The organism is Coriobacteriia bacterium, from assembly GCA_018368455.1.
Classification (GTDB): Bacteria; Actinomycetota; Coriobacteriia; order Coriobacteriales; family UMGS124; genus JAGZEG01.
Window position 1 is genome coordinate 1 of the sequence record JAGZEG010000018.1, and the last position, 47,315, is coordinate 47,315.

General features: G+C 64.2%; 42 protein-coding genes. 32 read left to right on the forward strand and 10 right to left on the reverse strand.

Translation table 11 applies throughout. The features are described from left to right. Positions 1-270 precede the first annotated feature (270 nt). The 19 genes from KHZ24_10265 to KHZ24_10355 all read left to right on the forward strand — a co-directional run bounded on the left by KHZ24_10265 (position 271) and on the right by KHZ24_10355 (position 19,250). The gene (locus tag KHZ24_10265) at positions 271-1,779 is read left to right on the forward strand and encodes an FAD-binding protein (protein ID MBS5451570.1); all 1,509 of its coding nucleotides are present in this window, start codon (positions 271-273) and stop codon (positions 1,777-1,779) included. Between the two features lie 255 nt (positions 1,780-2,034). After that, entirely contained in the window at positions 2,035-3,102 is a 1,068-nt protein-coding gene (gene prfA / locus KHZ24_10270; GenBank protein ID MBS5451571.1) for a peptide chain release factor 1, read from the forward strand. 81 nt (positions 3,103-3,183) lie between these two features. After that, positions 3,184-4,659, forward strand: coding sequence for an InlB B-repeat-containing protein (locus tag KHZ24_10275; GenBank protein ID MBS5451572.1), 1,476 nt, complete (start codon positions 3,184-3,186; stop codon positions 4,657-4,659). A 7-nt stretch (positions 4,660-4,666) separates the two neighbouring features. Continuing rightward, positions 4,667-5,644, forward strand: a complete 978-nt coding sequence (prmC, locus tag KHZ24_10280) for a peptide chain release factor N(5)-glutamine methyltransferase (protein ID MBS5451573.1) — start codon at positions 4,667-4,669, stop codon at positions 5,642-5,644. Continuing rightward, positions 5,644-6,291 carry a threonylcarbamoyl-AMP synthase gene (locus KHZ24_10285; GenBank protein ID MBS5451574.1) on the forward strand — a complete coding sequence of 216 codons (648 nt, stop codon included), beginning with the start codon at positions 5,644-5,646 and terminating at the stop codon, positions 6,289-6,291. The genes prmC and KHZ24_10285 overlap by 1 nt, the downstream gene beginning before the upstream one ends. A gap of 78 nt (positions 6,292-6,369) precedes the next feature. Then, positions 6,370-6,927, forward strand: a complete 558-nt coding sequence (gene rpiB / locus KHZ24_10290; protein MBS5451575.1) for a ribose 5-phosphate isomerase B — start codon at positions 6,370-6,372, stop codon at positions 6,925-6,927. A gap of 104 nt (positions 6,928-7,031) precedes the next feature. Continuing rightward, positions 7,032-7,511, forward strand: a complete 480-nt coding sequence (locus KHZ24_10295; protein MBS5451576.1) for a cytidine/deoxycytidylate deaminase family protein — start codon at positions 7,032-7,034, stop codon at positions 7,509-7,511. Between the two features lie 242 nt (positions 7,512-7,753). Continuing rightward, positions 7,754-8,053 (forward strand): hypothetical protein, encoded by a 300-nt coding sequence (locus KHZ24_10300; protein MBS5451577.1) that lies wholly within the window; start codon positions 7,754-7,756, stop codon positions 8,051-8,053. 2 nt (positions 8,054-8,055) lie between these two features. After that, positions 8,056-8,850 carry a F0F1 ATP synthase subunit A gene (gene atpB / locus KHZ24_10305; GenBank protein ID MBS5451578.1) on the forward strand — a complete coding sequence of 265 codons (795 nt, stop codon included), beginning with the start codon at positions 8,056-8,058 and terminating at the stop codon, positions 8,848-8,850. Positions 8,851-9,016: 166 nt separating this feature from the next. After that, positions 9,017-9,208, forward strand: coding sequence for an ATPase (locus KHZ24_10310; GenBank protein MBS5451579.1), 192 nt, complete (start codon positions 9,017-9,019; stop codon positions 9,206-9,208). 49 nt (positions 9,209-9,257) lie between these two features. Beyond that, the gene (gene atpF, locus KHZ24_10315; protein MBS5451580.1) at positions 9,258-9,869 is read left to right on the forward strand and encodes a F0F1 ATP synthase subunit B; all 612 of its coding nucleotides are present in this window, start codon (positions 9,258-9,260) and stop codon (positions 9,867-9,869) included. After that, a complete protein-coding gene (gene atpH, locus KHZ24_10320; protein ID MBS5451581.1) occupies positions 9,859-10,428 on the forward strand; it encodes an ATP synthase F1 subunit delta in 570 nt (189 codons plus the stop codon). The genes atpF and atpH overlap by 11 nt, the downstream gene beginning before the upstream one ends. Then, entirely contained in the window at positions 10,428-11,996 is a 1,569-nt protein-coding gene (atpA, locus tag KHZ24_10325) for a F0F1 ATP synthase subunit alpha (protein ID MBS5451582.1), read from the forward strand. The genes atpH and atpA overlap by 1 nt, the downstream gene beginning before the upstream one ends. A gap of 2 nt (positions 11,997-11,998) precedes the next feature. Beyond that, positions 11,999-12,886, forward strand: a complete 888-nt coding sequence (atpG, locus tag KHZ24_10330; GenBank protein MBS5451583.1) for an ATP synthase F1 subunit gamma — start codon at positions 11,999-12,001, stop codon at positions 12,884-12,886. Positions 12,887-12,889: 3 nt separating this feature from the next. Continuing rightward, entirely contained in the window at positions 12,890-14,305 is a 1,416-nt protein-coding gene (atpD, locus tag KHZ24_10335) for a F0F1 ATP synthase subunit beta (GenBank protein MBS5451584.1), read from the forward strand. A gap of 48 nt (positions 14,306-14,353) precedes the next feature. After that, positions 14,354-14,779, forward strand: a complete 426-nt coding sequence (gene atpC / locus KHZ24_10340) for an ATP synthase F1 subunit epsilon (protein ID MBS5451585.1) — start codon at positions 14,354-14,356, stop codon at positions 14,777-14,779. 227 nt (positions 14,780-15,006) lie between these two features. Then, positions 15,007-16,278: a UDP-N-acetylglucosamine 1-carboxyvinyltransferase gene (gene murA / locus KHZ24_10345; protein MBS5451586.1), complete on the forward strand. Its 1,272-nt coding sequence runs from the start codon at positions 15,007-15,009 to the stop codon at positions 16,276-16,278. A 25-nt stretch (positions 16,279-16,303) separates the two neighbouring features. Further along, entirely contained in the window at positions 16,304-17,863 is a 1,560-nt protein-coding gene (locus tag KHZ24_10350; protein MBS5451587.1) for a PLDc N-terminal domain-containing protein, read from the forward strand. Between the two features lie 217 nt (positions 17,864-18,080). Beyond that, positions 18,081-19,250 carry an ATP-binding protein gene (locus tag KHZ24_10355; GenBank protein MBS5451588.1) on the forward strand — a complete coding sequence of 390 codons (1,170 nt, stop codon included), beginning with the start codon at positions 18,081-18,083 and terminating at the stop codon, positions 19,248-19,250. Positions 19,251-19,703: 453 nt separating this feature from the next. On the opposite strand, the gene KHZ24_10360 is transcribed toward KHZ24_10355, so the two are convergent. Beyond that, positions 19,704-20,081: a response regulator transcription factor gene (locus KHZ24_10360; GenBank protein ID MBS5451589.1), complete on the reverse strand. Its 378-nt coding sequence runs from the start codon at positions 20,079-20,081 to the stop codon at positions 19,704-19,706. On the opposite strand from KHZ24_10360, the gene KHZ24_10365 reads away from it, so the two are divergent. Continuing rightward, the gene (locus KHZ24_10365; GenBank protein MBS5451590.1) at positions 20,068-20,373 is read left to right on the forward strand and encodes a hypothetical protein; all 306 of its coding nucleotides are present in this window, start codon (positions 20,068-20,070) and stop codon (positions 20,371-20,373) included. The genes KHZ24_10360 and KHZ24_10365 overlap by 14 nt on opposite strands. Before the next feature lie 221 nt (positions 20,374-20,594). On the opposite strand, the gene pepT is transcribed toward KHZ24_10365, so the two are convergent. Next, on the reverse strand, positions 20,595-21,836 hold the full coding sequence (pepT, locus tag KHZ24_10370; GenBank protein MBS5451591.1) for a peptidase T: 1,242 nt from the start codon (positions 21,834-21,836) through the stop codon (positions 20,595-20,597). Between the two features lie 420 nt (positions 21,837-22,256). Then, complete coding sequence (locus tag KHZ24_10375; protein MBS5451592.1) at positions 22,257-23,798, reverse strand: threonine synthase; 1,542 nt, start codon at positions 23,796-23,798, stop codon at positions 22,257-22,259. A 513-nt stretch (positions 23,799-24,311) separates the two neighbouring features. Between KHZ24_10375 and KHZ24_10380 the strand changes: the two genes are divergently transcribed. Next, positions 24,312-25,778, forward strand: coding sequence for a helix-turn-helix transcriptional regulator (locus KHZ24_10380; protein MBS5451593.1), 1,467 nt, complete (start codon positions 24,312-24,314; stop codon positions 25,776-25,778). Between the two features lie 30 nt (positions 25,779-25,808). Here KHZ24_10380 and KHZ24_10385 read toward each other — a convergent pair whose 3' ends face one another. Beyond that, entirely contained in the window at positions 25,809-27,092 is a 1,284-nt protein-coding gene (locus tag KHZ24_10385; protein ID MBS5451594.1) for a hypothetical protein, read from the reverse strand. Between the two features lie 211 nt (positions 27,093-27,303). Between KHZ24_10385 and KHZ24_10390 the strand changes: the two genes are divergently transcribed. Further along, entirely contained in the window at positions 27,304-27,750 is a 447-nt protein-coding gene (locus KHZ24_10390; GenBank protein ID MBS5451595.1) for a metal-dependent transcriptional regulator, read from the forward strand. Positions 27,751-28,131: 381 nt separating this feature from the next. Here KHZ24_10390 and KHZ24_10395 read toward each other — a convergent pair whose 3' ends face one another. The 4 genes from KHZ24_10395 to KHZ24_10410 form a co-directional block, all read right to left on the reverse strand. After that, on the reverse strand, positions 28,132-28,836 hold the full coding sequence (locus tag KHZ24_10395; GenBank protein ID MBS5451596.1) for a hypothetical protein: 705 nt from the start codon (positions 28,834-28,836) through the stop codon (positions 28,132-28,134). A 129-nt stretch (positions 28,837-28,965) separates the two neighbouring features. Continuing rightward, a complete protein-coding gene (locus KHZ24_10400) occupies positions 28,966-29,580 on the reverse strand; it encodes a 4Fe-4S dicluster domain-containing protein (GenBank protein MBS5451597.1) in 615 nt (204 codons plus the stop codon). A 23-nt stretch (positions 29,581-29,603) separates the two neighbouring features. Next, on the reverse strand, positions 29,604-31,823 hold the full coding sequence (locus KHZ24_10405) for a molybdopterin-dependent oxidoreductase (GenBank protein MBS5451598.1): 2,220 nt from the start codon (positions 31,821-31,823) through the stop codon (positions 29,604-29,606). A gap of 90 nt (positions 31,824-31,913) precedes the next feature. Next, positions 31,914-32,687, reverse strand: a complete 774-nt coding sequence (locus KHZ24_10410) for a hypothetical protein (GenBank protein ID MBS5451599.1) — start codon at positions 32,685-32,687, stop codon at positions 31,914-31,916. 399 nt (positions 32,688-33,086) lie between these two features. On the opposite strand from KHZ24_10410, the gene KHZ24_10415 reads away from it, so the two are divergent. The 3 genes from KHZ24_10415 to KHZ24_10425 all read left to right on the forward strand — a co-directional run bounded on the left by KHZ24_10415 (position 33,087) and on the right by KHZ24_10425 (position 35,994). Continuing rightward, the gene (locus KHZ24_10415; GenBank protein ID MBS5451600.1) at positions 33,087-34,625 is read left to right on the forward strand and encodes a helix-turn-helix transcriptional regulator; all 1,539 of its coding nucleotides are present in this window, start codon (positions 33,087-33,089) and stop codon (positions 34,623-34,625) included. A 465-nt stretch (positions 34,626-35,090) separates the two neighbouring features. Continuing rightward, positions 35,091-35,504: a type II toxin-antitoxin system RelB/DinJ family antitoxin gene (locus KHZ24_10420; protein MBS5451601.1), complete on the forward strand. Its 414-nt coding sequence runs from the start codon at positions 35,091-35,093 to the stop codon at positions 35,502-35,504. Beyond that, complete coding sequence (locus KHZ24_10425; protein MBS5451602.1) at positions 35,479-35,994, forward strand: PIN domain-containing protein; 516 nt, start codon at positions 35,479-35,481, stop codon at positions 35,992-35,994. Before KHZ24_10420 ends, KHZ24_10425 begins: the two co-directional genes overlap by 26 nt. Positions 35,995-36,027: 33 nt before the next feature. Here the strand turns inward: KHZ24_10425 and KHZ24_10430 are convergent, their stop codons facing one another. Together KHZ24_10430 and KHZ24_10435 are read right to left on the reverse strand one after the other, a co-directional pair. Further along, on the reverse strand, positions 36,028-36,966 hold the full coding sequence (locus tag KHZ24_10430) for a homocysteine S-methyltransferase family protein (protein MBS5451603.1): 939 nt from the start codon (positions 36,964-36,966) through the stop codon (positions 36,028-36,030). Between the two features lie 102 nt (positions 36,967-37,068). Continuing rightward, the gene (locus KHZ24_10435; protein ID MBS5451604.1) at positions 37,069-37,836 is read right to left on the reverse strand and encodes a MerR family transcriptional regulator; all 768 of its coding nucleotides are present in this window, start codon (positions 37,834-37,836) and stop codon (positions 37,069-37,071) included. 446 nt (positions 37,837-38,282) lie between these two features. On the opposite strand from KHZ24_10435, the gene KHZ24_10440 reads away from it, so the two are divergent. The 7 genes from KHZ24_10440 (at position 38,283) to cydB (ending at position 47,059) form a co-directional block, all read left to right on the forward strand. Next, complete coding sequence (locus KHZ24_10440; GenBank protein MBS5451605.1) at positions 38,283-39,680, forward strand: MATE family efflux transporter; 1,398 nt, start codon at positions 38,283-38,285, stop codon at positions 39,678-39,680. Positions 39,681-40,021: 341 nt separating this feature from the next. Then, positions 40,022-41,524 carry an MATE family efflux transporter gene (locus KHZ24_10445; protein MBS5451606.1) on the forward strand — a complete coding sequence of 501 codons (1,503 nt, stop codon included), beginning with the start codon at positions 40,022-40,024 and terminating at the stop codon, positions 41,522-41,524. Positions 41,525-41,573: 49 nt separating this feature from the next. Beyond that, positions 41,574-41,759 (forward strand): hypothetical protein, encoded by a 186-nt coding sequence (locus tag KHZ24_10450; protein ID MBS5451607.1) that lies wholly within the window; start codon positions 41,574-41,576, stop codon positions 41,757-41,759. 191 nt (positions 41,760-41,950) lie between these two features. After that, complete coding sequence (locus tag KHZ24_10455) at positions 41,951-42,835, forward strand: NTP transferase domain-containing protein (protein MBS5451608.1); 885 nt, start codon at positions 41,951-41,953, stop codon at positions 42,833-42,835. A gap of 8 nt (positions 42,836-42,843) precedes the next feature. Next, positions 42,844-44,238, forward strand: coding sequence for a phosphoglucomutase/phosphomannomutase family protein (locus tag KHZ24_10460; protein MBS5451609.1), 1,395 nt, complete (start codon positions 42,844-42,846; stop codon positions 44,236-44,238). A gap of 266 nt (positions 44,239-44,504) precedes the next feature. After that, positions 44,505-45,944 carry a cytochrome ubiquinol oxidase subunit I gene (locus KHZ24_10465; GenBank protein ID MBS5451610.1) on the forward strand — a complete coding sequence of 480 codons (1,440 nt, stop codon included), beginning with the start codon at positions 44,505-44,507 and terminating at the stop codon, positions 45,942-45,944. Between the two features lie 5 nt (positions 45,945-45,949). Then, positions 45,950-47,059 carry a cytochrome d ubiquinol oxidase subunit II gene (gene cydB / locus KHZ24_10470; GenBank protein MBS5451611.1) on the forward strand — a complete coding sequence of 370 codons (1,110 nt, stop codon included), beginning with the start codon at positions 45,950-45,952 and terminating at the stop codon, positions 47,057-47,059. Positions 47,060-47,315: the final 256 nt, after the last annotated feature.

Genomic DNA, 47,315 nt, shown 5'->3' on the forward strand with positions numbered 1-47,315 from the left:
GTGGCGCCTCCCCCAGATTGTGCTACCTGCGGCGTTGGGCCGGGGCTTACGTAGCGTTTAGTACGCTACGCCCCGGCCCGCCTTGCATCTGGGGCACCGCGACCCCTCCTTCGGGGGTGCTCCGTCTGCGGCGTTGCATCGCGCCGACCCCCCTCGCCTCGTTGCTCCAGGCATGCGATACATCTCGCGCGGAATTGGGGATAAGAGCGGCTGTATGCACGTGCATGCCGCGCACCGAACCCGGGCGCGAGCTCGCGATGGGAGGCCGCCATGGGGTGCGACGACACGCAGACAACAGCCGCTTCGACCGACGCGCGCCGGAGGGGGGCAGCCATTCCCTCCTCGACGGACGTGCTCATCGTCGGCGCCGGCCCTGCGGGCATCTTCTGCGCGCTCGGCCTGCTCGCTGCGGGTGACGCGCGCCACATCACGCTCGTCGAGCGCGGCCTGCCTGTCGAGAGCCGCACCTGCCCCAAGTCGCGCCTCGGCAGCTGCGTTGGCTGCGACCCCTGCCGCATCACGGCGGGCTTCTCCGGAGCGGGCGCCTTCTCCGACGGAAAGCTCTCGCTGTCGAGTGAGGTTGGCGGCGACCTGCCCGAACTGATCGGCGCCGATGCCGCCCAGGCGACGATCGATCGCGTCGATGACATCTACCTGCGTTTCGGCGCCGACCCCCACGTTGCTGGCGTCGGCCATGCGCGCGAGATCGCCGACATTCGCCTGCGCGCCATCCAGGCGGGCCTCAAGCTCGTCGACTGCCCCATCCGTCACCTCGGCACGGAGTGTGCGCGCCAGATCTACGAGCGCATCGAGCACCATCTCGAAGACGCCGGCGTCGAGCTCCTGTTCTCGACGGACTGCCTCGACCTTGCGTTCGAGGACGGCAGCTGCGTCGGTGCCTACCTCGCACCCCACGTTGCCGTGGGCAAGAGCTCCACGCCCACGCTCGTACGCGCGGCGGAGGTCGTCGTCGCCACGGGACGCTCCGGTGCCGACTGGCTCGAGCGCCTGTGTGAGGACCACGGCATAGCCCACGAGCCGGGCCCCGTCGACGTTGGCGTGCGCGTTGAGGTGCGCAACGAGGTCATGGACGAGGTCAACAACGTCCTCTACGAGTCAAAGCTCATCGGCTACCCGAAGCCGTTTAAGGACAAGGTCCGCACGTTCTGCCAGAACCCGGGCGGCATCGTCGCCCAGGAGACGTACGACGACGGACTGGCGGTCGTGAACGGTCACTCATATAAGGACGAGGCACTTCGCTCGGCGAACACAAACCTCGCCATCCTGTGCTCGCTGCACTTCCGCGCCCCGTTCGACCAGCCCATCGCCTACGCGCGCAAGGTGGGCGAGCTTGCGAACATGCTCGGCGCCGGCAGCCTGCTCGTGCAGCGCCTTGGCGACATCCTCGACGGCAAGCGCACGTGGCCGGCGGAGCTCGCGCGCTCGAACGTGCGCCCCACGCTGCCCGACGCCCAGGCCGGCGATATCACGGCTGCCCTGCCTTACCGCGCCATGAGCGACATCCTCGGCTTCATCCTCGCCGTCGACACGGTCGTGCCGGGCTTTGCTGCGCCTGAGACGCTGCTGTATGCCCCCGAGCTCAAGTTCTATTCCAACCGCGTCGCCATGGACGCCGAGCTGCGCACGCCCGTGCCTCACCTCACGTGTCTGGGAGACTCGTCGGGGTGGACGCGCGGCCTCATGATGGCCAGCGTCATGGGTCTGCGTGCGGGCGAGCGGCTCGCGGCGGAGGCGAGCGATGACGCTGGTCATGCGTAGCTAACTCAATACACCATCTATAGCCTGCAGTTTTTCTTTGCAATGCACACGCCGCTGCCCTGCGCGTCACCATTGTGAGGCGTCTCCACATGTCCGTGGTAACATATGCCTCCGCGAGCGACGGGAGAGCCCGTCCGGCGTGATCTGCCAACCTATGCACCTGCACGTGAAGCAAGCCTCGCGCAAGCCGTCGATCTGACGCGCTGCCGGGGTTGGGCGGGTCGGTGCCACATACCAGTGAAGGAGCGCACACCCATGCGCGACAAGCTCGAACGGCTCATCGCCGCATACTCGGAGCTCGAGAAGAAGCTCTCCGACCCCGCCGTGGTCAGCGACCCCAAGGAGTACGCGCGCCTTGCCAAGGAGCACTCCAGCCAGGCGGAGCTCGTCAAGAAGGCCCGCGCCTATGTCGGCGCTCTCGACGACATCGATACCGCGCGCGAGATGCTGCGCGAGGAGAGCGATCCCGAGTCCAAGGCCATGCTCCAGGAGGAGATCAACGCCAACGAGGCGCTGCTCCCGGGCCTGGAGGAAGAGATCAAGATCATGCTCATCCCCGGCGATCCCAACGATGAGAAGAACACCATCGTCGAGATCCGCGCGGGCGTCGGCGGCGACGAGGCCGCCATCTTTGCCGGCGACCTGTACGCCATGTACCGCCGCCTGGCCGACCGTCGTGGCTGGAAGATCGAGCCCATCGGTGCCAGCCCCTCGGATGCCGGCGGCTTCAAGACCATCGAGTTCAAGGTTACGGGCGACAAGGTCTACTCCATCATGAAGTTCGAGGCTGGCGTGCATCGCGTGCAGCGCGTGCCTAAGACCGAGAGCCAGGGCCGCATTCAGACATCGACGGCTACGGTGGCCGTCATGCCGGAGGCCGACGAGATCGACGTCCAGATCGACCCGTCCGACCTGCGCATCGACACGTATTGCGCTTCGGGCCCCGGTGGCCAGTGCGTCAACACGACGTACTCTGCTGTGCGCATCACGCACCTGCCGACGAACACGGTCGTGCAGTCGCAGGACCAGCGCTCACAGATCCAGAACCGCGAGGTGTGCATGCAGGTGCTGCGCGCTCGCCTCTACGAGATGGAGCTCGAGCGTCAGCAGGCAGAGCTTGGTGCTGAGCGCCTCGCACAGATTGGCCATGGCAACCGCGCCGAGAAGATTCGCACGTACAACCAGCCGCAGGACCGCGTTACCGACCACCGCATCGGCTTCAACTCCACGTATTCGGGCGTTCTCCTGGCGGAGAGCCTCGACGACGTGACCGATGCGCTCGCAGCCGCCGATCGCGCAGATCGACTGGCTGCTGCCGTATAAGCGATGAGGCGCGAGGCGCCGCCCGGACGAGCTCGGTAGTCCCGGCGGCGCCCGTTGTCTCGAAAGGAGGGGCATCCGCTGATGGAGAAGTCCCCCGTGAGGCCTCGACCGTGGGCCCGTGGCGCGTTTGCGCTGATCGCCTGCGCGCTGTTGTGCTGCGCTGTTGCGCTTGCGTCGCTGGCTCCTGCCTCCGCGTTGGCTGAGGAGGACCCGGCATCGGCTGGCTTCGTCACGGTGAGCGGCGCCCAGGGCGTCGACGAAGCTGCGACGTACGCCACGTTTGAAGACGCCGCCTCGGCCCTGACGGCTTCCCCCGCAGTTGCGGAGGGCGCCACGTCCGTCACGCTCGTCGTGCACGGCTCCGTGACGCTTGCGTCGCCCGTGTCGTTGGGCGCGCCTGCGGGTGCGTTGACCGTCGGCATCGTGTCGGGCGACGACGCGGCACAGATCGTGACGTCTTCAGGCGCCGATGCCTCTCTGACGACGCCTGCGTGCTCGCTCGTTGTGAGTGGCGTCTCGTTCGTCGGACCCGTGGGGCTGAGCTCGGCAGCGGATCTTTCCATCGACGGCTGCTCGTTCTCGTCGACGCTGACGAGCAGCGTGGCGGGCGTTGCTTCCGTGTGTGCCAACGAGTTTTCGACGGCGACTGGCGATGCTCGCGCTCTTGCCATAACGCTGGCATCCGAGGGATCCTCGCTGACGTTCAGCGCTAACGGGGTGTATGGCTACGGAGCCGGCCTGATGGTTTCGCTGGCTGAGAGCGCCGCCCACCCCTCTCTGTCCGTGACGGGAAACTCGTTCTCTCTGGGTGGCAGCGCCGCCGTGCAGCCGGTCCTGCGCATCGCCGGTTCTCCCTGGTCGCCTTCCACGGTGACGTTCGACGGCAACGACGTGACGTCTGCCACGTGCCTCATCTTGCTCGACGCGAGCTTCGGCATCGAGAATCCCCAGTACGCCTTCGACGAGACGCTTTCGCGTGGCATTTGCCTGACGGAGGCCACGCTTGACGCTCCCGGCATTGCCGGCGTGTTTGAGCTCGTGGGTCGCGGCTCGGGCGATGGCGCCGCGAACAGCGCTGTGCTCCAGGCCGACGCGTCTGCCCTGGGCGCAAACGCTGCCGCTGCCGATATCGCGGCACAGGCGTCTGCTCTGCTGGTGCCCAATGAGGATGCACCTGCCGCGTCGGAAAAGGCCGTCACCGGCGATGAGCCGGTCGCAGCCGCAGACGCTACCGTAGCAGGTGTCGAAACGGCTGTTCCTGCGGCCACGTCCGCTGCATTCATCGTGACCTACGACGCTAACGGCGCCTCAGCGGGTGTCGCACCTGAAGCGGTCAGTGTCAACGCCGGCATGCAGGCGTCCGTGGCGACGGCGGGCTCGCTTGTGAACGCGGGCTATGAGTTCCGCGGCTGGAACACAGCCGCCGACGGATCGGGTCTGTTCTATGCGGTCGGCCAGGTCTTTGTACCTTCGTCCGACGTGACGCTATACGCGCAGTGGGTGCCGACGGGCACGGTTGCCACGGTGAGCGTGACGAGCGCCGCCCTGGGGGCGTAGCGGACGCATGGTAGCGGCAGATGCTTCGAACGGGGAGCGCAAGCTCTGGACGGTGTGCTCCGCTCTCGAGTGGACGCGTGACTTTCTGACGCGCCGTGGTGACGAGCACCCGCGCCTATCGGCGGAATGGCTGCTCTGTGCCGCGACAGGCCTGTCGCGCGTCGACCTCTACGTTAACTACGATCGCCCGCTCGACGCCGCCGAGCTTTCGACGCTGCACGACGGCGTTGCCCGGCGTGGCCGGGGTGAGCCGCTGCAGTACGTCACGGGCGAGGTGGGCTTCCGTCATATCGTGCTCAAGTGCGCGCCGGGCGTGCTCATCCCGCGGCCCGAGACGGAGATCCTCGTCGACGAGGTGCTGTCCTACCTCAACGAACGTGTAGCTCAGGCCGACGTGCCTGCGGGACCGCCGGCGCCGCTGCGCGTGCTGGAGGTCGGCACGGGGACGGGGTGCATATCGCTGTCCATCGCGGGGGAGTGCCCGGCCGCGCGCGTCGTTGCCACGGACATCTCTCCGACGGCCGTCGAACTCGCGACGCGCAATCGCGACGCTCTTGGGCTGGCCGGCAGTGTCGACATCGTGCAGGCCGATCTCGCGACGGGCGTCGCTGGTGCCGATGACGGTGCGTTTGACGTGCTCGTCTCCAATCCCCCGTACATCCCGTCTGCCCAGATGGCCCTGCTGCCGCGCGAGGTTGGCGGCTTCGAGCCGGCGCTCGCGCTTGACGGCGGCCCCGACGGGCTCGACGTGTTCCGCCGCCTCGTCGACCTCGGTACGCGTGCCCTGCGTCCCGGCGGCCTGCTCGCCTGCGAGCTGCACGAGGACACGCTCGTGGCGGCAAGCGAGCTGCCCGGCGTGCGCGCCGGATATCGCGACGTGCGCATCGTGCGCGATCTGACGGGTCGCGACCGCATCCTGTGCGCCGTCCGCGCAGGCGATGCTCCTGACCCGAGGACGGCGATCGAGGGGGAGGTCGAGCTCTGATGGGGCGGGTCCTACGCGTGAGTTGGGACGAGCCCGAGCCCTCCGTCATAGCGGACGCTGCAGATGCCCTGCGCTCGGGCGGTGTCGCTGTCGTTCCCACCGACACGGTCTACGGCGTAGCGCAGTCCGTCGGTGCGAACCCCGACGGCGCCGCGGGCCTATTCGCTCTCAAGCGCCGCCCGCATGACAAGGCCATCCCCTGGCTCGTCGCCGACGCCTCCGCCCTCGGCGTCTATGGAACAGACGTCCCTGCCTATGCCCGTGCCCTCGCGCGTGAGCTGTGGCCAGGGGGACTCACACTTGTCGTGCGTGCTTCCGATGCGGTGCCCCCGGCCTATCTCGGCCCTGACGGCACAATTGCCCTGCGTATGCCTGCCGCTCCGCCCGTCGTCGCGCTGTCTTGCGAGCTTGGATGCCCGCTTGCCACGACGAGCGCCAACACGAGCGGCGTGCCTGCCGTCGACGCGTTCTCGGAGCTTGAGGCGCGCATCGTCGAGGGCGCTGCCGTTGCGCTCGACGATGCAAAGCCGCATCACGGTACGCAGGCGTCGACAGTCGTCGTCTGTACGGACGCGCACGCCCCCGGCATAGCGCGCGAGGGCGCCATACCTGCGGCGCAGATCATGGAGATCGTCGCCGCGTCCTAGCGACGAGGCTTGCGCGGCACCTGCGGGTTAGAATGGCTCGTAACTGCGGATTCGCACGCCATTGAGAGGGGTCCTACCATGCGCATCGCCATCGCCTCCGACCACGCCGGCTTCGAGCAGAAGCAGCAGCTCGTGCCGTTCCTTAAGGAGCTAGGCAACGAGGTGATCGATCTGGGCCCCGAAGACGCTGAGCGCGTCGACTACCCCGACTACGCAGTCAAGGTTGCGCATGCTGTCGCACAGGGCGAGGCCGATCGCGGCGTGCTCGTGTGTGGCACGGGCATCGGCATGGCACTCGCGGCCGACAAGGTGCGCGGCATCCGCGCCTCGAGCATCACGAGCCCCGAGTTCGCTGATCTCGCGCGCCGTCACAACGACCTGAACGTCATCACGCTGTCCGGCCGCTTCGTGAGCCTCGAGGAGAACAAGCGCATCCTCAAGGTCTTCCTCGTCAGTGAGTTCGAGGGCGGCCGTCACGCCCAGCGCGTCGCGAAGATCATGGCGCTTGACGTTGCCGAGAAGCTTACGTCCGCTCCGCAGGCGCCTCACGTGACGCCCGTGCGCTCGACGCTCGCTGAGAGCATCGACGCCAAGCTCGACGCGAAGTTCGGCCCGGCCGATCCCAGCGCCAACTAGCCGTCGTGGACGCCACCCAGGGCCACATCCCAGAAGCGACGCCAGCGTGCGCGCAGGTGCCGGGGCACGGTGCCTGCGCACGTCCTAGCTGGGATGACTACTTCATGCAGATCGCGCACGTCGTCGCCACACGATCGACGTGCGTTCGTCGCCACGTGGGTGCCGTGCTCGTCTACGACAAGCGCATCCTGGCGACGGGCTACAACGGTGTGCCGTCGGGTATCGAGCACTGTGACGTGCGTGGTTGCCTACGCGAGCAGCTCGGCATCCCCTCAGGCGTGCAGCACGAGCTGTGCCGGGGGCTGCACGCCGAGCAGAACGCTCTTGTCCAGGCTGCGCGACACGGTGGCATTGCCTCGGACGGTGCGACGCTCTACTGCACGGCGCATCCGTGCGTCCAGTGTACGAAGATGCTCATCAACGCTGGCGTGCGCCGCATCGTGTTTGGCGAGTCCTACCCCGACGAGCTCAGCTGCGCCCTGCTCGAGGAAGCCGGGGTGGACGTCGTGCACTACGACAAGGCGTCGCAGGGGGCACTCGCAGCCCAGCTCCCGGTGCTTGCTCCCGAGCTTCACCCCCTCTAACCTGGGCATTTTATCTGATTGTACGACGCGTGTAAGACGCCGCTGCCGGGTGAAATGGGCGCTTTTGCGGGGATTGTGAAGTTTGTCGACAGTCTGTCGGGACGATGAGTATATTCTTCAGTGTGTGCGTTGAAACGGTGGCCGGCGATAGGTACCATACATCAGGCTGCCGCTGCGCCACGGCGGGATTTGTTTGCTCGCACGAGGTGCGGAGCGCGTAGGAGAGGGTGTGAGCTGCGGTAATGGAAGGTGAAGTGCTTCCCATCGTCGCTGGGGCCCTCTGTGGGGCGGCAGGCGGTGCACCGTATCTGGTCGCATTCGCCTACGCAAAGCGCGCGCATGGGCTCAGTGTTCTGCCGGCTCTTGTTGCTGTGGGAGCGTCGGTTTTGATCGTGGCGGTGTCGCTGCTTGGCGCGTATGTACTTGCGCGCTCTGCGATGGCCCCATTCACGATCGCGTTCGTTGCGTTGTTCTTCGTTATGGTTATCATCGGTGCGGTGTGGTTCCTGAAGAAGCCGCGTCCTGACGTGAGGAGCAAGTAGACATGGAAGCCTTGGCAAACCTGCCGCAGGAGATCGACCACCTCGTCTCGGAGTTCTTCGCTCCAGCGATGTACGGCAACGAGATCTTCGGCCTCACCCAGTACATCTTCTGGATGCTGGTCGCTGTCGTCCTGCTCCTCATCATCATCTTCGCCGCCAAGAGGCGCGTCTCCCTCGTTCCCAAGGGCCGCTTCGTGAACGCCATTGAGTTTGCGGTCGAGTTCGTGCGCAACGACGTTGTCATGGCCACGATCGGCCCCAAGGGCGCCAAGCACGTGCCCTTCCTGCTCTCGCTGTTCTTCTTCATCGCCATCTGCAACATCGTGGGTATCATCCCCGGCTGCAAGCCTGGCACGGGCACGATCGGCGTCACAGCGGCCCTGGCCACCGTCTCGTTCGTGTACTTCATCCGCGTCTCCATCCAGAACCTCGGCGTGGGTGGCTACATCAAGTCGCTGGCCCCCAAGGGCGTTGTTGCGCCGCTGGCCGTCTTCGTCGGCATTCTCGAGGCATTCTCGACGATCATCCGTCTTGTTTCTCTCGCCATCCGACTGTTCGCCAACATGTTCGCCGGCCACGTCGTCATGGGCACGTTCGCTCTCATGACGTCGCTGTGCATCATGCCGATGCTCATGGACTTTACGATGGGCACGCTCGCCGGCGCCCTGCCCTCCATCGTGTGGATGGTCATCCTCATCCTCATCTATGCCATCGAGATGGCGGTTGCCGTCATCCAGGCCTACGTCTTCACGATCCTGAGCACGGTCTACATCCAGCTCGCTGAGTCCGAGCACTAAGGTTTGAGGCAAGCCTGAGGGTTGCGAAAGCAGCTCAACGGCAAGACGGCGTCCACGGGCGCCACAGTGTTGGTCATTGCGGCCGTCGCGGCCGATGACATAGGCAATGCGTGTTCTATTGGAAAAGCTCGGCAAAGAGGTCGGGCACCTGTTCTGAGGAGGAACAATGGGCGTTATTGGTTATGGTCTTGCCGTTATCGGTGCCAGCCTGGGCATTGGCCTGGCTGCGTACGGCTCCACGACCGGCATGGCTCGCCAGCCTGAGGTTCAGGGTCGTCTGTTCACGGTGTTCATCCTGGCCGCCGCCTTCTGCGAGGCTCTGGGCCTCATCGGCTTCGTGGCTACCCTCATCGCCTAGTTTTCAGACGATGAGCACTGTTAGCCAACGAGTCGATGGAGGTGAGTCAATGAAGACACGCAAGCCTGTCGCCGCGGCGTACACGCTGCCTTTCGCAGCTGCCCTCACCGCACTGGCCACTCCGTCGTTCGCGTTCGCTGAAGAGGAGTCCGGCGCTGGACTCTCGATGATCATCCCGAAGATGAACGAGTTCATCCCGGCGCTGATTGCGTTCCTGGTGATCTGGTTCGTCCTTGCCAAGTTCGCGTGGCCTACGATCGTAGGCATGCTCGACAAGCGCTCGGAGACCATCAAGAACAACCTCGAAGAGGCTGAGGCCGCTAAGATCGAGGCCCAGCGTTCTCTCGATGAGTACAAGAAGCAGCTCGCTGACGCTCGTCGTGAGGCCGCTGGCATCGTTGACGAGGCTCGCCGTGCCGGTGAGCAGGTCAAGGCCGACATCACGGCTCAGGCCCAGGTTCAGGCCGACGAGATGCTTGCCAAGGCCAAGAAGACCATCGAGAAGGAGAAGCTGGCCGCTATCGCCGACCTGCAGGGCTCCGTCGCGGATCTCTCGGTTGCGGTTGCCGGTCGCTTCATCGGTCAGGACCTGTCCGACGCCGATCAGCGCAAGCTGATCGAGAAGTACGTCGCTGAGGCGGGGACCCTCGATGCCAACTAATCGCACTCTGGACAAGCAGAGCGTCGCTACGTACGTCTCCTGCCTCCTTGAGGCCGCCCAGGCGTCTGAGCGGGTCTTCGAGAACATTGACGACCTGCGCTGCGTCTACGCGACGGTGAACAAGTCCGCCCAGATGCGTGAGTTCCTCGGGAACGCCAACGTTCCCGCAGAGAACCGGTCGGCGCTCATCAGGGACGCCTTTGCGGGGCTCGCACCCGAGGTCGTCTCGGTCATCGCGGTCATGGCAGAGCGTGGCGACATGCGTCTGCTCGGCCGCGTGGTCACGGCGTACGGAGAGGCCGCCGAGAAGGCGACCAACACGATCGTGGTGGACGTCACCACGGCCGTTGCACTTGATGACCACCTTCGCGAGGTCATCAAGAAGAAGCTTTCCGCCGATCTCGGCGGGGAGGTTCGCCTCAATGAGAAGGTGGACCGCTCCATCGTGGGAGGCATCATCATGAGCACGCATGGCAAGCGCATGGACGCGAGCGTCAAGACGCAGCTGACCCATGCTCGTGCGGTGCTTTCGACCGCGTCTACCGGAGGTGAGAAGTAATGGCGGAGATTACCGCTGCTAACATCGAGGCGGCGCTCAAGAAGCAGCTCGACTCGCTGAACACCACGGTTGACACGCGCGGGGTCGGTACGGTCATTCAGGTCGGAGACGGCATCGCCCGTATCGAGGGCCTGCGCGACGCCATGGCTGGCGAGCTCCTCGAGTTCGTGAGCTCGACGGGCAAGAAGGTCTATGGCCTTGCGCAGAACCTCGAGGAGGAAGAGGTCGGCGCCGTTCTGCTCGGTGACGTTGACGTCATCAAGGAGAACGACGAGGTTCATACGACCGGCCGCATTCTCGAGATTCCCGTTTCGCGGGAGATGCTCGGCCGCGTTGTCAACCCGCTGGGCCAGCCCATCGATGGTCTGGGCCCCATCCACGCTGAGGGTGCTCGTCCCATCGAGTTCAAGGCCCCTGGCGTTATGAGCCGTACGCCGGTGTGCGAGCCCGTCCAGACGGGCCTGCTCGCCATCGACGCGATGATCCCGATCGGCCGCGGCCAGCGCGAGCTGATCATCGGTGACCGCAAGACGGGCAAGACGGCCGTCGGCATCGACACGATCATCAACCAGAAGAACGAGAACATGATCTGCGTGTACGTCGCCATCGGCCAGAAGGCCTCGACGGTGGCGGCCATTCGCGAGTCGCTGGAGCAGCACGGCGCCCTGGACTACACGATCATCGTGTCGGCCTCGGCCTCTGACTCTGCACCGCTGCAGTTCATCGCTCCTATGGCCGGCGCCGCCATCGGCGAGTACTTCATGTACAACGGCAAGGACGGCAAGCCGGCGTCGAAGGACAACCCCGGTGGCCACGTTCTGTGCGTGTACGACGATCTGTCGAAGCAGGCCGTGGCGTACCGCCAGATGTCGCTGACGCTGCACCGCCCGCCGGGACGTGAGGCGTACCCTGGCGACATTTTCTACCTGCACTCGCGTCTGCTTGAGCGCGCCGTCAAGCTAAACGAGGAGAACGGTTCCGGCTCGCTGACGGCTCTGCCGATCATCGAGACCCAGGCCGGTGACGTGTCGGCATACATTCCGACGAACGTCATCTCCATTACCGACGGCCAGATCTACCTGCAGACGGACCTGTTCTTCCAGGGTCAGCGCCCCGCTGTCGACGTCGGCATCTCCGTGTCGCGTGTCGGTGGTTCTGCCCAGATCAAGTCCATGAAGCAGTTCGCTGGTAACCTGCGCCTCGATCTCGCCGCCTACGACGAACTCAAGGCCTTCACCCAGTTCGGCTCCGACCTGGACAAGACGACGCAGGATCAGCTCACCCGTGGTTCGCGCATGTACGAGCTGCTTAAGCAGCCTCGCTACAAGCCGATGGACGTTGCCGACCAGGTCATGTCCATCTTCGCGGGCGTCAACGGCTTCCTGGATGACCTGGCGGTCGAGCAGGTTGTGCCGTTCCGTAACGGCCTGCTCGATAACATGCATGCCACGCACCCTGAGTTCACCGCGAAGATCAAGGCCGGCAAGGTCTCTGACGAGCTCGCTGGCGAGCTCAAGGCGGCTGTGAAGGCGTATCACGAGCAGTTCGTCGCCGAAAGCCAGGTGTAAGCATGGCTAACCTCCGCGACATCAAGAAGCGCATCACTTCGGTCAAGAGCACGAAGCAGATCACGCGCACCATGGAAATGGTGGCTACCGCGAAGATCCGTCGTGCGACTGATCGTGTCGTGGCGGCGACCCCGTACTCCGAGGCAATGTTGGAGATGCTGAGCAACCTCGCCGGTACGTCCGGCGAGGCCTCGCATCCGCTTCTCGAGGCCCATGCCGAAAAGAAGTGCGTCCTGTTTGTCGTGGTCACCTCTGACCGTGGCCTCGCAGGCGCCTTCAATACCCAGATCCTCCGTACCGCAGAGAGGATGGCCCAGGACTACGCAGCCCAGGGCGTCAGCACGAAGTTCATCCTCTGCGGCAAGAAGGCAATCGGGTACTTCGGCTATCGCGGCGTCTCGGCTGAGATGAAGTTCGCGGGCCTGTCCGCGGACCCCACGTTTGACGAGGCCAACCGCATCGCCTCCTACGCCCGCTCTGCGTACGAGAAGGGCGACGTCGACGAGGTCGTGGTGTTCTACAACCACGCTCGCAACGCCGCCGACCAGGATCTGCGCGTTGAGCAGCTCCTTCCCGTGCAGGTGCAGGCCAAGGAGACGGCAGGGACTTCTGCGGGCCCCGAGGCGACGTTCGACTTCGAGCCTGACGAGGCTGCCGTGCTTAACCGGCTCCTCCCGGCGTACGTCGTGACGATGACCTACCACGCCCTGATCGACTCGGCTGCCGGCGAGCAGGGCGCCCGCCGCAAGGCGATGAAGTCGGCCACGGATAACGCGACCGAGATCATCAACACCCTGCAGCTGCAGTACAACCGTGCACGCCAGGGCGCCATCACCACCGAGATCACCGAGATCGTCGCAGGTGCCGCGGCCCAGGAGAAGGAAGAATAGACGATGAGCGATTCCAAGAACATCGGGCGCATCGTCCGCATCATCGGCCCTGTCGTCGACGTCGAATTCGACGAGGGCAACATGCCGGCGATCTACAACGCCCTTACGGTTGACGCGGAGACCCCGGTCGGCCGCATTCAGACCGTTCTCGAGGTCGAGGCTCACCGCCCGGGCGGTATCGTCCGTACGGTCGCCATGTCTTCGACGGACGGCCTGCAGCGCGGCGCCGAGGCGGTCGACACCGGCTCCCCCATGAAGATGCCCGTTGGTCCTCAGACCCTCGGTCGCGTCTGGAACGTCATGGGTCAGCCCGTCGACAACAAGCCGATGCCTGAGGTCGAGGACTACTATCCCATTCACCATCCGGCCCCTGCCTTCGAGGAGCTCTCCACGTCCACGGAGATCTTCGAGACGGGCATCAAGGCCATCGACCTGCTTGAGCCCTACGTCCGTGGTGGCAAGACGGGTCTGTTCGGCGGCGCAGGCGTCGGCAAGACCGTTCTGATCCAGGAGCTCATCTCCAACCTGGCTATCGGTCACGGCGGCACCTCGGTCTTCACGGGCGTCGGTGAGCGCACGCGTGAGGGCACCGACCTCTACCTCGAGATGAGCGAGTCGGGCGTCATCAGCAAGACCTGCATGATTTACGGTCAGATGAACGAGCCCCCGGGAGCCCGTCTGCGCGTCGGCCTGGCTGGCCTGACGACGGCCGAGTACTTCCGTGATCAGGGTCAAGACGTTCTGCTGTTCATCGACAACATCTTCCGCTTCTCGCAGGCTGGCTCCGAGGTTTCGGCTCTGCTGGGCCGTATGCCTTCGGCGGTCGGTTACCAGCCCACGCTCTCCACGGAGATGGGCGACCTGCAGGAGCGCATTACGTCGACGAAGAACGGCTCGATCACCTCGGTCCAGGCCGTTTACGTTCCCGCTGACGACCTGACGGACCCGGCGCCCGCCACGACGTTCATTCACCTGGACGCCACGACGACGCTGAGCCGTTCGATCGCCTCGCTGGGTCTGTACCCGGCTATTGACCCGCTGGCGTCCTCTTCGTCGGCCCTTGACCCGCTGATCGTCGGCGAAGAGCACTATCGCGTGGCGACGCAGGTTCAGGAGCTGCTGCAGCAGTACTCCGACCTCAAGGACATCATCGCCATTCTGGGTATGGACGAGCTCTCCGAGGACCAGAAGCTGGTCGTCAACCGTGCTCGTAAGATCCAGCAGTTCCTGTCCCAGAACTTCCACGTCGCGGAGCAGTTCACCGGCAACCCGGGCGTCTACATGAAGCTCGAGGACACAGTGCGCTCGTTCGCTGAGATCATCGACGGCAAGTGCGACGATCTTCCCGAGCAGGCGTTCCGCTACGCCAGCGACATCAACGACGTGCGCGAGCGCGCCGCAAAGATGTCGGCCAAGTAACAACCCGTCCTTACGCTTGCACGCTCAAACGAAAGGAAGGGCGCTGACATGGCTGACACGCTGAAGTGCAAGATCGTCACGCCCGTGAAGGCGGTGTTCTCCGAGGAGGCCTCCTATGTGGGTCTTCCCGGTGAGCTCGGCGGATTCGGCGTGATGAGGGGCCACGAGCCGTTCGTCTCCAGCCTGACGGCCGGCGTGGTGCGCGTCACCACCCAGGCTGGCGGTCGCGGCCACGAGACGAAGTTCGTTGTCTCGGGTGGCTACACCGAGGTCAAGGACAACGAGGTCATCGTGCTTGCCGACAACGCGCAGGCTCTCGAGGATCTCGATGTCACGGCCGTTCGTTCTGATCTTGCCGATGCCGAGGCGCACCTCAATGCCCTGGGTGTCGACAGCCCCGAGTATGCGTACTACAAGGGGCAGAAGGCCTGGTTTGAGCTGCTTATCGCTGCCGCTACCGGCGAGCAGGCGTAACGGTTCAAACGCACGGTTTATGGTTTGACAGGCGGCCCGTCGGTGCAGATGATGCACTGGCGGGCCGCTTTTTGTAGAGGGAGCGCCCCTGGCGTTCGATCGCGGTCAAGCTATCATGTGTGCATCAGGCAAACTGCGCTATGCTTGTACGACAGGCGAGATACTGGGTACGAACGAAGTGAGCATACCTCGCGGCGCGGCATTGTCCGGCAAGGGAAGGGCGTGTGATGGACGTCATCAAGGTTGACGGTGGGGCAACGCTGTCTGGGACGATTCACGTCGAAGGCGCGAAGAACTCCGCCCTCAAGCTCATGGCAGCCACGATTATGGCGCCTGGAACATATCATCTCACCCGCATGCCCGACATCTCGGACGTACACCTGATGGGCAGCGTGCTCGAGACGCTCGGTGCTGTCGTGACGCACGAGGGGCACGAGATCACGATCGACACGACCGGCGTCGACAAGTGGGTGACGCCGTACGAGCTCGTCTCGCGCATGCGAGCCTCTATCACGGTGCTCGGCCCGCTGCTCGTGCGCTTCGGTCGTGCTGTCGTTGCTATGCCGGGCGGGTGCAACATCGGCGCGCGCTCCATCGACCAGCACCTCGTTGGCCTTGAGGCCCTTGGCGTCGTGTTTGAGAGCAGGCATGGCTACATCCACGCCGAGACGCCCAACGGGACGCGCGGCACGATGGTCACGCTTGACTTCCCCAGCGTCGGCGCAACGGAGAACGTCATGATGGCCGCCGTGGGGGCAAAGGGGACGACGATCATTGAGAACGCGGCTCGCGAGCCTGAGATCGTCGACCTTGCTCACATGCTCATTTCCATGGGTGCAGACATCACAGGGGAGGGCACGCCGATCATCGAGATCCATGGTGGCGCCTCGCTGCACGCCTGTGACCACGAGTGCGTTGGAGATCGCATTGAGGCTGGCACATTCCTCGTGGCCGGCGCTCTCTGTGGCGAAAACCTCACGGTCGAGGGCTTTGACCCCAACCATCTCGACATTCCGCTGCGCAAGATGGAGATGATGGGCGTCCCCGTCACGCGCAAGGCCGACTCCGTCACGGTGTCGCGTGCGTCGCACCTCGTGCCGGTGGACGTGCAGACGCTGCCGTATCCCGGCTTTCCGACGGACATGCAGGCTCAGTTCATGACGCTGGACTGTCTGGCCGATGGCACGAGCTACATCACGGAGAACGTCTTCGAGAATCGCTTCATGCTCGTCGCTGAGCTTGTTCGCATGGGGGCGAATATCCGCGTCGAGGAGCGACACGCGCTCGTCAAGGGGCCGTCGCGCCTTTCGGGCGCCCAGGTGAAGTCTCCCGACCTGCGTGGCGGTGCTGCGCTCGTCCTGGCGGGGCTTGTGGCCGACGGCACGACGTACGTCTCGAGCACGCACCACATCGCGCGTGGCTACGAGCGCTTCACGGAGAAGCTGAGCGAGGTCGGTGCGACGTGCTGCCACATCGACGTGCCAGATCCCGCGAAATAGGGGCGGGGAGGGCGAACAGCGCCAGATGGATCAGAAGGCTGGCACCGAAGTAAAGAACAGCGTGTTCAGGGTGATAGTCGTTGCCCTGCTGCTTTTGGTGCAGATCGCCTGGCTGCTCGTGCTCATGATGCGGTTTTACCTGTGGTCAACCGTTGTGCAGGCCGCATTCGAGGCAATAGCCGTCGTTATGGTGCTGTTCGTGCTTGGGCGCGACCAGAACGCCGCCTACAAGATTCTGTGGACGTTCGTACTGCTCATCCTGCCCGTGTTCGGTATCTTCCTGTTCATCCTCATAGAGGGCTCCATCCCTCTGCACTTTGCGCGCAGCAAGTTCGAGCGCATCGACGCTTCGCTGAGCAAGACCGTCCCGCCTCGTCCTGGCGATCTTGCCGAGCTGACAGCGGAGAACGTCGTGCTCGGAAACGAGGCGCGCTATCTTGCCGAAAAGCCATCTGGCGTGCCGGCTCCCCTCTATCGCTGCGAAGACGTTCGCTTCTACGGGGATGCGGCGTGTGGCTATAGGGCTCAGCTGACGGATATCGCAGAGGCGCGGTCGTTCGTGTTTCTTGAGTACCACGCCATCGAGGACTCAGCGGCGCTCGCCCCGCTCAAGCGCTTGCTTGCGCGCAAGGTCACCGAAGGCGTTGAGGTGCGCGTCATCTATGACGACATGGGGAGCTTTGGCTTCATCAACAAGGAGTTCATTGCGGGCATGGAGGCCATCGGCGTCCAGTGTCGCGTGTTCAACCCGTTCGTGCCTGTCGTCAGCGTCCTTCTGAACAACCGAGACCACCGCAAGATCACGGTCGTGGATGGGCACGTGGGCTATACGGGCGGCTATAACCTCGCCGACGAGTACTTCAACGTCACGCACCCCTATGGCATGTGGAAAGACACGGGTGTACGCCTGACGGGGGCGGCAGTGCGCTCGCTGACGGCGACGTTCCTCGAGATGTGGAACGCCATCGAGGAGACGGATAAGGGGGAGTTTGACCGGTACTTTCCGGCAGATGAACCTGCGACTTCGGGCGCGGGAGAGGGCTGGGTCCAGCCGTACTGTGACTCGCCTCTCGATCGCACGGCGACGGCGGAGGACGTCTACCTCAACGTCATCAAGGGCGCGACGCGGCGCCTGTGGGTGACGACGCCGTATCTGATCATCACGGATGAGATGACGCGCGAGCTCACGCTGGCTGCGCGCAGAGGTGTTGACGTGCGCATCGTGACGCCGGGAATCCCTGACAAGAAGATGGTGTATCGCGTGACGCGCTCGTACTATGCACAGTTGGCTCGCTATGGCGTGCGCATCTACGAGTGGACGCCTGGCTTCATCCACGCCAAGCAGATGCTGGTGGATGGCGACGTGGCGACGGTCGGCACGATCAACCTGGACTATCGCAGCCTCTATCTGCACTTCGAGAACGGGTGCGTCCTGTATCGGTGTCCGGCCATCGCCGATATCGCGGCCGATTTCAAGCAGACGTTCGACGAGAGCGCCGAGGTGACCGCCCAATATGCCGACGAGAAGCTCGGTCCCCTCAAGATTGGTCGTCGTATCCTGCGTCTCGTTGCTCCGCTGATGTAGGTCGTTCTTGCGGGCGGGAATTCTGCGCCAATCGGTAAGTAGGATGTGCGCTAATTGCACAGTAGAACTTGCGCCAATCGACTAGTAGAATCTGCGCTGATCGGTAAGTAGAATTTGCGCCAATTAGTAAGTAGCAGATGTAACCGGCGCATGCCTCGCGAGATAATTCGTTAGAGCACAACCTTGCGCCATATTGAATCGACTGGAGGCGACGCCGATGATTCCTCGCGAGATGAAGACGAAGCTTCTTGAGAGCGCACAGCAGTACCCCATACTTTCGATAACGGGTCCAAGACAAAGCGGCAAGACGACTCTTACCCGTCTTGCGTTTCCTGACTACGCGTACCTTTCGATGGAAAACCCTGATACGAGGGCTGAATTCGAGGACGACCCGAAGGCGTTCTTGTCACGTAATCGCTCCCATGTCATCTTTGATGAAGCACAACGTACTCCTGAGCTTTTCTCTTATCTCCAGGGCATTGTTGATGAGGATAGGATGGCGGGGCAGTTTATTCTTACGGGCTCCCAGAACTTTCTCCTCATGCGGTCAGTCAGTCAGTCTTTGGCGGGCAGAGTTGCCCTGTTCACTTTGCTGCCTATTTCGTATGAGGAGCTGAGGGGAGCCGGCGTTCCACTACAGAGTATGCCGGAATGGCTGTATCGGGGCGGATATCCTGCAACGGCCGTGCACGGTATCGATCCTCAGGATTACTTTTCTGACTACTTGGGGACATATCTCGAGCGTGATATTCGACTTGAACTCGGCGTAAGAAATCTGTCGGGTTTCGAGACGTTCGTTAGGCTGTGCGCTCTGCGATGCGGGGAGCTCCTGAACCTCTCATCGCTTGCATCCGATTGCGGGATCTCTCCGTCAACCGCTCGGGAGTGGCTGTCTACACTTGAGGCGAGCAGTATCGTGTTTCGCCTGCGTCCCCACTTCTCAAATGCAACAAAGCGACTTGTTAAGACGCCAAAGCTCTACTTTTACGACACGGGTCTTGCGGCGTATCTTATGGGGTGCGATAGCGCGGAAGCACTTTACGACACGGGCCACTTGGGCCAGTTGTTCGAGTGCGGTGTTATTTGCGAGCTCATGAAACGCTCGTACGCTAGGAAGCGCGATCCTCATTTGTCATTTTGGCGCGATGATCATAAGAGAGAGATCGATATTCTTATCGAACGCGGCATGAAGGCCATCAAGGCGGTCGAATGCAAGTCATCCACGACCTATAACTCTCGATACTTTGACAGCCTGAATGCCATAGCGGGCGATGAACTTGGACTTGATGTTGGATCGCAGGCGGTCGTATATGGTGGAGACCATGCCATGCAAACGAAACGAGGGAAAGTCGTTCCGTTCACAGAGATCGGAAGCCTGTTGGAATGACGTCTGAGGTGAACTCCTCTCGGGTCATAGATGGGGCTCGGATGGCTTGACCGACCCCAGGCCTTGCAGCGAGACGACCGCTGTTAGTAAAGCCAACGCGATCATCAGACAGGACACTAGTCCAAGCCAGGGTCCTGTTCCGCGAAACACCACCAGCAAAGCGATGACGAAGCACGGCGTTGCTCCCAGACGGGCCCCTGCAGCTATTGAGCGGGCAATGTCTGTGGCCGCCAACCCTCTGTGCGCTTTGCTTCTTGTTCTGTCCATGCTCATATGAACCACCTCGGAGTCGATTTTGTCCCCAGCTTTTTGACGCGATACTCAAAAGGTAAGGCGGCTTCGGTCTTATGTCTGTAGGCGAGGCGGAAAAGCCGCTTACAACGAGCGGTGTCTGACGCGAATTGTCCTGATGAGGGGCATGCTTGTTCATGGGGAATTGCGGTCCGTCTGCTATCAGCCAGCGTCATGTTCGCGCCATTTGGGCGCAACTTCATCGAGGCCGTTGACGTCTAGTTTTACTCTACAGCGACGCCAGTATTCCCTCACTGTTTTGTCCGAGATCCCCAATAGCCTTCCTGCCTGTGTCGATGACATGCCTGTGACATAAGAGCAAAAGACATCGAGCTCCCTACTTGTGAGCCCACGAGAAGATAAGCGAGCGAGTTCTGCCTCGGCAAGAAGGCCATGCAGCTTCTCAATAGTGATGGGGGATGAGAGACGGGGGCGGACGGAGCAACGGTCCGGCCCTTTGCGCGTTATGGGGGAATTGCTCTGGTGCTTCAGTGCTGCGATTTTTCCAGAGGGTGCCTTCGCCCCTATGCCAGACTGCATCGGCGATGGCCGTCGTTTCGGTGCGATTGCCAACGAGAGGCACAGAAGACAAAAGATTGGAGCCATCTGCCGCATCCACGGCATGGATGCTAGGCCCAGGGGCAGGAGCAAAGTTATCGGACACCACGCAAGGACACCCATGCACAGAGACGCCGCCAAGGCGAGAAGGCGCCTACCATCACATCTTCTCGCGGTGTATGCGGCCTTGTGCATGCCGAACGTGAGGATAAAGAACAATGCAAGGGGGATTGGGGAGAGGATGGCGGCCAATCCTGGGGTGGAGAACGCCTGAAATGATGGGGCATGCGCGTTGACGGGGAGAGCGGCGCTGCCTGAGCGGGAAAAGGCGAGCCCTGCTCCGATTGGGGTTCGCCGTTTCGCCGACCGGCACATGCTGCATACACAAAAGCCCCCTCCCCTATCATCCCCGCACGGTGAGGCCGTTTTGTGCGCGGATGATAGGGGAGGGGGCCGATGTGACGCGGTAGGGCTGAATCTGGGGCGGGCTCCCGACTAGTTCTGCGCCACAGCGTAGCGTCCGGCCAGCGCCTGAAGCACGTCAACCATGCCCTCGAGCGCGAACACCGGGATAAACTCGCGCACGCTGTGGAAGTTGTAGCCACCCGTCGACAGGTTGGGGCACGGCAGGCCGCGGAACGACAGCTGCGAGCCGTCGGTGCCACCGCGGATCGGCAGCGTGTACGGCTCGTAGCCACACGAGCGGAACGCCTCGTTTGCGTTGTCGATGAGATGCATGTGCGGCGCGACGACCTCGGCCATGTTGCGGTACTGGTCGCGCACGGTGACGGTGACGCGCGGCTCATCCCAGCGCTTGTTGAGCAGGTTGCCGGCGTCGACGACGAGCTGCTTCTTTGCCTCGAAGCGCTTAGCATCGTGATCGCGGATGATGTAGGTCGCGCTCGTGTGCACGCACGTGCCCTGCACGCTGGCCAGGTGGAAGAAGCCCTCGTAGCCGTCCGTGTGCTCCGGACGCTCCCAAGCGGGCAGCATGGCGTCGAACTCCTCGAAGATGTGCAGCGAGTTGATCATGATGTCCTTGGCGCTGCCGGGATGGATCTCGTGGCCGCGGATCTCGACGTCGACGCTCGCTGCGTTGAAGCACTCGTACTCGACGCCGCCGATGTCCGCGCCGTCGATGGTGTAGGCGTAGTCCGCGCCGAACTTGTCCAGGTCGAGCAGGCTGCAGCCGTGGCCGATCTCCTCATCGGGGGCGAAGCACACGGCCAGACGGGGATGGGGGATGCTCGGGTCGGCAACGATGCGAGCCACGAGCGCCATGATCTCGGCGACGCCGGCCTTGTCGTCAGCGGCCAGCAGCGTGGAGCCGTCCGTGCAGATGAGGTCCTTGCCGACGAGCTTGGGCAGGTCGGGCGTGTTCTCGGCGTTGAGCGTGATGGGCTCACCGTCCACGACGCCCAGCGTCAGCTCGCCGCCCTCATAGTGCACGATGCGAGGCTCGACGCCGTGGGCGGGCGCGTCGGGGCTGGCGTCGATGTGAGCGAGCAGGCCGAGGCAGGGCAGGTCCTCGGCGCCGGCGGAGGCGGGCACGTGGCCGATGACGTAGGCGTGCTCGTCGCAGGAGGCGTCCTCGATGCCCAGGGCGCGCAGCTCGTCGGCGAGTAGACGGGCGAGGTCGAGCTCCTCGGGGTTCGAGGGCACCTGCGCCTCGTTGGCGGGATTGGAGGGCGTTCCCACCTTAGCGTAGCGGATAAGACGATCAACGACGTCACTCATAGCGCTCCAATCAGAGGTCGGGTACGGTCGGGTGCCAGTATGGCATACATGCCATGGATGCAGGCGGTCGGGAAAGGCGGGCGCTCAGGCTGCACCAAGTAGCCGTCTTTTGGGGGTGCGGCGCGCCTTTCTGCCGTGCCGAGAGTTCCCGGTGGACAAGAAGGCGAGCCGTGTATGGCGAAGGAGGTACCCGAAACGGGAGGCGGCCCCTCCTCGCCAAGAGAGTCGCAGGTAGCGGAGCGTGCGCCCATCGGCGGGTGGCCCCACTTGCAAGAGGCTCCATACACAGCTTGCTTTCTTGTCCAGAAAACGGCACTTCCGTGACAGGGCAGCAAAAAAGCGGGCTTGCCGGGCCTTTCCCGCCCAGCAAGCCCGCCCTATCTCATGCGAGGATGTACCTGTCCGCGATCCCGGTCGCCTCTATGCGCGTGCCAGCCATTCCAGGACGCTGGCCTCGACACCGGCTTGCGTGGCGTCGACGACGGTGTCGAAACGCCGCGCCCTCCCCTCGAGGGCGGCGAGCGCCTCAGGCACGCTCGAACCCGTCTCGGCGGCGATGCGGCGGTTGAGCTCGAGGCCCGTGAGCCCCGCCACGTCGGCGGGCAGCTCGTCGGCAAGCTTCATGCCGTGCAGGCCGCGCCACACGGCGGGGCCGAACTTGGCCCAGTGCGCCGTCGACGCCACGAGCATGGGACGCTCGCTGCGGTTGCGACGCGCTACTTCGAGCGCGACGGCCGTGTGCGGGTCGGCGACGTAGCCGTGCTCCTCGAAGACGCGCCCGATGGCGGCGAGGCACTCGTCGTTCGTGGCGAAGCCGGCCGCGTACAGCGCGCCCAGACGCTCGCGCGTCTCAGCGTCAACCTCGAAGCGTCCCGTGCTTGCGAGCTGCTCCATCCAGCCGCGCACGCGCTCGGCGTTGCGATCGGTGAGCTCGAACAGCTGGCGCTCCAGGTTCGACGACACGAGTATGTCCATGGACGGGGAGGGCGTCAGGTGCAGCGAGCGGCCCGTTATGTCGTAGACGCCCGTCGTCAGGAAGTCGGTGAGCACATTGTTCTCGTTGCTGGCGCACACGAGGCGTCCGACAGGCAGGCCGATGCGCATCGCGTAGTACGCGGCCAGGATGTTGCCGAAGTTGCCTGTAGGCACGCAGATGTCGATCGCGTCGCCTGCGTGCACGGAGCCGGCGGAGACGAGGTCGGCATAGGCTGACAGGTAGTAGACGATCTGCGGCATGAGGCGGCCCCAGTTGATGGAGTTCGCGCTCGACAGTGCCACGTTGTGCTCGCTCATGAGGCGCTCACAGAACGCAGCGTCGCCAAACGCGCGCTTCACGGACGTCTGGCAGTCGTCGAAGTCACCGCGGGCCGCAAAGACGCCGACGTTGGCGCCCTCCTGCGTCGTCATCTGGCGCAGCTGGATGTCGCTCACGCCGCCGTCGGGATAGAACACGACGATGCCCACGTGCTCGCGCCCGGCAAAGCCCTCGAGCGCCGCCTTGCCCGTGTCGCCTGACGTCGCCACGAGGATGAGGTGGTCGTGGTCGAGCTCGCCGCTGGCGCGCAGCTTGGCTGTCGCATACTCAAAACAGCGGGGAAGGCACTGCAGCGCCATGTCCTTGAACGCGCTCGTGGGCCCATGGAACAGCTCGAGCACGTACGTGCCGTTGTCGCCAAGCGGCACGACGGGAGCGATGCGCTCGTCGTCGAAGTTGTCGGCGTACGTGCCGGCCATGAGGCTGGCGATGTCGTCGGCGGGGATATCGATGTCGAACGCCTCGTAGACGCGCGCCGCGCGCTGGGCGTAGGGCAACTGGCCGAGGGCACAGATCTGCTCCACACTGAGCGCCGGGATGGACTGGGGAACGAACAGGCCGCCTCCGGGGGCGATGCCGGTCACGATGGCCTGGCAGAACGAGAGCGGGGTGTCGGCGAGACCGCGCGTGTCGACAAACGAGTTCATGGGCCTGACCTTCCGAGTCGCGGGGGCGGGTCGGGCGCCGCGCGTGCGTGCGGGGCGCCGAGGTGGATCGCCCCCATCCTACCGCCCGGCGTCGCCTGGCGCCATGCCGGTGCGGCCATTGGGAGGCCACACCGCGAAAACCCCTCGTGAGCGGGGGCTCGGCTGGCCACTGCCGCGCGCCGCATGCGCGCGGCGGGCTCTCGCGGACGGAGGCGTGCCAGGCGCGGCAAAACGTGGCACAATGCAGGGAGGCGCGCCACGGTTTCTCCGAGTCCCACGGGGACGGCGAGAGCGGACGGCGGGCGGCAGATGGATACCGTACTTCTCGCTAGGGGGATGCGAGTGGCACAGACGACGCGGACTGCGGCGGTTGCCGCAATGAACGCGGGCCCTGGCATGGCCTGCGATGCCGAGGGGCGCCCTGATTGCGCGGCGTCCCTTAGCCGTGCTTCGAGCGCCGAGGGGACAGGTTCCCGGGCGCCGCTCCCACGGCCTCTCGAGCGCGTGCGCGGGATGATGAGCGCGCGCGGCGCCGCTGCGCTCGGTATGTTCTTTGCCTGGCAGTCGACGCTGATCACGTCGCTGTTCCCGGCGTCCGGCCTGTCGCCCCTTTCTCCGCAGGTCGCGTTCGCGTTTGTGGCGTGTCTGACGATGGCCGCCATACTGCGCGGGCAGCTTGCCCTGCACCGCCCGTCCAGCGCGCGCCTGCGTGCGTTCTGGGGCCTTGTCGGGGTGACGCTGGGCACGCTGTCCGCCTGCGTTGCCACGCTCGTCGCAAACGCGGTGCTACCCGTGGCCTATGCGTGCTCGCTTGTGTCGGGCGCGTCGCTGTCGCTCGGCCTGTTCGTGTGGATCCTGCCCCTCGCGCGCATGGACGCCCGCCGCCGCGCCGGCACGCTGTTGGCTGCCCTGGCGATAGCACAGGTCGCGAGCTTCATTCTGGGGGCGCTGCCGCTGGGCACGCCCGTCGTGTTCGCGTTCGTTCTGTGCGGCCTGCTCGCCGTTGCCGGGCTTGTCGTGTGGGACAACGCAAGCGAGGGGCCGTCGGCGGAAGTCACGTATCGGCCCACGAGCTCCCAGCACTATCGAGTCCTGCTCGTGGCGCTCGTGCTGTACGCGTTCGTGTTCGGCTCCATCACGGGGACGACGTCGCACGAGATGACGCCGGAGGGCCTGGGTCGGCTGACGAGGCAGATCGCCTGGCCCGGCCTCATCATGGCACTCGCCGGCATAGCCGCCCTGCTGCCGTCGCGTGGCTCTGTGCGTCTTGCCGTCATGGGCCGCGTGCTCACGCCCCTGCTCGCGATCCTGTTCCTCGCACACATCGTGCTGCCTGCGAGCGGGCGCAGCTGGCTGCCTCCCATCACGCTAGCCGTCTGGCAGTTCGTGCAGGCGTTCGTCATCTTGCTCGTCATCGAGATATCGCAGAGCGGCGTTGGCAGCCTCGGCCTCGTGTTCTCGGCTGGCTGGTCGCTGCTTTCCGGCGGCTTTGCGGTCGGCTGCCTGTTCGGCAGCACCATGGGCGCGCTGTTTGGGACGGACGAGTCGGCCGTCAACGCGCTCGTCGTGTTGCACACGGTCCTCGCCATCATCGGGTCGAGCCTCATGGCGGCGGCCCGGTATCCGAAAGCCGGGGGAGAGCCTGCGCGCGAGGGCGACGCCGCGACGCCCTCGCGCCAAGCTGTGGCTCCCGCGGCCGGTGGGGACGCGGCGTCAGGCGTTCCGGCCGATGCCAAGGGCGCGGACGACATCGCGCGCGCCTGCGCACAGCTCACGGCGCGTCACGGGCTGTCCGAGCGCGAGGGGGAGGTCCTGGAGCTGCTGGCTCGCGGCAATACGCGCCAGTCCATCGCCACGAGGCTCGTCGTGTCGGAGAACACGGTGCGCACGCACGTCAAGAACATCTACAGCAAGCTGCACATCCATTCAAAGCAGCAGCTGATCGACCTCGTTGACACGCTGCGCTCTCCAAAGGCGTAGCCGCCGCCCTCGGAGAGCGCAGCGGCAGAGCTATGCCTCGAGCGCCCGGGCGAGCACGACGTCCTCGGTGCATTCCCGGGGCGTGAACGGCACGACGATGTCGGGCGTGATGCCGATGCCACGCATGCCACGCCCCTCGGCCGCTGCCTTCGTCTTGCTCATCGGGTAGACGAAGATGAAGCGGTCCTCGAACGTCATGGCCAGGGGGTTCGCGTAGTCGAGCGTGCCCATCGTCGCGCGCCCGACCGTCGTGACGCGCGGTGAGCCCTGGGCGAGGCGTACGAGCCACTCGGCCGCGTCGCCGCAGGTCACGTCCGTGAGCAGTAGAACGTGCTGGCCTTTGGGGCCTGCGTGCACGGGCAGCGAGTCGGCCTCGACGACCTCCTCGACATATCCCTTGCCTCGATTGGCGCGCACCGTCTCAAGGTTGTCGTCGAGCCATGAGAGCGTCGTGCGCGTCTCGTCGTCATCGCGCACGCGTGCAAGGGCTCGGAGCTGGGCGATCTGCATTTCGCGTCTGTGGCAGTTTGCTACGGTGTAGTTCGTGAGCACCACCTCGGGGCCCTCTATGTCGTGCAGGTCGCCGTCCTCGTCGAACAGGTAGTCGAGCAGCGGGTAGGCGTTGGTCTCGGCGCCTCCGACGCACGAGCGCACGTCGATGACGAGGCGGGGCGCCTTCGCAAGCTCGCGCGCATGCGCATCGATGAGCTCGCCCAGCTCACCGTTGTCGAGCTGTGTCACGGTGAGCACGATGGTGCCGTCGTCTTGCATCGCCAGCGAGCAGGGGCCGGTCGCGCCGGGTAGGGAAGGGAATCGGCGCAGACGAAGATCAGCCATGCTGCCGTCAGTGCGACGCACGCGGCTGTGAGATGCCTGGGCGAGCACGGGGGCCCACGCCTGGCGCGCAGGGTCGTCGCTGCCGGTGGGATTGCCCAGCACGCGCTGCAGGTGCGCGTCGAGGCTGCTGTTGTTGATCGTCGTGAGTGCATCACCCGCATGGACACGTCCGTCTTGGCCCGCGCGTGTCACAAAGAGCGCGTCTTCGTGGCGCCGCACATCGAAGCCACAGGTCTCGGGCGTGTAGCTGCAGTTGGGCCCAGCGAGGAAGCATAGGTTGTGGTCGCCGAGGCTGGCGAGACGCTGCGTAACGTACTGGTAGAGCAGGCGGTCGTCGAGCAGGCGAGTCCTTGCTGAGCGAGCAACGAGGGCATCCCACTGGGCGCCGAGCCTGTCGTCGCATTCGGCCATGCCGGCATAGTCGTGCGCGAGCGCGTCAAACACCTGGTGAGCTATCTGATCGAGCTTGAGCGACATGGGGCGGTCCTTTCGCGTCGCGTGGATTAGGCTGCATACGCATGGCACCGTATCGTATACCCGCCCGATGTCTCGCCGCCAGATGGCGGGCGTGCGAACCTGCGCGATTCCCCAGGCTGACACGAGGGAACACCGAGGTGGTTGCCGTATACTTAGGGATACCAGAGGACACGCCAAATGTAATCGCCTAGTTATATCGAAGGGACGTGCCATGGAAGAAGAACGAACACATCTCACCTCGGCAAACGAGGATTACCTCGAGGCAATCGTGCGCATTGGGGAGTCGCAGGAGAAGGCGGAGGTGCGCTCTGTCGACATCGCGACGATGCTCAACGTCTCCAAGGCGAGCGTGAACAAGGCTCTCGCCACGCTGCGCGCCGACGGCTACATCGAGCAGGAACGCTACGGCCGCATCACGCTGACGCCCGAAGGCCGCGTCTATGGTCGGGAGGTGTGGAACCGCCATCAGTCACTGCGCAGCTTCCTCACCGACGACCTGGGTGTCGACTTTGACACCGCGAACGAGGAGGCGTGCATGATGGAGCACGCCCTGAGCCAGGACACGATGACGAAGTGGCTTGACTTCCTCGCCCAGGTGCACGAGGAGCGCGGCGCTCGTGCTGCGGTGGAGACCCCTTCTCCTGCCGAGGGCGAATAGACCGGGTTCAAAACAAGTGTGCATTGAGGCGTCGGAGCCCAACGGGTTTCGACGCCTTTTTGTATCAAGCGATGTTTGGTTTGTGCCCAAAAACAAAGCGAGGCCCGGTGGGGAGCCGGGCCTCTCACAAGGAGGGATGTGACGCAACAAGGCTGCGTCAGCTTGCAGGCAAGGGGTACCTGCACGGCATCTTGAGGAAGGGGGCCTCAAGAACCAGCCCGAATTATCTGCCGTTAACCTGCGAAGATGTGTACGCTCTGTGAAGTCACAGAGGGCGCAAAAAACTTAGCGAGACCCTTGCCTTAGTTGTGAATGTGCCGTAGCAGCAGTGTTTCTCTACGGTAACAAGCTCCCCAAACAAGCCTCTTGTGGGGAAATCCGCTATCCCTCGTCAACAAGCGTCTTGACGACGTTGGCGGCAAACGCGCAGACGCGTGCGTATGCGTCGTCGTCAGAGGAGGCGAGGCGCTCGGCGGCCGTGCCAATCCACGTGCCGGCATGATCACGTGCGAAGCGCGTGGCGAGCCCGTGCCAGTGCCCCGCTGTCTGCTCGTCGCCGCGCTCCCACGCCTGCGCCTCGCCGTTTTTCATGAAGGCGAGGAACGCGAGCTCGCAGGAGATGTAGTCGCAGCGCAGTACCTTCGTGAGGATGTGGTAGCCCGGCAGGCTTTCAAAGTCAAAGCCCAGCGTCTTGTAACAGCGCAGTGCATGGTCGCCACGCGTGCTGTTCACCGCGTTGTAGTGCGCGACGCCCTTGTCGTCCACGGTGCTGCCGTAGACGCAGCTCTCCTGCAGGGGCACGTAGACGGGGCTTGAAACGACGACGACACGATCGTAGAAGCGCTGACGCAGCGCGACGCCCTTTTCTGTCTCGCAACAGGCGTCGGCGCACGCGTCGTCGAGCGAGCTGTCGCCCAGGGCCTGCGCCACGCGTCGCACGTCGCCGAGCACCTGCGCGGTGGGCTCGTTGAGAAACACGGCTGCACAGGCATCGAAGGCGACGGCAAAGCCGCGAGCCTCCGCAGCGCGGTCCGCCGCCGTCGGCGTCGCGGTGTCGGTGTTCGTGTCACAGGTGGTGCAGGCCATAGACGCTCCCTCCAAAAGGGCCGGGCTCTCCGGTCCGACCCGCTCTAGACACACACGTGGCCCCGCAGGCCGAACAACCCTGCGGGGCCACACAGCCTATCTCAGGATGGTACTCCTAGAAGGCGCTCTTTACCCCTCGAACGGCGTCTTGACGTTGCCGCCCTTCCAGACGTTGGAGACGCGCTCCATCGCCATGGTCTTGTCGAGGCCGATGTAGTAGATCTGCGGGCCAAGCTCGGTCTCGGGCATGAACACCTCAGCGTCGGTCTCGGCCAGACGCTTGGAGATGTCGCTCTCGGGATCGTCGAGGTCACCGAAGATGCGGGCGCCGGCCACGCACATCGTCACACACGCAGGCATCATGCCCTGCGAGGAGCGGTGGTGGCAGAACGTGCACTTGTGGACCTTGTTGTCCTCGTCGTTATGCCAGCGGACCTCGTAGGGGCAGGCCGCGATGCACGCGTCGCAGCCGATGCACTTCTCGAGGTCGATCTGGACGGTGCCGTCCTCGGCCACAAAGCTGGCCTCGGTGGGGCACACATCGACGCAGACGGGCTTCTCGCAGTGGTTGCACTGCTTGGGCATGTTGGCGCGGCGGATGTAGCCGGCCTCATCCTTCACGTCCCAGCTCTCGATCCACGTGTTGAACTTCGTGAGCGGGGTCTCGTTCTCCATCCTGCACGCAACGGCACAGGCGTTGCAGCCGATGCAGCGCGACAGGTCAATGAGCATTCCCAGACGCATGATGAACCTCCTCCCTTACTCCCTTAGGCCTTCTCGATCTTGTACATGCCACCCGTACGCGCAGGCGTGCCGGCGTGGTTGTCGGACAGCGGGTAGATGGCGCCTTCGCCCACCGTCGGATCGGTCATGGTCCTCAGGATGACGCCGGCTGCGATGTCCGGGTTGCCCGGGATCGTCTCGCCGTCGAGCTCCATGTCCTTCGAGCCCCACGCCGTGCGGCCATAGCCGCCGGAGATGGCGATGTTGCCCTTGGCGACGCCGGCGCGCACCATGGCGGGCGCCTCGATCGAGGTGCCGGTCGGCTCGCTGACGCGCACCATGTCGCCGTCGGCGATGCCAAGTTCCTTGGCGTCCTCGATGTTGATCTCGACGTAGTTCTCCTTGCAGATGTCGCGCAGGTTCGGGTTGTTCGACTGCATGGAGATGGAGCGGAAGCGCGGCTTGTACGTCGTGGCGCCGAACGGGTACTCGGCGGCGTCGTACACGTCAGCGATCGGCGTGCCGTCGGCGAAGCTCTCCGGCGTAAAGTTGATGCCGCCGGGGGTCGTCTCGCCGGTGTACGGGTTCTTGAACGTGGCCTTGGCCTCGCTGTAGTACAGCGCCTCCTGGATGTTGACGCACAGCGGGCTGCGCTTGTCGTTGCCGCGGTAGTCCTCGATGGGCATGAAGCGCGTGCCGCGCGACATGACCTTGAGCACCTTGGGCCACTCCTCCTCCTTGACGGCGGCCTTCCACGCCTCAGGCAGCGTGTCGAGGGCCTGGAGGTGGATCTCCTCGTCGGTGATGTCCTCGACGGGGGCGTCGCCGTCGTACGCGACGTTGGCGAACGACTTCAGGAAGAAGTCGCAGGCGTCGTTGAAGTCGTAGGCGTTACCGTCGGCGTCGAGCAGGGCACCCTCGCCGAAGCCGGGGAGCTCGAGCTTTTTGGCGACGTCGATGATGAACGTCTCCCAGCTGGCATAACGGCCGTCGTCGAGCTGCATGCTCTCCGGCGTCTTGATCGGCCAGCGGAACGTGTCGCCGTAGCCGACCCAGCCCTCCATGTTGAGCACGCCGAAGCTCTCGTAGGGGTTCGTGTCCGGCACGATGTAGTCGGCGTACTGCGTGTCCTCGCCCATCATGACGTCGCAGGAGATCACGAGCGGCACGACAGCCGGGTCCTTGAGCTTCTCGATGACCTCGTCGCGCATGGCGCCGGGGCACTGGGAGAGGTTGCTCTTCATCCAGCCCATGATGATCTTGGCCTGGTAGGGGTACTGGTTGACGATCGACCAGAGCGTCTGGTTGTCCGAGGCGCTCGGGTTGGGGAAGTAGGGCAGCAGCGGCTTGGGATCGGTCTCGCCGGCGGCCACGCGGTTCTTGTACTCGTCGGTCTCGGTCCAGACGACGCCCATGCGGCCGATGCTCATGCCGCTCGTCTTGGGGGCGTTCTGGATGGAGAGGTCATAGCGACCGGAGCTCGTGTTGAAGCCCTGGTTCGAGGGGCCGGCGCCGCCGATCATGCCGTCGGAGCCGACGAGCCAGTTCAGCGTGCGGTACGCGTAGACGGACTCCATACCGTTCTGGTTGCCCGAGCCGCCCATGAGGCGCGCGGAGGCCTTCGTGCCGTGGGACGTGAACTCCTTGGCGATGCGGTTGATCTCGTCGACGGGCACGCCGCAGATCTCGGAGTACTCCTCCGGGGTCTTCTTGTAGACGTTCTCGAGCATGAGCGACCAGGCCGTGCGCACGTGCACGCCGTTGACCTCGCCGTCGAACTCGAGCTCTGCACTTCCCTCGACCGTGGTGTTGATCGCAGGCTCGCCCGTGGCGGAGTCGATGCAGATGCGGAAGTCGGGGGCCTTCTTGCCCTCCTCGACCGTCGGCGTCTCCATGCCCGCGTCCTCGGGGCGCATGAACTTGCGATAGTTGGGGTGATTCTCGTCCACGATGACGAGCAGCGTGGCGTCGGAGAACGAGCCGTACTCGCGGCTCCAGGACACGTCGGGGTTCGGCGTCGTCACGAACTCCTCGTTGTATGCCTTGTTCTCGACGATCCACTGAATCGCGGCGCACGTGAAGGCGGCGTTCGTCGCTGCCTTGATCGGCACCCAGTTGATGCCCTGCATCGTGGGGGTCACGCTGCCGTTGCCCAGTGCCGGGTCAAGAACGTCCATCTTGCACTCGCCGTTCTGCAGGCGCGTAGCCGCGCGCTTGGCGATGCCCTGGAAGCTGTTGCCCGTAGCACCCGGGAACTCACCCATCCACAGGATGTACTCACAGAAGTCAACGTCGGAGATAGAACCGTTGCCACCAATTTTGGAGAGGCTGCCACCAGCCCACTGTGCACAGCCTCAAGTGGAGCCGTGGCCGACGTTGTTCTTAGAGCCGAACGCGCTCGCGAAGCGGCTGCCCATCGTGGCGCGGCCGTCAGCGCGGCTGCCCAGACGCACCATCTGGTTGGCGATCGGGCCCAGGTCGGGGCGCTCAGGATCGATGGGGGTCTCGAGGTCGTGCAGGGCGCGCAGACCCTCGATCTCCTGGTCCTCGCCGATCTCAGCGAACAGCTTGCCGCCCTCGACAACCTCGTCGATGAGCTGGTCCCAGCTGATGGGCGTCCACTTGTTCTCGCCGCGCTTGCCGGCGCGCTTAAGCGGCGTCGTGATACGGTCGGGCTGGTTGTACATCGTCCACGTGCCCTGGCCGCGGGCGCAGACGGTGCCGTGAATCTCGTTGCCATAGCCGTTGGCGTAGCTCATGGAGCGATAGGCGTCCTCGAGCGGAGCCTCGAACGGCAGGCACGGATAGGCGCTGTTCACGTGGTAGGGGTTGCCGCCCACGGACAGGACGCGACCGGTCTCGCGGTCGATCTTCACGCGGTTGCCGCAGTCGCAGTAGCAGCCCAGGCACGTGCTGTAGCGCACGACAACGTCCTCGTTGATCGTGAGCTCGCCCGTCTTCGGGTCGACCTTCGCCTCGACCGGCTGGCCGATCGTAGGCGCGGGGAAGTCAGTCTCGGCAGCGAGCGCGCTGGGGCGCCCGACGAGACCCGTACCGGCGACCGAGAGCATGCTCGCGGCGGCCATGGCCCCCACGAACGTGCGTCGATCCATACGGATGGACTCCATACTCCTCCTCCTTTTGTTCTCCCACGGCCCGCGCACGCCGTTGAGGTGTTGGCGCAGACCCTCCCTTTTCGCGCGGCGCAGGCTTCCCAAGCCCACACCAAATGGCCGCGTCCGACCCCTTCGGCTCGAAGGCGTCGGGACAGAACACGGCCCGTTGCGACCCCATTGTTGAGGCTAAAAAACATTTCTGCATCGAAGCAATGTGGTTACGATCATGTTTCTTGGCGCTCGCAACGATGTGACTATTGCTGTTGTTTTGCCTGCTAGATGGGCAAGTATTGCGTTTACTTCTACAGTGGATCACACTATCTACATAAGTAAAACAGCTCCGTGACACATCGGCGCGATACGAACGGGTACGATGGGCTTTCGCGCTATTTGGACGGGGAGAGGGCGGGCATGGGCGGTCTCGTAGCGGGTCTGAGGGAGCTGAGCCGGCAGAATATCGGGCTAGCCCTGTTCCTGGCGTGGAACTACATCGCCCTGTACGGATGCGCGATGGCAATCGGCTCGTTCGTGCCCTACAACCTCGAGTTCATCTGGCTTGTTTCCGGTGCCGCCATGCTGGTGTGCTCTGCGGGCATGCTCGCGATCATGCGCGCCCGCCCTGCCATGGCGCAGCCGAAGCGGAGCTGGGGCGCCGCCGCCATGGCGTGCGCCATCGCGGGAAACATCAGCCTGTGGCTCTGCTACGCCATAAAAGAGACGTTCTGGGTCATGTTCGCCTTCGCCGGGGTATTCGACGGCATTGCGTGCGTACTGTTCACGATGATCTGGGGCGCGCGCCTGACGCGCTGCAACGAGGCCCGCATCGAATTCGACGTCGTGGCCTGCTTTGTGATCGCGCTTGCGCTCTATGCGGTCACGCTGCCCATCAAGCTCTATGGCCTCGTGGACCTGGCGGTGGAGTGCATTCTGCCGCCGCTCTCGGCTTGGCTCGCGTTCCACGAGGCTAAGGACGACCCTGACGCGCTCTGGGCACAGCGCCGCATGCCTGATGAATCCGAGAGGACCGACGGGAGCCTGTCCGAGCTGCGTACGTTGGGCGCCGCGCTGCTGCTTATGGCGGTGGAGTGGTTCGTCGTGGCGTTCTTCCGCGTCGTGGATGCCCCCGTTGAGGCCTACAACCGCTATCAGCGCTACTTCATTGCGTTCACGGTGGGGTTTCTGGTGACGCTCGCGCTGTTCTCCGTGCTCATCCGCCAGATGCGCCACGTCAACCTCGCGATGTCCTATCGCTGGCTGCTGCCGTTCGCGATGCTCAACGCCATCGTGCTCAGCGTGGGCGGCTGGGGGCTCGAAATGCGCATCGCCGCCTATGCGGTCATCCATGCGGGCATGTTTGGCATGCAGATGGCCCTGTGGATCGCGCTCGCCAAATACCTGCGGCGCAGCGGCGGACGCCCCGCCGTGGCGTTTGCGGGCATGGCGGCGGCGCAGGGGATCGGCATCGGGGTGGGGTGTGGCGTGGCCCTGCTCGTGGTGACGCGGCTCGGCCTGCCCGACCAGCTGAGCGCGCTCATGATCGTGACGGGTGTCGCGACGCTCGTCATGATGGCGGCGGGGTTCGGCCCCGCCTGCTCGTTCGCGCGTCGGCGCCGCGGGCTCACTCCCGAGGGGCTTGCTGTCCCCGAGGCACACAAAGGCGAAAAGCTGCCTGACGTGTCCGAAGAGCCAGCATCATCGGACTACGACGCGCTCATGCACCAGCGGGCGCTCGACCTCCAGCGCGGCTTTGGCCTGACCGTCCGCGAGACCGAAGTCGCTGAGCTGCTGCTCTGTGGGCGCAGCCGCCCCTACATCCGCGACGAGCTCGACATCTCGCTCAACACGGTGCATGCTCACGCGAGGAGCATCCTTGCCAAGTGCGGGGTGCATTCCCAGCGCGAACTCATCGACCTCGCACCGGGCACCACGGCACCCGATCTGCGGCGTTGAGGCGCGACTCACGTATTGCAATACGCTTCGCCGCGCCTCGCCTTGCATCTCGGGCACCGTGGGCCCGGTGCGAGGCACTCCGCTACGGCACCCCATCCGCTGCGTTAGGCGGCTCCTTGCGTATTGCAATACGCGGCGTCGCCCCCTGCCTTGCGCCTGGGGCACCGTGGGGCCGGGGACGGCTCCCCGTTCTCGCGGCACCCGATCTGCGGCGTTGAGGCGCGACTCACGTATCTCATACGCTTCGCCGCGCCTCGCCTTGCATCTCGGGCACCGTGGGCCCGGTGCGAGGCGCCCCGTTGTGGCATCCATCCACTGCGTTAGGCGGCTCCTTGCGTATTGCAATACGCGGCGTCGCCCCCTGCCTTGCATCTCGGGCGCCGTGGGCCCGGTGCGAGGCACTCCGCTACGGCACCCCATCCACTGCTCCACTGCTATACTGCAATACATAGCAGAGGAGGATGTATGCTAACAGCCATGGCTCAGCTCAACGCTCGTATCGGCGCCGACCTAAAACATGCTGGCGACAAGGTGTTTGCCGCCTACGGCCTCACGCCGAGTGAGGTGGTTCGTTCGGTGTGGTCGTACGCTGTGGACTGCCAGAAACCGCCCGAGTTTATGACGAGGGGTGACGAGGCACAAAAGAAGGCGGAGCTGACGCGTAGGTTGGCTCTTATCGAGCAGGGTGCTGGCCTGGCGTGGAAATCGCTGCCTGACTGTCATGCACTGGCGCGATCTGAGACGCGTCCGGACTGGTCTGCTGAGTTCTGCGAGCTCAAGGACGTCGCGTATGACGAGCGGACAGAGGCCGCGCTCGCCATGCTTGCCGCAGCCTCAGACGGAGGTGATGCGGATGGGCGGGCTGTTCAAACCTTCTAAAGTGCTTATCGACACGAACGTGTGGCTGGGTTTCTTTCTGGGGCATGACCCGTGCTGCCGTGACGTGAAAGCGATGCTTGACTCGTGTTGCCGCCACGGTGTCGAGCTCTTCTATGCGCCTGTCGCCCTGAAGGACCTTTTCTATCTCCTTCCGCGGTTCATGCGGCGCGAGCTGGTGGAAGAACAAGGCCTCGATGTGGGCACCGGTGGCGTGTCGTTCAAGCCGGCCGCTCAGGCTGCCGTCCGTTTCGTTATGGATCTTGCGAGTGCTGCGCCCCAGACGTCGGCCGAGTGCGAGTTGGGGTGGATGCTGCGCAACACGCACGACGACTTCGAGGATAACCTTATGATGGCTACGGCGGAGACATGCGGCGCCGATTACGTGGTCACGTATGATGGCAAGTTAACGAGTCACTTTTCGCCCGTTTGCTTACGCCCAGAGGAGCTGTCTAGTTTGCTTGGCGTGCTTGACGTGGAGGGCACTCGGTAAAAACCGCGGCGTGCGTCTTTGGTGGGTCAGCTTCTACGGCATCTGCAGCCCGCCAACGGTCGCGTAGATGGCTCCCGTTGCCGCGGGCGTGCCTCCGCAGCAGCAGCCGATGATGCGCGCGCCGGCCTTCAGAAGGCGCACAGAGGCGTCAGCGAAGTCGCGCGGGCCCAGCGGCCAGCGCAAGCTGCCGTCGGGGGACGCAACAGGCTTTCCGGCGCTGGGCCGGGCGATGAGGGGCAGGTCGCACGCTGCGCGCATGCGCTCGATAGTGTCCACGCATGCGTCGACGCCCATGCAATTGCATCCCACCGCTGCGACGCCTGCTTGTGCCAGCGCTCGCGCGGCCTCTTCGGGTGACGCTTGGGCCGTCCCCGCCGTGCTGTCAAGAAACGCCATGCTTGCAATGACGGGTGCGTCGCAGGTGCGCCGCGCGGCCTCAACGGCGGCGAGCAGGTCGTCGAGGCTCGTGAACGTCTCGAGGAGCAGCGCGTCGGGGTCGCCTGACGCCAGGGCCGCCATCTGCTCGGCGTACAGCTCGACGGCGCTGGAATAGCCCACTGGGGGATTGCCGGCAACGCGTGCCCCGTCCTGGCTTTCCGCCTGTGCTCCTCGAAGGGCCGCGAGCCCGCTGCCTGCCTCGACCTCGACGCCGCACGGTCCTACGGATGCCAGCACGTGCGGGAAGCCCTGCGCACGCGCGATGCGAACACCCGCCTCGTTGATGTCGGCAACGGCGCCGGACAGGCCGAAGCGCGCGAGGTTTGCGCTCGTTGCCATGAACGTGTTCGTGATGGCGCAATCCGCCCCGGCGGCGCGGTAGAGGCGGTGCAGCTCCTCGATGGCCTCCGGCTCGGTGACGTTGAGCAGCGGCAGGGGCGTGTCGTAGTCAAAGCCCTGCGCCATGAGCTGCGTGCCCATGGGGCCTTGCGTCACAAGCACGTCTTTACCCAAGCGAAGTGCGATATCTGCCACGCGAACCAGTCCTTTCGAGAAGCTTGCGTGTCCGTTTCGAAGAGGGGCGCCCCGCGACATCTGCCGTGGGGCGCGCTGCGTTTGGCGCCTATATACCCGTTCCTACTCCGAGCCCTTCACCCAGCCCACGATTGCGTCGCGCAGGAACGCCGCTCCTCCCGGGGCCGCCTTCTCGTAATAGGCCGCGAAGCGCTCGTCGCTTACGTACATCTCTGCCAGCCCCGCGTGGGCGGCGGGCGAATAGGCGCCCTCGGGCCACTGGCGGCACAGCCAGGCGCGATGCATCTCTGCAAGGCGGCGCGCCTCGGGGCCGCGCACGTCTCCCGTCGCCGCCGCGATCGCGAGCTGCTCGAGTATGGCCTGTTCGAGATCCTTCGTGCTGTGCCACTCCTGCTCCGTCATGCCGAGCGCCCGCTCGTTGCTGGCATCTACGATCTCGTCTCCCCAGAGCTTGCGCGCTTCAGCGCCGTAAGCTCGTTCGTTCTCCTCGATGGTTGCCTGTTTTAGCGCTGCGAACCTCTCCTCGTCGCTCATATCTTCCTCTCCTTCCTCGGATGCAATCATGCGTTTGACGCTCTCTATGAGGGCGTCGATGGTGTCACGCTCACGTCTGAGCGCCGCAAGGTGATCTCGAAGCGCGCCTGCCCGGTCGAACGAAGGGTCGTCCAGCAGCTCGGCGATGCGTGAGAGCGGCATGCCCGTCTGTCGATAGAGCAGCGCCTGCTGCAGCCGGTCGACATCGTCTGCCCCGTATGACCGATAGTTGTTGTCGCACCTGGACGGGTGCAGAATGCCCAGTTCCTCGTAGTAGTGAAGCGTGCGCACGCTGACACCCGAGAGCTGGGCCAGCTGGCTTGCCGAGTATGCCATGGCCATCACCTCGCAGAAGAACTCTAGACTATGACGGAACGTGAGGGTCAAGAGCTTTCCTGCGAGGAGCCTCCCATATGGACGCGCGGTGAACGCGCTGCCAGTGCGGCGGGGCATGCTTGCCGTGGTTCGGGCACCTGCGGTCGCTGGACGCTCTGACGGCGATCGCCCGTGTCGTTCGGGTTAACTTTGCGCGCATTGGCGTTCAAGCGGAGGCACAATTGTGGCGAGATTCGTTACGTCTGGGCCTGCGCGGCCCGAGGGGAGGAGCCGGGCATGGCCCACATTCAGCATCAGTTGGGACAGGCCGAACTCGGTGCTGCCTCCGCCCACCCGCATCACGGAGCCCCGTCCGGGCGGAACGGGCGCGACCCCGGCCAGAAGAGCATTCGCATGGGGACTGAACCCATCGGGAAGCTCCTGCTTGAGTTCGCGCCGCCTACCTTTTGGCGTGCGCCTGCACGGGCCTGTACAACCTCATCAACACGATATTCCTGGGCCAGGCGCTTGGCTCGGCTGGCATAGCGGCTACGACGGTCGGCTTTCCTCTCCAGACGGTCATGTTCGCGTTCGCCATGTGGTTCGGCGCCGGAGGCAACGCTCGCGCAGCTATCAAGATGGGGGAGGGTCGCCCCGACGAGGCCGAGCGGTGTCTGGGGAACACGATCCTGCTGAACATCGTCGTTGACGGTGTCCTGACAATTGTCATGCTGGCGGCGCTGGACCCCCTGCTCTACCTATGCGGGGCCGACGCCAGCAGCATCCAGATGTCGCGCGACTACATGGGCGTCATGGTCGTGGGCTTTATCATCCAGGCGATAGGCCCCTCGCTCAACAACTTCATTCGCACGGACGGCTCACCAACGTTCGCCCTGTTCACGATGATCGTCGGCTGCTCCGTGTCCATCTTCTGCAACTGGCTGTTCGTTATCGTGCTCGGCATGGGGGCGTTCGGCGGCGGTCTGGGCACCGTCTGCGGCCAGCTCGGTGCCTGCATCGCGGTGCTGGGTTACTTCCGGACGAAGCGCTCGCTCATGAAGCTGCGCCTGTCTGCCCTGCGCCCCGACGCGCGCATCATCAAAGATATCGTTGCCCTAGGCCTGTCGAGCTTCTTCCTGCAGATCGCGGCCGCCCTCGTCTCGACGCTGCTCAACAACCAGTGCATGGCCCTCGGCGCGACTGACCCGATCGGCGGTAACGGCGCCCTTGCTGTCATCGGCACGATCAACAAGGTCGTTCAGATGTGCGGCTTCGTGATCTTCGGCATCTCGATCGCCGTACAGCCCATCATTGGCTTCAACTACGGCGCCCGCATTTACCGGCGCGTTCGCAGGGCACTCTGGGTGGCAGTTGGCGTCTCTACCGTGCTCGCCGTGATCATCTGGGTCGTGATCCGCGTCCTGTCTGGCCAGATACTGAACCTGTTTGGCCTCGAGGAGAACCTGCACGACTTCGGCTCGCGGGCGCTCGGACTCTTCATGATGTTCTACTTTCTCCAGCCGATGCAGGTCATCGGCTCCGTGTTCTTCCAGTCGACGCGCCAGCCGGTCAAGGCGACGATCCTCTCGCTCACTCGCCAGGTCATCATCTACCTGCCGGCGCTCTACATCGTGCCCGCCGTTCTTCCTGCGATAGACCCGTCCATATCGCCGCTGCTGGCTCTTACGTGTGTCCAGCCGACGTCCGACCTACTCTCATCGCTCATTGTCATTGGTTTCCAGGCCATCGAGAACCGTCGGCTTGCCAGGCTCATCGAAGGGCAGCGCGACGGCACGGTCCCGCCCCCGCTCGAGCTCGTTGCGGGGCAGGATGGGGAGCGGGGCTCTGTTTCCACCACGGCGTAGAATGGCCTGAATCACAGGGCGAAACCTTGTCGAGTTTACTGGCATTTACCTATGCCTACCTGCATTGTTGGCATTCTGTGACGAGGCGGAGCACCATCGTCCCCACACCGCAGGACCGGGTGACGTGGGGCACAATCAGATACGTAGCTCGTTCGGCTCGCGCCCTTTTTCGGGCCGCGTCCCAACGGCTGCCGGAGCCTCTTTCATAGAAGAGCCATCCCAAGGCGCCACCGCGAATGATCGTGCGGGGGCGCCTTTTGTCCGCGAGACCCAGCCGATTGCGCCCGGCTGGATTTCCCGGCACCATGTGATACGTGCACGTTTGCAGGAAGGCGGTACCCATGAGCGCACAAGCGACTCCTTCTCAGGCTCGACCCGTCGCCGTTTCTGGAGACCTCGACGACGAGGCTCTGAGCGCGCAGAACAACCCGCTGGGCACGATGCCCGTCCCCCGGCTGCTGCTCAAGTACGCCCCGCCTGCCATTCTCTCCATGATGGTGACGGCGCTCTACAACCTCATCGACACGTACTTTGTTGGCAACGCCGTCGGGCAGAACGGCATCGCGGCCACGACGGTCGCCTTGCCCCTCATGATGATCATGGGTGCGTTCGGCATGTGGTTCGGTGCCGGTGGTAACGCGCGCGCTGCCATCAAGATGGGAGAGGGAGACTACGCCGAGGCCGAGCGCACGATGGGCAACGTCCTGTTTATGCTCATCGTCGTCCCGCTTGCCCTGGCCATCCTCATGGTCATCTTTCTTGACCCCATGCTCAACCTGCTGGGTGCCACCGACTTGAACCGCCAGCTTTCGCGCGACTTCTGCCACATCATCTTGTGGGGCTTCCCGTTCATGGCCATCGGAGGAGGCCTGTCGAACTTCATCCGTACCGACGGGTCGCCGACGTATGCCCTCGTCGTCATGTTCCTCGGCACGCTGCTGTCCTGTGCGCTCAACTACGTGCTCGTTAGGGTGATGGGCATGGGCATGGTTGGTTCTGCCCTGGCAACGGTGGGTGGCCAGCTGCTGTCCGCCGCCCTCGTCATCCAGTTCTTCTTGGGCAGTCGCAGCCGCCTCAAGCTGCGCCTGCGCAACCTGCGCCCCGACGTTAAGCTCATCGGTAGCATCGCCGTCATGGGCCTGTCGACGTTTGCCGTGCAGGTTGCCGCCTCGTTCACGGTGAGCATCCTCAATATCCAGATCTCGACACTCGGCTCGACGGATCCCATCGGAGCCGACGGCGGCCTGGCGGTCATCGGCACGGTGCAGAAGGTTACCCAGCTGCTCTTCTTCATCACGATGGGCTTCTCCATCGCTGCGCAGCCCATCTTCGGGTTCAACTGGGGCGCGCGCCAGTACGGCCGCGTGCGCCACGCGCTGTGGATCACGATCGCGGCGGCCACGATCACGAACCTCGTGCTCTGGATCCCGTGCCTGCTGTTTTCCGACCAGATCATGGGTTTCTTCGGCCTGACGAGCGACCTGCACGATTTTGCGGCGCGCACGCTCATATTCATGACGGCGCTGTTCCCCGTCGTTCCGTTGCAGGTCGTGGGATCGAACTTCTTCATGGCAACGGGCCAGCCTATCAAGGCCACGTTCCTTACGCTGACGCGTCAGCTGATCTTCTACCTGCCGTTCCTGTTCATCGTGCCGCAGGTCGTGTCGTCGATGGTGCCGAGCCTGTCTCCGCTGGCTGCCCTGCCGCTGGCCCCGGCCTGCGCCGATGCCTGCGCCATCATCGTGACCGTCGTCTTCATGGCGCGCGAGATGCGGCGCATCCACGTCAAGGAACTCGCCCAGGCGTCGTCTCGGGGCGCATCCTCCGTGTCAAAGGCGGCATAGCATCATGACCGCACGCGAAGACGAGGCCTCACGGGCACGTCGCGAGCGCATGCTACGTATACTGGGCGCAAGTGGCGTTTCCGGGGCCGAGGGCGTGCTGCCTCGGGGGACGACGGCTGTAGGTGTTGACCGCGCGTTTGCCCGTCCCGAGTCCGAGGACGACGACGGCTACGACCCCTATTCTGATCGGCCCGCCCCGCGCGAATCGCTCTTCGAGGCAAACCCCTGGGACTGAGGTACTCCACGCGAAATAGGCACCTGCCGGGCGGATCGGCGTCGCACGTTTGCGATGTCGATCCGCCCGCTTTTTCTTGGGAACACCCCCAGCGGCGATCCGGCGTGGGCGAGGCGGGGTACAGTGAGAGAGGTCCGTCGACGAGTCAGGCCGCCCCTATCGCGGCCTTCGATGTGAAAGGGCATCGTCTCATGAAGGCTCTCATTCCTGCGGCAGGTCTCGGCACGCGTTTCCTTCCCACGACCAAGTCTGTGCCCAAGGAGATGCTGCCGGTTCTTGACAAGCCGGTCATCCAGTACGTTGTCGAGGAGGCGCTTGCCGCACCCCAGTGCGATGGCTGCGTCATCGTGACCTCGCGGTCCAAGCCGCTTATCGAGCAGTATTTCTCTGCCGACCCGGCCTATGTCGACATGCTGCGTGGTCGCGGAAAAGACGCCTACGCCGATGCCTGCGAGCATGCCGGCGCGCTGCCTGTATCCTATGTCTACCAGGAGAAGCCGGCCGGTCTGGGAGACGCGGTGCTCACGGCGGCTCCTGAGACGGGGAGCGAGCCCTTCTACGTGCTGCTCGGCGACGTCGTTGTGCCTGAGCGCGCAATCCTGCCCAAGATGGCCGAGGTCTCGCAGGCCCATGGCGGCGCGAGCGTCATCGCCGTCATCCCCGTGCCTGATGACGAGGTCTCTCGCTTCGGCATCATTGGCGGCACGTGCATCAGCGGCGAGGGCAACGAGCCGGGCGCCGTTTGGAACGTCACGGAGATGGTCGAGAAGCCTGCGCTTGAGGACGCTCCCAGCCACCTCGCTATCTTTGGGCGCTACCTGCTTTCTCCTCGCATCATGGAGCTCCTGGCGACGCAGGAACCGGGCAAGGGTAACGAGGTCCAGCTCACGGACGCTCTCGTGAGGGTTCTTGCCGAGGAGGAGATGTACGCCGTTGTCATCGACCCGTCCGAGGGTCACGACACGGGTACGATCCCCAACCTCGTTGCCGCTGGCGTGCGCATGGGGCTGGCCGACGAGCGGTATGCCTCGTCGCTGCGCGAAGCTCTGGCCGACGTCCTACGTCCCGAGGCGTAAGGACGTCCATGGAAGCGATCCACTTTGGCGTTGACGGCTGGCGCTCCCGCTACGATGACGGCTTCTCTGTGGAGAATGTCGCGCGCGTTGCCGATGCCGCAGGCCGCCTGCTATCTGAGAGCCACCCCCGCGGCGCCGTTGTTGTCGGATATGACACACGTCGCGACGGTGATGTGCTCGCTCGGACAGCCGCCGAGGTCCTCGCCGCACAAGGCGTGCGTGCCCTTCTGTCAACGCAGCCGTGCCCGCAGGCGGCTCTCAGCTGGTATGCCGCGCGCAACGAAGAGATCGCCGGTGCGCTCATGGTGACAGGCGGGCACGCTTCGGCCGAATCCAACGGCGTGCGCTTGCGTACGGCTGATGGCGGCATGTGCAGCCGGACGTTTTACGACGAGCTCGAGGCTTCCGTTCGACCGGAGCCGCCGGCGGAGCGAGACGCGTGCGAAGAGGTCGATATCGTGTCGCCCTACCTCGACGAGCTCGTCTCGCTCGTCGATGCCGACGTCCTGCGAGGATCGGGCCTGTCAGTCGTGCACGACCCCATGTACGGCACGTCGCGCGGCCTGCTCGTGCGAGCACTTGGCAAGCTCGGCGTGCCTGCGAGTGACGTGCGTGCCGAGGGCGACCCCCTGTTTGGCGGCATTCGCCCCGACCCCGTCGAGCCCTGGGTCAGTGACTGCCAGCACGCCGTTGTGGAGCGAGGCGCGAGTCTTGGCCTCATCAACGACACAAACGCCGCCCGCACGGGCGCTGTCGATGAGAACGGCCTGTACGTCTCCATCCACAAGATTACGGCGTTGTTGCTCGATCTGCTCGTGGGCTATCGGCGCCAGACGGGGCGCGTCGTCATCACGACGCCAGGCTCCGTGCTCGTGCATCGGCAGGCCGCCCGTCTGGGCTGCCCGCTCACGGTGACGCCCGTCGGTTTCGTGCGCGTTTATGCCGAGATGTGTCGGGGTGACGTCCTGCTGGGCGGTGAGGAGACGGGCGGCATCAGCATTCCGTCCCATCTGTGCGAGCGCGACGGTCTGCTCGTCGACTTGCTGCTATGCGAACTCGTGGCGCGGAGCCATAAGTCGCTGGGCACGCTCGTCGCCGAGCTTGAGGATCGCGTGGGCCATATGGACTATGGTCGGCGCGACCTGCAGCTCGACGCCGCCTCGCTTCAGATGTTCCGCAACATGCTGCCAGGCCTGAACCCCCAGAGCGTTGCCGGCATGCGCCCGGTCAGCGTTGACCATACCGATGGACTGCGCCTGAGCTTTGCCGATGACGCTTGGCTGTTGCTGCGGCCCTCTGGCAGCGAGCAGCTTGTCCGTGTCTATGCAGAGGCGTCGACGATCATGGAGCGCGATGCCCTGCTTGACGAGGGGTGCTCTATCGCACGCGGGGATCTTTCCTAGCCCACTTTCACACCGAAGTACATATCGGCGGCCTTCCCTTGGGGGGAGGCCGCTTTTTCTTACTTGATCAGCGAAACTGAAGGGAACTCTTCGTTTTTTCAAGAACGCTCCCACTCACGTATGTACGCGCGAATGTTTCGGGAGTAAATTGCCACCGGATTGCTTGCAAATATTAGCAAGCATCCGGTATTTCTAGGTTGATGTCTGTGTTCGTAGGCACGCGGGTTGGGGAGGCTGGCCCGCATGAGAGGGAGGGAGGGGAAGCCATGGACATTCTGTCCGACCCGGCAATGCTCGCGCGCATCCAGTTTGCGCTCGCGGCCATCTACCACTACATCTTTGTCCCGATGTCAGTGGGCTTGGGCCTCATCATGGCTATCTCGGAAACACGGTACTACCGGTCTCAGGATCCGCGCGACCGGGCAACGAGCCGTCTGTGGCTCAAGATCTTCACCGTGACGTTTACGGTTGGCGTCGCCACCGGCATCACGATGGAGTTCATGTTCGGCACGAACTGGGCTCAGTACTCGCGCTATGTCGGCGACATCTTCGGCGCGCCGCTTGCTGCCGAGGCTCTGTTTGCCTTCTTCCTCGAGTCCGTGTTCCTTGGGGTCATGCTTTTCGGCCGCAAGAAGGTCTCGAGGACGTTCTACATGATCTCGACGTGGCTCGTCTGGTTTGGATCGGCGCTGTCGGCCCTGTGGATTATCATCGCCAACTCGTGGATGCAGACGCCGGCTGGTTATGAGATCGTCCAAACCGATACGGGTGCTAAGGCGGTGCTGACGAACTTTGCCGAGGCGGTGTTCAACCCCTCGACGTTCGCCCGCTACGCCCACACGCTGTTCGCGCTGCTCATCACCGGCGCGTTCATCGCCATCGCAGTGAGCGCCTACTACCTGCTCAAGAAGAAGCACATCCACTTCGCCAAGACGACGATGCAGTCTTCTGTCATCGTCGCCCTCGTGACGACGGTCATCCTGTTCCCCACGGCTCACGCCCAGGCTGTCGTTGTCGCCGAGAATCAGCCGCTCAAGCTTGCGGCCATGGAGGGCCAGTACGAGACGGAGCCGGCGGCGCTCTACTTGTTCGGCTTCGTGGATACGGTCAACGAGACGGTTCACGGCCTTGCCATTCCCGGTGGCACGAGCTTCTTGGCTTCCGGCGACTTCGGCAAGGAGTATCCGGGCCTGTATGACGCTGCAGAGGCGGAGGGTGTGAGCACTGACGAGATGCCGCCTACCGTGTTCGTGTTCCAGACGTATCACGGCATGGTTATGCTGTCTGGTGCCATCGCACTGTGCCTCATCGTCGCGCTGTGGGTCACGTTCAAGCGCCTCAAGAAGACGCCCGAGGGCGAGACGCCGACGATCAACAAGTGGCTGCTGCGCCTGCTGCTTGTTTCGCCGCTGTTCCCGCTGCTCGCCATCGAGCTCGGTTGGCTTACGGCCGAGTTTGGCCGCCAGCCGTGGGTCGTGCAGGGCCTGCTCCGCACGAACGACGCCATCTCCGGAGCCGTGACTTCCGGTGAGCTCATTTTCACGATTATTGTCTTTGCGGTGATCTACCTCGCCATCCTTATCGCGTGGGCTGGGATTGTCATCCACATCGTGAAGAAGGGTCCCGGCGAGCCTCGGTTGAGCACGGCCTCGGCTGCTGCTGCGTCGGCTGACGCCCCGTCTGCATCTGACGGAAAGGAGGCGTAGGAGCGATGGTCGAGATCAGCCTTTTCCAGCTTCTCTGGTTCATCCTGCTCGCGGTCCTCATGGTCGGCTACTTCGTGCTTGACGGTTTTGACCTGGGCGTGGGTATCCTCTATCCCTTCCTTGGTAAGGACGAGCAGGAACGCGCTGCGATGCGCCTTGCCATTGGCCCGGTGTGGGACGGCAACGAGGTGTGGCTGCTGACGCTGGGTGGCGCGCTGTTCGCGGCGTTTCCGCCGGCTTATGCCACGGTGTTCTCGGGCTTTTACCTTGCCATCATGGTCGTGCTGTTCGCGCTCATCCTCAGGGCAGTGTCCATCCACTTCATTGGACACCTCGAGGGTGCTGCGCGTGGCCTGTTCACGGTGACGTTCTTCCTCGGCTCGCTGCTCCCGGCGCTGCTCTACGGCGTTGCGTGCGGCAACCTCATCAACACGGTGCCGCTTCTCGCCAACGGCGACGTTGCGGGCGACTTCCCGCAGCGCTTTGTCCAGCTGCTCGGTCTGCTCCCGCTGCTCTGCGGCGTGCTGACGCTCGTGCTCTCCATTGCCCTGGGTGCCAGCTGGCTCAAGGGGCGCGTCACCGAGGGCGCCCTGCACGAGCGCGCGGCAAAGACGGCCAAGCTGACGGCTCTGCTCGGTGCTGTGCTGTTCGTCATCGTTGGTGTGGTGTACCTGTTTGTTGTTGCTCCGCAGCTGCCCGAGGCGGGAGAGAAGTACCTTCTGTCTGGTATCCCGCAGGTTGTGCGCATCGCTGGCGGCATCGTCGCCTGCGCAGCCCTTGTTGGTGCTGGCATGCTCGGTGGCAAGGCGCGCATGGTGACGTTTATCCTGACGGCCCTCGGTACTGTCGGCGTCATTGCTGCGTTTGCGGGCAGCATGTTCCCAAGCCTCGTCCCTGCGGGCGATCCCGCGTTCGCTCCGATGGCTGCCGAAAACCTCGGCCAGACCATCACGATTGCGGCTCCGTACGCCTCGTCCGAGTTGACGCTGCAGACAATGCTCGTTATCGCGTGCATCGGTGTGCCGCTCGTGCTCATCTATCACGTGCTCTCGTATAGGGCGTTCAGCGGCAAGATAGAGATCGAACTGCTGGCGGATGACGAGGACGCTTACTAGGCTCTTTCGCATCCTATATATGAATGCGTGAACGGGGCGCCCCTGCCGGATTTGCACGGCAGGGGCGTCTTTTTGTCTTATGGCTGCAAGCTAGCGGGATCGATTGAGTTAGCCATGTGTGCATGATGTGAATAGCAAATCGTTACTTGTAAGGCTTAGCGCCCTCCGGTATATTACCTCCTCGCGCAACGGCGGGGCCCACGGGCACCGCGGGGCGCGGCGAACCTTGAGAGCCGGATACTGCGAGAGCAGAAGG

Excerpts from the sequence above, each read along its gene's own strand:
- KHZ24_10405 (MBS5451598.1), bottom strand. The coding sequence starts at position 31,823 with ATGGGTGAGTTCCCGGGTGCTACGGGCAACAGCTTCCAGGGCATCGCC.
- KHZ24_10300 (MBS5451577.1), top strand. The coding sequence starts at position 7,754 with ATGGAAGGTGAAGTGCTTCCCATCGTCGCTGGGGCCCTCTGTGGGGCG.
- KHZ24_10360 (MBS5451589.1), bottom strand. The coding sequence starts at position 20,081 with ATGCAGTCTGGCATAGGGGCGAAGGCACCCTCTGGAAAAATCGCAGCA.
- KHZ24_10455 (MBS5451608.1), top strand. The coding sequence starts at position 41,951 with ATGAAGGCTCTCATTCCTGCGGCAGGTCTCGGCACGCGTTTCCTTCCC.
- murA (MBS5451586.1), top strand. The coding sequence starts at position 15,007 with ATGGACGTCATCAAGGTTGACGGTGGGGCAACGCTGTCTGGGACGATT.
- atpA (MBS5451582.1), top strand. The coding sequence starts at position 10,428 with ATGGCGGAGATTACCGCTGCTAACATCGAGGCGGCGCTCAAGAAGCAG.
- KHZ24_10285 (MBS5451574.1), top strand. The coding sequence starts at position 5,644 with ATGGGGCGGGTCCTACGCGTGAGTTGGGACGAGCCCGAGCCCTCCGTC.
- KHZ24_10415 (MBS5451600.1), top strand. The coding sequence starts at position 33,087 with ATGGGCGGTCTCGTAGCGGGTCTGAGGGAGCTGAGCCGGCAGAATATC.
- prfA (MBS5451571.1), top strand. The coding sequence starts at position 2,035 with ATGCGCGACAAGCTCGAACGGCTCATCGCCGCATACTCGGAGCTCGAG.
- KHZ24_10420 (MBS5451601.1), top strand. The coding sequence starts at position 35,091 with ATGCTAACAGCCATGGCTCAGCTCAACGCTCGTATCGGCGCCGACCTA.
- KHZ24_10375 (MBS5451592.1), bottom strand. The coding sequence starts at position 23,798 with ATGAACTCGTTTGTCGACACGCGCGGTCTCGCCGACACCCCGCTCTCG.
- atpB (MBS5451578.1), top strand. The coding sequence starts at position 8,056 with ATGGAAGCCTTGGCAAACCTGCCGCAGGAGATCGACCACCTCGTCTCG.
- atpH (MBS5451581.1), top strand. The coding sequence starts at position 9,859 with ATGCCAACTAATCGCACTCTGGACAAGCAGAGCGTCGCTACGTACGTC.
- KHZ24_10410 (MBS5451599.1), bottom strand. The coding sequence starts at position 32,687 with ATGGAGTCCATCCGTATGGATCGACGCACGTTCGTGGGGGCCATGGCC.
- cydB (MBS5451611.1), top strand. The coding sequence starts at position 45,950 with ATGGTCGAGATCAGCCTTTTCCAGCTTCTCTGGTTCATCCTGCTCGCG.
- KHZ24_10465 (MBS5451610.1), top strand. The coding sequence starts at position 44,505 with ATGGACATTCTGTCCGACCCGGCAATGCTCGCGCGCATCCAGTTTGCG.
- KHZ24_10380 (MBS5451593.1), top strand. The coding sequence starts at position 24,312 with ATGATGAGCGCGCGCGGCGCCGCTGCGCTCGGTATGTTCTTTGCCTGG.
- KHZ24_10435 (MBS5451604.1), bottom strand. The coding sequence starts at position 37,836 with ATGGCATACTCGGCAAGCCAGCTGGCCCAGCTCTCGGGTGTCAGCGTG.
- KHZ24_10385 (MBS5451594.1), bottom strand. The coding sequence starts at position 27,092 with ATGTCGCTCAAGCTCGATCAGATAGCTCACCAGGTGTTTGACGCGCTC.
- prmC (MBS5451573.1), top strand. The coding sequence starts at position 4,667 with ATGGTAGCGGCAGATGCTTCGAACGGGGAGCGCAAGCTCTGGACGGTG.
- KHZ24_10295 (MBS5451576.1), top strand. The coding sequence starts at position 7,032 with ATGCAGATCGCGCACGTCGTCGCCACACGATCGACGTGCGTTCGTCGC.
- KHZ24_10445 (MBS5451606.1), top strand. The coding sequence starts at position 40,022 with ATGAGCGCACAAGCGACTCCTTCTCAGGCTCGACCCGTCGCCGTTTCT.
- atpG (MBS5451583.1), top strand. The coding sequence starts at position 11,999 with ATGGCTAACCTCCGCGACATCAAGAAGCGCATCACTTCGGTCAAGAGC.
- KHZ24_10425 (MBS5451602.1), top strand. The coding sequence starts at position 35,479 with ATGGGCGGGCTGTTCAAACCTTCTAAAGTGCTTATCGACACGAACGTG.
- atpF (MBS5451580.1), top strand. The coding sequence starts at position 9,258 with ATGAAGACACGCAAGCCTGTCGCCGCGGCGTACACGCTGCCTTTCGCA.
- KHZ24_10275 (MBS5451572.1), top strand. The coding sequence starts at position 3,184 with ATGGAGAAGTCCCCCGTGAGGCCTCGACCGTGGGCCCGTGGCGCGTTT.
- KHZ24_10355 (MBS5451588.1), top strand. The coding sequence starts at position 18,081 with ATGATTCCTCGCGAGATGAAGACGAAGCTTCTTGAGAGCGCACAGCAG.
- KHZ24_10460 (MBS5451609.1), top strand. The coding sequence starts at position 42,844 with ATGGAAGCGATCCACTTTGGCGTTGACGGCTGGCGCTCCCGCTACGAT.
- atpC (MBS5451585.1), top strand. The coding sequence starts at position 14,354 with ATGGCTGACACGCTGAAGTGCAAGATCGTCACGCCCGTGAAGGCGGTG.
- KHZ24_10350 (MBS5451587.1), top strand. The coding sequence starts at position 16,304 with ATGGATCAGAAGGCTGGCACCGAAGTAAAGAACAGCGTGTTCAGGGTG.
- KHZ24_10400 (MBS5451597.1), bottom strand. The coding sequence starts at position 29,580 with ATGCGTCTGGGAATGCTCATTGACCTGTCGCGCTGCATCGGCTGCAAC.
- KHZ24_10395 (MBS5451596.1), bottom strand. The coding sequence starts at position 28,836 with ATGGCCTGCACCACCTGTGACACGAACACCGACACCGCGACGCCGACG.
- KHZ24_10365 (MBS5451590.1), top strand. The coding sequence starts at position 20,068 with ATGCCAGACTGCATCGGCGATGGCCGTCGTTTCGGTGCGATTGCCAAC.
- atpD (MBS5451584.1), top strand. The coding sequence starts at position 12,890 with ATGAGCGATTCCAAGAACATCGGGCGCATCGTCCGCATCATCGGCCCT.
- rpiB (MBS5451575.1), top strand. The coding sequence starts at position 6,370 with ATGCGCATCGCCATCGCCTCCGACCACGCCGGCTTCGAGCAGAAGCAG.
- KHZ24_10390 (MBS5451595.1), top strand. The coding sequence starts at position 27,304 with ATGGAAGAAGAACGAACACATCTCACCTCGGCAAACGAGGATTACCTC.
- KHZ24_10310 (MBS5451579.1), top strand. The coding sequence starts at position 9,017 with ATGGGCGTTATTGGTTATGGTCTTGCCGTTATCGGTGCCAGCCTGGGC.
- KHZ24_10450 (MBS5451607.1), top strand. The coding sequence starts at position 41,574 with ATGCTACGTATACTGGGCGCAAGTGGCGTTTCCGGGGCCGAGGGCGTG.
- KHZ24_10265 (MBS5451570.1), top strand. The coding sequence starts at position 271 with ATGGGGTGCGACGACACGCAGACAACAGCCGCTTCGACCGACGCGCGC.
- pepT (MBS5451591.1), bottom strand. The coding sequence starts at position 21,836 with ATGAGTGACGTCGTTGATCGTCTTATCCGCTACGCTAAGGTGGGAACG.